The 57,197-nt window shown below is 72.7% G+C and carries 48 protein-coding genes (2 of these 48 cut by a window edge); 19 read left to right on the forward strand and 29 right to left on the reverse strand.

From position 1 onward, the window contains the following. On the forward strand, positions 1 to 1,432 hold the 3' portion of the coding sequence (locus tag ABZX61_RS36400) for an excinuclease ABC subunit UvrA (protein WP_355200686.1). 866 nt of this gene lie to the left of the window's left edge; the window shows 1,432 of its 2,298 coding nt (coding positions 867–2,298); its start codon lies off the left edge, out of view; the stop codon is at positions 1,430 to 1,432. Between the two features lie 34 nt (positions 1,433 to 1,466). Here the strand turns inward: ABZX61_RS36400 and ABZX61_RS36405 are convergent, their stop codons facing one another. Then, positions 1,467 to 2,336, reverse strand: a complete 870-nt coding sequence (locus ABZX61_RS36405; RefSeq protein WP_355200688.1) for a hypothetical protein — start codon at positions 2,334 to 2,336, stop codon at positions 1,467 to 1,469. 33 nt (positions 2,337 to 2,369) lie between these two features. Next, a complete protein-coding gene (locus tag ABZX61_RS36410; RefSeq protein ID WP_355200690.1) occupies positions 2,370 to 3,263 on the reverse strand; it encodes an LD-carboxypeptidase in 894 nt (297 codons plus the stop codon). Between the two features lie 58 nt (positions 3,264 to 3,321). On the opposite strand from ABZX61_RS36410, the gene ABZX61_RS36415 reads away from it, so the two are divergent. Continuing rightward, complete coding sequence (locus tag ABZX61_RS36415) at positions 3,322 to 4,206, forward strand: sulfotransferase (RefSeq protein ID WP_355200691.1); 885 nt, start codon at positions 3,322 to 3,324, stop codon at positions 4,204 to 4,206. Here the strand turns inward: ABZX61_RS36415 and ABZX61_RS36420 are convergent. The 4 genes from ABZX61_RS36420 to ABZX61_RS36435 form a co-directional block, all read right to left on the reverse strand. Beyond that, positions 4,178 to 6,064, reverse strand: a complete 1,887-nt coding sequence (locus ABZX61_RS36420) for an ABC transporter ATP-binding protein (protein WP_355200693.1) — start codon at positions 6,062 to 6,064, stop codon at positions 4,178 to 4,180. The genes ABZX61_RS36415 and ABZX61_RS36420 overlap by 29 nt on opposite strands. A gap of 287 nt (positions 6,065 to 6,351) precedes the next feature. After that, entirely contained in the window at positions 6,352 to 7,167 is an 816-nt protein-coding gene (locus ABZX61_RS36425) for an enoyl-CoA hydratase/isomerase family protein (protein WP_355200695.1), read from the reverse strand. A 151-nt stretch (positions 7,168 to 7,318) separates the two neighbouring features. Then, positions 7,319 to 7,534: a helix-turn-helix domain-containing protein gene (locus tag ABZX61_RS36430; protein ID WP_020547488.1), complete on the reverse strand. Its 216-nt coding sequence runs from the start codon at positions 7,532 to 7,534 to the stop codon at positions 7,319 to 7,321. A 113-nt stretch (positions 7,535 to 7,647) separates the two neighbouring features. Next, positions 7,648 to 9,246, reverse strand: a complete 1,599-nt coding sequence (locus tag ABZX61_RS36435; RefSeq protein WP_350735171.1) for an ABC-F family ATP-binding cassette domain-containing protein — start codon at positions 9,244 to 9,246, stop codon at positions 7,648 to 7,650. Between the two features lie 214 nt (positions 9,247 to 9,460). Here ABZX61_RS36435 and ABZX61_RS36440 point away from each other — a divergent pair, with 214 nt between their 5' ends. After that, complete coding sequence (locus ABZX61_RS36440) at positions 9,461 to 10,510, forward strand: glycerophosphodiester phosphodiesterase family protein (protein ID WP_355200697.1); 1,050 nt, start codon at positions 9,461 to 9,463, stop codon at positions 10,508 to 10,510. Positions 10,511 to 10,560: 50 nt separating this feature from the next. Here the strand turns inward: ABZX61_RS36440 and ABZX61_RS36445 are convergent, their stop codons facing one another. Together ABZX61_RS36445 and ABZX61_RS36450 are read right to left on the reverse strand one after the other, a co-directional pair. After that, a complete protein-coding gene (locus ABZX61_RS36445) occupies positions 10,561 to 11,670 on the reverse strand; it encodes a histidinol-phosphate transaminase (RefSeq protein ID WP_350735174.1) in 1,110 nt (369 codons plus the stop codon). Between the two features lie 142 nt (positions 11,671 to 11,812). Next, positions 11,813 to 12,901: a PP2C family protein-serine/threonine phosphatase gene (locus ABZX61_RS36450; protein WP_355200699.1), complete on the reverse strand. Its 1,089-nt coding sequence runs from the start codon at positions 12,899 to 12,901 to the stop codon at positions 11,813 to 11,815. Positions 12,902 to 13,215: 314 nt separating this feature from the next. Here ABZX61_RS36450 and ABZX61_RS36455 point away from each other — a divergent pair, with 314 nt between their 5' ends. The 6 genes from ABZX61_RS36455 (at position 13,216) to ABZX61_RS36480 (ending at position 22,430) form a co-directional block, all read left to right on the forward strand. Next, entirely contained in the window at positions 13,216 to 16,047 is a 2,832-nt protein-coding gene (locus ABZX61_RS36455) for a hypothetical protein (protein WP_355200701.1), read from the forward strand. After that, positions 16,047 to 17,522 carry a hypothetical protein gene (locus tag ABZX61_RS36460; protein WP_355200703.1) on the forward strand — a complete coding sequence of 492 codons (1,476 nt, stop codon included), beginning with the start codon at positions 16,047 to 16,049 and terminating at the stop codon, positions 17,520 to 17,522. Before ABZX61_RS36455 ends, ABZX61_RS36460 begins: the two co-directional genes overlap by 1 nt. Positions 17,523 to 17,654: 132 nt before the next feature. Then, positions 17,655 to 19,400, forward strand: coding sequence for an ABC transporter ATP-binding protein (locus ABZX61_RS36465; RefSeq protein ID WP_355200705.1), 1,746 nt, complete (start codon positions 17,655 to 17,657; stop codon positions 19,398 to 19,400). Next, positions 19,397 to 21,157 carry an ABC transporter ATP-binding protein gene (locus ABZX61_RS36470; RefSeq protein ID WP_355200707.1) on the forward strand — a complete coding sequence of 587 codons (1,761 nt, stop codon included), beginning with the start codon at positions 19,397 to 19,399 and terminating at the stop codon, positions 21,155 to 21,157. Before ABZX61_RS36465 ends, ABZX61_RS36470 begins: the two co-directional genes overlap by 4 nt. Positions 21,158 to 21,213: 56 nt before the next feature. Next, positions 21,214 to 22,050: an NAD-dependent protein deacetylase gene (locus ABZX61_RS36475; protein ID WP_355200708.1), complete on the forward strand. Its 837-nt coding sequence runs from the start codon at positions 21,214 to 21,216 to the stop codon at positions 22,048 to 22,050. Positions 22,051 to 22,055: 5 nt separating this feature from the next. After that, a complete protein-coding gene (locus tag ABZX61_RS36480; protein WP_350735188.1) occupies positions 22,056 to 22,430 on the forward strand; it encodes a YchJ family protein in 375 nt (124 codons plus the stop codon). Between the two features lie 4 nt (positions 22,431 to 22,434). Here ABZX61_RS36480 and ABZX61_RS36485 read toward each other — a convergent pair whose 3' ends face one another. From ABZX61_RS36485 to ABZX61_RS36495, 3 genes are all read right to left on the reverse strand, one after another. Further along, positions 22,435 to 23,268: an SAM-dependent methyltransferase gene (locus ABZX61_RS36485; RefSeq protein ID WP_355200710.1), complete on the reverse strand. Its 834-nt coding sequence runs from the start codon at positions 23,266 to 23,268 to the stop codon at positions 22,435 to 22,437. 152 nt (positions 23,269 to 23,420) lie between these two features. Continuing rightward, positions 23,421 to 24,518 carry an arabinogalactan endo-1,4-beta-galactosidase gene (locus tag ABZX61_RS36490; protein ID WP_355200712.1) on the reverse strand — a complete coding sequence of 366 codons (1,098 nt, stop codon included), beginning with the start codon at positions 24,516 to 24,518 and terminating at the stop codon, positions 23,421 to 23,423. A 10-nt stretch (positions 24,519 to 24,528) separates the two neighbouring features. Further along, positions 24,529 to 26,508: a beta-galactosidase gene (locus ABZX61_RS36495; RefSeq protein WP_355200714.1), complete on the reverse strand. Its 1,980-nt coding sequence runs from the start codon at positions 26,506 to 26,508 to the stop codon at positions 24,529 to 24,531. A gap of 180 nt (positions 26,509 to 26,688) precedes the next feature. Here ABZX61_RS36495 and ABZX61_RS36500 point away from each other — a divergent pair, with 180 nt between their 5' ends. From ABZX61_RS36500 to ABZX61_RS36515, 4 genes are read left to right on the forward strand one after another with little or no spacing between them, the layout of a single operon-like run. Next, entirely contained in the window at positions 26,689 to 28,005 is a 1,317-nt protein-coding gene (locus ABZX61_RS36500; RefSeq protein WP_350735195.1) for an extracellular solute-binding protein, read from the forward strand. Beyond that, positions 28,002 to 28,886: a sugar ABC transporter permease gene (locus ABZX61_RS36505; protein WP_350735197.1), complete on the forward strand. Its 885-nt coding sequence runs from the start codon at positions 28,002 to 28,004 to the stop codon at positions 28,884 to 28,886. The genes ABZX61_RS36500 and ABZX61_RS36505 overlap by 4 nt, the downstream gene beginning before the upstream one ends. Further along, positions 28,886 to 29,743 (forward strand): carbohydrate ABC transporter permease, encoded by an 858-nt coding sequence (locus ABZX61_RS36510; protein ID WP_355200717.1) that lies wholly within the window; start codon positions 28,886 to 28,888, stop codon positions 29,741 to 29,743. Before ABZX61_RS36505 ends, ABZX61_RS36510 begins: the two co-directional genes overlap by 1 nt. Next, positions 29,740 to 30,735 carry a LacI family DNA-binding transcriptional regulator gene (locus ABZX61_RS36515; RefSeq protein ID WP_350735203.1) on the forward strand — a complete coding sequence of 332 codons (996 nt, stop codon included), beginning with the start codon at positions 29,740 to 29,742 and terminating at the stop codon, positions 30,733 to 30,735. Before ABZX61_RS36510 ends, ABZX61_RS36515 begins: the two co-directional genes overlap by 4 nt. Positions 30,736 to 30,771: 36 nt before the next feature. Here ABZX61_RS36515 and ABZX61_RS36520 read toward each other — a convergent pair whose 3' ends face one another. Next, positions 30,772 to 32,178 (reverse strand): APC family permease, encoded by a 1,407-nt coding sequence (locus ABZX61_RS36520; RefSeq protein WP_355200719.1) that lies wholly within the window; start codon positions 32,176 to 32,178, stop codon positions 30,772 to 30,774. 62 nt (positions 32,179 to 32,240) lie between these two features. Between ABZX61_RS36520 and ABZX61_RS36525 the strand changes: the two genes are divergently transcribed. The 3 genes from ABZX61_RS36525 to ABZX61_RS36535 are packed head-to-tail and all read left to right on the forward strand — an operon-like array spanning position 32,241 to position 34,836. Next, positions 32,241 to 32,888: a nitroreductase family protein gene (locus ABZX61_RS36525; protein ID WP_355200720.1), complete on the forward strand. Its 648-nt coding sequence runs from the start codon at positions 32,241 to 32,243 to the stop codon at positions 32,886 to 32,888. Between the two features lie 36 nt (positions 32,889 to 32,924). Then, the gene (locus ABZX61_RS36530) at positions 32,925 to 33,950 is read left to right on the forward strand and encodes a hypothetical protein (RefSeq protein ID WP_355200722.1); all 1,026 of its coding nucleotides are present in this window, start codon (positions 32,925 to 32,927) and stop codon (positions 33,948 to 33,950) included. Between the two features lie 55 nt (positions 33,951 to 34,005). Continuing rightward, complete coding sequence (locus ABZX61_RS36535) at positions 34,006 to 34,836, forward strand: SAM-dependent methyltransferase (RefSeq protein WP_350735210.1); 831 nt, start codon at positions 34,006 to 34,008, stop codon at positions 34,834 to 34,836. On the opposite strand, the gene ABZX61_RS36540 is transcribed toward ABZX61_RS36535, so the two are convergent. The 17 genes from ABZX61_RS36540 to ABZX61_RS36620 form a co-directional block, all read right to left on the reverse strand. After that, a complete protein-coding gene (locus ABZX61_RS36540) occupies positions 34,837 to 36,222 on the reverse strand; it encodes a GH1 family beta-glucosidase (protein WP_355200724.1) in 1,386 nt (461 codons plus the stop codon). It lies immediately after the preceding gene. Positions 36,223 to 36,230: 8 nt separating this feature from the next. After that, positions 36,231 to 38,510, reverse strand: coding sequence for an alpha-xylosidase (gene yicI, locus ABZX61_RS36545; protein ID WP_355200726.1), 2,280 nt, complete (start codon positions 38,508 to 38,510; stop codon positions 36,231 to 36,233). Further along, complete coding sequence (locus ABZX61_RS36550; RefSeq protein ID WP_355200728.1) at positions 38,507 to 40,510, reverse strand: beta-galactosidase; 2,004 nt, start codon at positions 40,508 to 40,510, stop codon at positions 38,507 to 38,509. The genes yicI and ABZX61_RS36550 overlap by 4 nt, the downstream gene beginning before the upstream one ends. Then, positions 40,507 to 41,538, reverse strand: coding sequence for a LacI family DNA-binding transcriptional regulator (locus ABZX61_RS36555; protein WP_355200730.1), 1,032 nt, complete (start codon positions 41,536 to 41,538; stop codon positions 40,507 to 40,509). Before ABZX61_RS36555 ends, ABZX61_RS36550 begins: the two co-directional genes overlap by 4 nt. A gap of 164 nt (positions 41,539 to 41,702) precedes the next feature. After that, on the reverse strand, positions 41,703 to 42,704 hold the full coding sequence (locus tag ABZX61_RS36560) for a LacI family DNA-binding transcriptional regulator (RefSeq protein WP_355200732.1): 1,002 nt from the start codon (positions 42,702 to 42,704) through the stop codon (positions 41,703 to 41,705). Next, on the reverse strand, positions 42,701 to 43,807 hold the full coding sequence (locus ABZX61_RS36565; RefSeq protein ID WP_355200734.1) for a Gfo/Idh/MocA family oxidoreductase: 1,107 nt from the start codon (positions 43,805 to 43,807) through the stop codon (positions 42,701 to 42,703). The genes ABZX61_RS36560 and ABZX61_RS36565 overlap by 4 nt, the downstream gene beginning before the upstream one ends. A 43-nt stretch (positions 43,808 to 43,850) precedes the next feature. Further along, complete coding sequence (locus ABZX61_RS36570; RefSeq protein ID WP_355200736.1) at positions 43,851 to 44,699, reverse strand: amidohydrolase family protein; 849 nt, start codon at positions 44,697 to 44,699, stop codon at positions 43,851 to 43,853. A gap of 40 nt (positions 44,700 to 44,739) precedes the next feature. Next, positions 44,740 to 45,201 (reverse strand): VOC family protein, encoded by a 462-nt coding sequence (locus ABZX61_RS36575; protein ID WP_355200738.1) that lies wholly within the window; start codon positions 45,199 to 45,201, stop codon positions 44,740 to 44,742. Further along, positions 45,198 to 45,344: a hypothetical protein gene (locus ABZX61_RS36580; protein WP_355200740.1), complete on the reverse strand. Its 147-nt coding sequence runs from the start codon at positions 45,342 to 45,344 to the stop codon at positions 45,198 to 45,200. The genes ABZX61_RS36575 and ABZX61_RS36580 overlap by 4 nt, the downstream gene beginning before the upstream one ends. Positions 45,345 to 45,404: 60 nt before the next feature. Then, a complete protein-coding gene (locus ABZX61_RS36585; RefSeq protein WP_355200742.1) occupies positions 45,405 to 45,770 on the reverse strand; it encodes a hypothetical protein in 366 nt (121 codons plus the stop codon). 68 nt (positions 45,771 to 45,838) lie between these two features. Next, complete coding sequence (locus tag ABZX61_RS36590) at positions 45,839 to 45,976, reverse strand: hypothetical protein (RefSeq protein ID WP_355200743.1); 138 nt, start codon at positions 45,974 to 45,976, stop codon at positions 45,839 to 45,841. Next, complete coding sequence (locus ABZX61_RS36595; protein WP_355200745.1) at positions 45,973 to 46,956, reverse strand: transketolase C-terminal domain-containing protein; 984 nt, start codon at positions 46,954 to 46,956, stop codon at positions 45,973 to 45,975. Before ABZX61_RS36595 ends, ABZX61_RS36590 begins: the two co-directional genes overlap by 4 nt. Then, complete coding sequence (locus tag ABZX61_RS36600) at positions 46,949 to 47,896, reverse strand: thiamine pyrophosphate-dependent dehydrogenase E1 component subunit alpha (protein ID WP_355200747.1); 948 nt, start codon at positions 47,894 to 47,896, stop codon at positions 46,949 to 46,951. Before ABZX61_RS36600 ends, ABZX61_RS36595 begins: the two co-directional genes overlap by 8 nt. Further along, entirely contained in the window at positions 47,889 to 49,229 is a 1,341-nt protein-coding gene (locus tag ABZX61_RS36605) for an adenylosuccinate lyase family protein (protein ID WP_355200749.1), read from the reverse strand. The genes ABZX61_RS36600 and ABZX61_RS36605 overlap by 8 nt, the downstream gene beginning before the upstream one ends. A gap of 2 nt (positions 49,230 to 49,231) precedes the next feature. Next, the gene (locus ABZX61_RS36610) at positions 49,232 to 49,990 is read right to left on the reverse strand and encodes an SDR family NAD(P)-dependent oxidoreductase (protein ID WP_355200751.1); all 759 of its coding nucleotides are present in this window, start codon (positions 49,988 to 49,990) and stop codon (positions 49,232 to 49,234) included. Positions 49,991 to 50,077: 87 nt separating this feature from the next. Beyond that, a complete protein-coding gene (locus tag ABZX61_RS36615; protein WP_355200753.1) occupies positions 50,078 to 51,856 on the reverse strand; it encodes an aldehyde ferredoxin oxidoreductase C-terminal domain-containing protein in 1,779 nt (592 codons plus the stop codon). Between the two features lie 72 nt (positions 51,857 to 51,928). Then, positions 51,929 to 52,804: an IclR family transcriptional regulator gene (locus ABZX61_RS36620; protein WP_355200754.1), complete on the reverse strand. Its 876-nt coding sequence runs from the start codon at positions 52,802 to 52,804 to the stop codon at positions 51,929 to 51,931. 266 nt (positions 52,805 to 53,070) lie between these two features. Between ABZX61_RS36620 and ABZX61_RS36625 the strand changes: the two genes are divergently transcribed. The 3 genes from ABZX61_RS36625 to ABZX61_RS36635 all read left to right on the forward strand — a co-directional run. Next, complete coding sequence (locus ABZX61_RS36625; RefSeq protein ID WP_355200755.1) at positions 53,071 to 55,557, forward strand: glycoside hydrolase family 3 N-terminal domain-containing protein; 2,487 nt, start codon at positions 53,071 to 53,073, stop codon at positions 55,555 to 55,557. Then, positions 55,554 to 57,101 carry a carboxylesterase family protein gene (locus ABZX61_RS36630; RefSeq protein ID WP_355200757.1) on the forward strand — a complete coding sequence of 516 codons (1,548 nt, stop codon included), beginning with the start codon at positions 55,554 to 55,556 and terminating at the stop codon, positions 57,099 to 57,101. Before ABZX61_RS36625 ends, ABZX61_RS36630 begins: the two co-directional genes overlap by 4 nt. Before the next feature lie 66 nt (positions 57,102 to 57,167). Beyond that, on the forward strand, positions 57,168 to 57,197 hold the 5' end (the start) of the coding sequence (locus tag ABZX61_RS36635; RefSeq protein WP_355200759.1) for a glycosyltransferase family 2 protein. It continues 945 nt past the right edge of the window; 30 of the gene's 975 nt are visible here — the first part of the coding sequence; the start codon lies at positions 57,168 to 57,170; its stop codon lies beyond the right edge, outside the window.

Below are 57,197 nucleotides of genomic sequence, written 5' to 3' on the forward strand. Positions count from 1 at the left end.
GATCGCCGGCCGCAACATCGCCGAGTGCGCGGCCATGCAGATCAACGACCTGGCCGACTTCGTCCGCGGCATCGGCAACCCCGCCGTGGGCCCGGTGCTGGACGGGCTGCGCTCGACGCTCGAGTCCCTCGTCGAGATCGGCCTGGGCTACCTGAGCCTCGACCGCGAGTCGTCCACGCTGTCCGGCGGCGAGGCGCAGCGGGTCAAGATGGTGCGCCACCTCAACTCCAGCCTGACCGACGTCACGTACGTCTTCGACGAGCCCACGGCCGGGCTGCACCCGCACGACATCCAGCGCATGAACAACCTGCTGCTCCAGCTGCGCGACAAGGGCAACACGGTGCTCGTCGTCGAGCACAAGCCGGAGACGATCGCCATCGCCGACCACGTGGTGGACCTCGGCCCCGGCGCGGGCACGGCAGGCGGGAGCCTGTGCTATGACGGCGACCTCGACGGGCTGCGCGCCTCCGGCACGCTGACCGGCCGCTACCTCGACCACCGGGTGCGCCTGCGCGACGACGTCCGCAAGCCGGCCGGTCACCTGTCGATCACGGGCGCCACGCTGCACAACCTCAAGGACGTGAGCGTGGAGGTCCCGCTCGGCGTGCTGACCGTGGTCACCGGCGTGGCCGGGTCGGGCAAGAGCTCCCTCATCCACGGCTACATCGCCGGGCGCGAGGGCGTGGTGGTGGCCGACCAGTCGCCGATCCGCGGCTCGCGCCGGAGCAACCCGGCCACCTACACCGGTCTGCTCGACCCGATCCGCGCCGCGTTCGCCAAGGCCAACGGCGTCAAGCCCGGCCTGTTCAGCGCCAACTCCGAGGGCGCCTGCCCGGCCTGCAAGGGCATCGGCCTGATCTACACCGACCTGGCCATGATGGCCGGCGTGGCGTCGGTGTGCGAGGAGTGCGAGGGCCGGCGGTTCACGCCGGAGGTGCTGACGTACACGCTGCGCGGCAAGAACATCGGCGAGGTGCTCGACATGTCGGTGGCCGAGGCCCGCGACTTCCTGACCGAGCGGCAGGCCCGCACGATCCTCGACCGCCTGGTGGCCGTCGGGCTCGGCTACGTGGGCCTGGGCCAGCCGCTCACCACGCTGTCGGGCGGCGAGCGGCAGCGGCTCAAGCTGGCCATCAACATGGCCAAGAGCGGCACCACGTACGTGCTGGACGAGCCCACCACGGGCCTGCACCTGGCCGACGTGGACCAGCTCCTGGCCCTGCTCGACCGCCTGGTGGAGGACGGCAACACGGTCATCGTGATCGAGCACCACCAGGCCGTCATGGCGCACGCCGACTGGATCATCGACATCGGCCCGGGGGCCGGTCACGACGGCGGCCAGGTCGTCTTCTCCGGCACCCCCGGCGAGCTGGTCGCCGACGGCACCTCGCTCACCGCGATCCACCTGCGCGACTACGTGAGCAGGAGCTGACCGTTCCGCGCTCCTGGAGCCCGCCCCAGGCCCTTCAGACGGCCAGGCGGGCCAGGACGCGGGCGAACTCCGGCGGCGGCGCCACCACGAGCCTGGTCTGCCCGTCCTGGGCGACGATGTCGGCCCTGATGAGCGTCAGCCGCTCCTCGTGCCACCAGTAGACCTGCGAGCTCAGCCCGTCCGTACGCGCCGCGTGCACCCGCAGCCGCTCGATGGCGCGTACCACGCCGATCCCGTCCACCGGGTGCACGAGCAGCGTGTACGGATCGGGCAGCACCACGAGCACCCCGTCGGAGGGCACGGGGAGGTAGTCGCCCAGCCACCGCAGGTGCGTGGCGGCCGCCGGGGTCATGGCGGTCAGCCGCGTCACCGGCGTGCCGGACAGCAGGATCGTCTCCAGCTCCAGCCGCTCCTCGCGGCGGACGTTGGAGACGGCCAGGTCGATCGCCTTCGCGGCGGCCACGGGCCAGCACCCGGCCTGTTCGGGCCGCACCGGCCGGGAGCCCGCGAAGAGCAGCTCCACCAGGTCGGCGTTGAGGTGGCGGCCCACCACGCGGGTCAGGTCGGGCACCGCGTCCACGGCGTCCACGCGGGTGCGCAGCAGCGGGCGGGCCTGCTCCAGGTCGCACACGTCCAGCCGCTCGCCCGCGGTGGCCACGGCGTGCGCGAGGTGCTCGGAGACCAGCATGGGCCAGTCCTCCCTGGCCCGGCGGCCCGCCTCGCGGCGCAGCCCGGTGAGCCTGACGACCAGCTCCATGTCGCCTCTGAGCGTCACGGAGCCGCCGTCCTTGGCGAACTCGAAGGAGTATCCGAGGGATTCCGCGACGAGCGAGAGCAGCGAGTCCAGGTCGACATCCTCGACCGGCCGGCGCGAGGGCCGGCGGTCACGCTTGAACAAGCTCACGCGCCGTGTCCCTTTCTGTCGGATTCGTCCCTCCTACCTTGCCTGCCCCTCATCACTGACGATGCCCGCTAGCGAGCACGATTCGGTATCGATAACCCCAAGTCTCCCCAGCCACACGCTCATCTGGGGCGACCCGTGCCCCACCGGAAGCCCTGCCAGGACGGGCACTCCGAGCCTCCCGAGCCGGTCCTCGAGCACCGCGTACGGGTCACCGCAGTCGACCCACGAGCCGAGCGCGATCCCGCGCACCCCGTCGAACGCCCCCGCCTGCAGGAGCTGGGTGAGCATGCGGTCGATCCGGTACGGCTCCTCCCCGATGTCCTCCAGGAACGCGATCCTGCCCGCGAACGACGGCTGCCACCGGGTCCCGCACATCGAGGCCAGCAACGACAGGTTGCCCCCGGCCAGCACCCCCTCGGCCAGCCCCGGCACCAGCACCCGCTCGCCCCGGACGCTCTGGGGCGCCCCGAACAGCGCCGCCCGCAGGCTGTCCCACGTGCGCGGCTCGGGCCCCTCCTCGGAGGCCAGCACGTCGCAGGCCGCCATCGGCCCGTGCAGCGTGGGCACGCCCAGCTCGATGGCGAACGCGTTGTGCAGCGCCGTGATGTCGCTCGACCCCAGCAGGACCTTGGGGCCGGCGGCCCGCATGGCGTCCCAGTCGAGCAGGTCGAGGAGCCGGGCGGCGCCGTACCCGCCGCGGCAGCAGAACACCGCAGAGACGGCCGGGTCGCACCAGGCGGACTGCAGGTCGGCGGCCCGGGCGGCGTCGTCGCCCGCCAGGTAGTCGAGCGGCTGACGGTCGAGCGCGTGCGCGCCCACCACCACCTTCAGCCCGAGGCCCTCCAGTCGCTCCACGCCACGCCTCAGCAGCGCCGCGCTGGGCGGCCCCGACGGTGAGACGACGGCGACGGTGTCACCGGGTCGCATGGATCAACTCCTCCTTTGGCTCGTACACGTGGCAAACGGTGTCACACTTACCTCTCGTATGCGACTTCCGCCCCACATCCTCGTGGTCAACGGCATCAAGGTCCGCCGGCCGGTCTTCCTGATCGGAGCGCCGCATTCCGGTACGGACCTGCTGGCCCGCGCCCTGAAACGATCCCCCGGCTTCCATGTGACCATGGGCCGCGCGAGTGTGGCGCACGTGGTGTACGCCTTCGCCCGCAAGCCGTCCATCGGCCAGACCTCAGGCGCCGTGCGCGTCATGCGCGACGCGCTCGCCGAGTCGTGGCAGGTGCTGCCCCGGTCGTGCGGCCAGTGCGCCGTGTCGTGCCGCGAGGCGGGCGGCGTCACAGGGACCGGTCCCTGTGTCTCGGCCGGCGACATCACCAGGTTCGGCGACGGCAGCCCCGACCTGCTCTACAGCGCCGGCGTGCTGCTCCAGGCGTTCCCCGACGCGCGGTTCGTGCAGCTCATCCGCGACGGCAGGGACGTGGTGGCCGGCATGCTGGACGACCCCGCGTGCCTGGCCTGGTTCAAGCCGGCCATGCTGACGGAGCAGACCGAGTTCCCCAATCCGTTCCTGGGCGTCAACAAGGACGAGCACCTCGAGCGCTGGAAGGGCATGCCGGCGGCGGGCAAGAGCGCCCTGCGCTGGCGCAGCGCCGTGCGCATGAGCGCCGAGCTGCGCAGGACGCTGCCCGAGGAGCAGCTCCTGACGCTGCGCTACGAGGACCTGGTGCACAAGCCGGCGCCGTCGGTCGCCACGCTCGCGGAGTTCCTGGAGACGCGGGTGTCCAAGGTCGTCCTGTACGACACCGGCGTCCCCAGGGTCGGCGCCTGGCGCGCCAAGCTCCGGGGACCCGATCTGGAGCTGGTGGAGAAGGTGGCCAGGGAGGAGCTCAACCGCCTGGGCTACCTGAAGAGGTGAACTGGGTGCGGTAGAGCTCGGAGTAGAGCCCGCCGCGCTCCAGCAGCTCCTCGTGGCGGCCCCGCTCGGCGATGCGGCCCTCGTGGATCACCAGGATCTCGTCGGCCTCCCTGATCGTCGAGAGCCGGTGCGCGATCACCAGCGAGGTGCGGCCCTCCAGCGCGGTCTTCAACGCCACCTGCACGGCCGCCTCGGACTCCGAGTCGAGGTGGGCGGTGGCCTCGTCGAGCACGACCACGCGCGGCGCCTTGAGCAGCAGCCGGGCCAGCGCCAGGCGCTGCTTCTCGCCGCCCGACAGCCGGTAGCCGCGGTCGCCCACGACGGTGTCGAGCTGCTCGGGCAGGCCCTCCACGAGGTCGCCGATCTGCGCGGCCCTGAGAGCTTCCCAGATCTCCTCGTCGCTCGCCTCCGGCCTGGCATAGCGGAGGTTGGCCCCGATCGTGTCATGGAAGAGATGAGCGTCCTGCATGACCACTCCGACGGTGTCGCGCAGGGAGTCGAGGGTGGCTTCGCGCACGTCGAGCCCGTTGATGCGGACCGCGCCCTCGTTGACGTCGTACAGGCGGGACACCAGTGACGTGATGGTCGTCTTGCCCGCGCCCGAGTGGCCGACCAGGGCGACCAGCCGGCCCGGCGCGGCCGTGAACGAGATGCCCTTGAGCACGGGGTACGACGGGCCGCTGTCCTGCCTGGCGACCGACTCCAGCGAGGCCAGCGAGACCTCCTCGGCGGCCGGGTAGCGGAAGCGCACGTCGTCGAACTCGATCGTGACCGGCCCGCCGGGGATCGGCTCGGCGCCGGGCCGCTCGGCCACCATGGGCTTGAGGTCGAGGATCTCGAAGACGCGGTCGAAGCTCACGAGCGCGGTCATCACGTCGACGTGCACGTTCGACAGGGACGTGAGGGGGCCGTACAGGCGCATCAGCAGGGCGGTCAGGGCCACCAGCGTGCCCAGCTCGAAGACGCCGGACACGGACAGGACGCCGCCGATGCCGTACACCAGGGCGGTGGCCAGCGCGGCGACGAGCCCGAGCGCGACCCGGAAGACGGTGCCGTACATGCCGACCGTCACGCCCACGTCGCGCACCCGGGCCGCCCTGCGGCCGAACACCTCCGCGTCGTCCTCCGGGCGGCCGTAGAGCTTGGCCACCATGGCGCCCGCCACGTTGAACCGCTCGGTCGTCACAGAGCTCATCTCGGCGTCGAGCTGCATCTGCTCGCGCGTCAGCGCCGACATGCGCCGCCCGACGAACTTGGCGGGCACGATGAAGATCGGCAGCAGCACCAGCGCGACCAGCGTCACCTGCCACGACAGCGCCAGCATCGCGCCCAGCACCAGGACCAGGCTGACCACGTTGGAGACCACCGACGACAGGGTGCTCGTCAGCGCCCGCTGCGCGCCGATCACGTCGGTGTTGAGCCTGCTGACCAGCGCGCCGGTCTGGGCCCGCATGAAGAACGCCACCGGCATGCGCTGCACGTGGTCGAACACCTCGGTGCGCAGGTCGTAGATCAGCCCTTCGCCGATGCGCGCCGAGAACCACCGCTGCACCAGCGTCAGCCCGGCGTCCACCAGCGCCAGCGCGCCGATCGTCACCGCCAGCCCGACCACGACGCCCGGCCGCCTGGCCAGGATGCCGTCGTCGATGATCGCCTTCATCAGCAGCGGGTTGGCGATCACGATGACCGCGCCCGCCACGACGAGCAGCAGGAACGCGACAATGTGCGTCCTGTACGGCTTGGCGTAGCGCGCGATGCGCCGCACGGTGCCGGGCCGCAGCCGCTGCTTGGTCACCGAGCCGTCGCGCCGCAGGGACGCCATAACGTTGGGGCCGAAACCCCCTCCCATCATCGCCATCCGGGGGATCCCTCCTTCTCCACGGGAGAGAGCACCGCCGGCGCGCCCGGCGATTCCCCCGTCCGCTCAGCGCGAAACCCACCGGCGCCGCCGCCCCTCCCAACCTACCGCCCACCCGCGTGACCAGGGCGCTCGCCGTCGTCGCCATGTCCGTCCTTCGGGGAGCATGAGGACGCGAGGCGGTCCTGGGTTCGCCTCGGACGCCCGGATGGGGCAGCGGTGGCGGGCGGCCGTCCGGGGAAAGCCCGCGAGGGCCCCCCGCCTCCGAGGGGCGGCCGTCCGATGGGTCAGGCGAAGAGGGCCTTGATGCGGGCCGCCTGTTCGATCCGCTCGGCCGCACGCTGCTCCTCCAGGGAGCGGCCCTGCGCCCCCTGGAGGAGTCGCTTCGTCGCGATCGCCGCGTCCCGGTTGACGGCCAGCAGCTCCGCGACCTTGTCTCGTACGGCTTGATCCAGGTCGCCCCGAGCGACCACTTTCTCCGCGAGGCCGATGCGCATGGCCTCGTCCGCGTGCACGGTCCTGGCGGTCAGGCAGATGTCGATCGCCTTGGCCAGGCCCACCAGCTCGACCAGGGGCTTGGTCCCCGTCAGGTCGGGCACCAGGCCCAGTGCGGGCTCTTTCATGCAGAAGGAAACATCATCGGCCACGATCCGCAGGTCACAGGAGAGCGCGAGTTGGAACCCCGCACCGATCGCGTACCCCTGCACTGCGGCGATGGAAACGATCTCCGGGCGGCGCAGCCACAGGAACCCCGCCTGTGCCTGGCTGATGCGCTGCTCGAAGGTTGCGTCGTCGCTCTTGGCCGCCGAGCTGAACGAGCCCTGTCCGGGCACCCCCTCAGGTGTGAACATCCGCAGGTCGATCCCTGCCGAGAAGGACGGTCCCTCACCTTTCACGACGACTACGCGCACCTGCTCGGGCAGGCTCTCGCCGATCCGAGCCAGCGCCGACCATGTCGCGAACGTCTGCGCGTTCCGCTTTTCCGGCCGGTCCAGCGTGATCGTCGCTATCTCACCGTCCACCTCGAGACGAACTCCGTGCTCCGCCGTGACGGAGACCTCGTCCGCATTCCCCCCGCGCTGTCGCGCCTGTGCTGCCGCCATCGCCCGCTCCCTCCAGTCCTGGTCGCGCAAGGAGTGCGCGCCCAGTGTGCTGACCGTCGCGCCCGAGCCTACAGAACATGGTTCTGGCCCGGGCGCGACGGTATGGCTGACTAGGGACGGGCGGCTGCGGTCGCACGTTCCGAGGCGGCCGTCAGCGCTTGGACTTGCCTCGGGTCGCCCCGCCGCGCCCGCGCAGAGTCACGCCGGACTCGCTCAGGATGCGGTGGATGAACCCGTAAGACCGACCGGTCGAAGCGGCCAGGGCGCGAATGCTCTCGCCCGCGGCGTAGCGCTTCTTGAGATCGCCGGCCAGTTTTTCCCGGTCGGCCCCGGTGACCCGGGTGCCCTTCTTCAGTGTCTCGGCCACGAGTACCTCCTGTAGTGCCGGACTTCCGCAGCGTTACTCCGCCATGATCAGTCATTTCAGCGGGATCGGCTACCTACTCCACGGGAAAAGATCCGTACCCACTCAAATTAAGATCAGGCAAGTGCCACAAGATCGGAAAATTCGTCGCTCCATGCGTCTTCAGTTCCGTCCGGTAGCAAGATCACCCTATCCGGTGACAGGGCGTCAACGGCACCCTCGTCATGTGTGACTAGGACGATTGCTCCTGAATAGGACCTCAGAGCATTGAGAACCTGCTCGCGGCTGACCGGGTCGAGGTTGTTCGTGGGCTCGTCGAGAAGGAGGACATTGGCGCTCGACAGCACGAGGATCGCCAGCGCCAGCCGGGTCTTCTCGCCGCCGGACAGCACCCCGGCGGGCTTGTCGACGTCGTCGCCCGTGAAGAGGAACGAGCCGAGCACCTTGCGCAGCTCGGTGTCGGTGAACTGGCCCCCGGCCGACTGCATGTTCTCCAGCAGGGTGCGGCCGGCGTCGAGGGTCTCGTGCTCCTGGGCGTAGTAGCCGACCTTGAGGCCGTGGCCGGGCCGGATCTCGCCCGTGTCGGGAGTCTCGATGTTGCCGAGAATCCGCAGCAGCGTGGTCTTTCCGGCGCCGTTCAGGCCGAGGATGACGACCCTGTGACCTCGGTCGATGGCCACGCTGACGTCGGTGAAGACCTCCAGCGAGCCGTACGACTTGGACAGCCCCTCGGCCGTGAGCGGGGTGCGCCCGCACGGCTGCGGCTCGGGGAAGCGCAACCGCGCCACTTTGTCGCTTTGGCGCTCTTCCTCGGTGCCTGACAGCAACCGGTGCGCACGCCGCATCATGTCCTGCGCGGCCTTGGCCTTGGTGGCCTTGGCGCGCATCTTGTCGGCCTGCGCGAGCAGCGCACCTGCCTGTTTCTCGGCGTTGGCGCGCTCGCGCTTCCTGCGCTTCTCGTCGGTCTCGCGCTGGGCGAGGTAGGCCTTCCAGCCGACGTTGTAGTGATCGATCACCGAGCGGTTGGCGTCCAGGTGCAGGACCTTGTTGACCGTCGCTTCAAGAAGACCGACGTCGTGGCTGATGATCACCAAGCCGCCTTGATGCGAACGCAAAAAATCACGAAGCCACCCGATTGAGTCGGCATCTAGGTGGTTTGTCGGCTCGTCGAGAAGGAGAGTTTCCGCCCCGCTGAAAAGAATTCGCGCCAATTCCACGCGCCTGCGCTGACCGCCGGAAAGCGTTTGCAACGGCTGTGACAGCACGCGATCGGGCAGCCCGAGGCTGGAGGCGATGGACGCGGCCTCCGACTCGGCCGCGTATCCGCCCAGCACGTGCATCTGGTCCTCGAGCCTGCCGTACTTCCTGACGGCCTTCTCGCGGGTGCGGTCGTCGGCGGAGGACATGCCGAGCTCGGCCTCGCGCAGCTTGCGCATGACCTCGTCGAGACCGCGCGCCGACAGGATGCGGTCGCGGGCGAGCACCTCCAGGTCGCCGGTGCGCGGGTCCTGGGGGAGGTAGCCGACGCTGCCGCTGGTGGTGACGGCGCCGCTGGCGGGCAGGCCCTCGCCCGCCAGCACCTTGGTGAGGGTCGTCTTGCCCGCGCCGTTGCGCCCGACGAGCCCGATCTTGTCGCCCGGGTTGACCCGGAACGACGCTTTTTCGATAAGCAGCCGCGCGCCCGCGCGCAGCTCTATGTCACTGGCGATGATCATGTTGGCGGAACACTCCCGAGCTAGGAAACGGAGGATTGAGGCGTGCGACGCCAGATCAATCGGGAGTATGCATACGGATCAGTGTAGGCTGTTCGGACCCACGCGTCGGCAGCTCGGCTCCCCGCCGTGGGCAGGGCGCCTGATCGCGAAGGCTTCGTCCCGCGCTCATCTCGCGTACGCCCGGCCGTCCCCGTCATGCCAGATCTTGTCGCGTGTGAACAAGAAGAGATGGCTCGCGGTCCTTGCGGCGGCAGCGGTGACCCTGACGGCCACGCCCGAGGCGGCGCTCGCCGACGGGCGGCGCGCGTTCGACCTCCAGGCGCACCGGGGCGGGCTCGGGCTCGTGGTGGAGAGCACCCTGCCCGGGTTCGCGAACGCGCTGGAGCTCGGCGTCGGCACGCTGGAGCTCGACGTGCAGATCACCGAGGACGGCCAGGCCGTCGTCACGCATGACAGGCGGATCAGCAACAGGAAGTGCCGCGACACGGCGCCCGCCGTGCCCGGGGACCCCGAGTTCCCGTACGTCGGCAAGTACATCAACACGCTCACCCTCCAGCAGGTCAGGACCATGGACTGCGGGTCGCTGACGCTGGCGGAGTTCCCGGGGCAGCGGGCGGTGCCCGGGGCGCCGATGACGATGCTGCGCGAGGTGTTCGACCTCGTACGCCGGTACCGGGCGTGGGGCGTGAAGCTCAACGTCGAGACCAAGGTGGAGGCCGGGGCGCCGAGCGAGACGGCGCCCAGGGAGCAGTTCGTCCAGGTGACGCTGGACGAGATCCGGCGCGCCGGGATGCTGCGGCAGGTCACGATCCAGAGCTTCGACTGGGGCGCCCTGATGCGGATGCGGGAGCTGGAGCCGCGGCTGCCGCTCGTCGCGCTCACCAACCGCGACTTCCTGCAGACCGGACAGCCGGGCGCCTCGCCCTGGCTGGGCGGCATCGACATCGACGACTTCGGCGGCGACCCGCTCAAGGCGGTCAAGTCGTTCGGGGCGGACGCGTTCTCGCCGGTGCACGGGTTCCCGCAGAACGGCAAGGTGACCGACCCCGGCTACCAGGCGTACGTCACCAAGGACATGGTCGACCAGGCGCACGCCCTCGGCCTCAAGGTGATCCCGTGGACGATCGACGACGGGCCGACGCTGAACAAGCTCATCGACGACGGCGTGGACGGCATCATCACCGACTACCCCGACCGGCTGCGGCAGATCATGGCCGAGCGCGGGTTCAAGCTGCCCAAGCGCTACCGGCTCCACCGGCGGTAGCGGGGCCCGCCCGGGCCCCGGCGGAGCGCTGCCGGGGCCCGGGTGGAATCTCAGGCCGACAGCGGGTTGACGTGCCGGTGGTGGACCCCGATGACGGGGATCTCGTGCAGGCTGCCGGAGTACAGGAACTGCGTCATGCCGATGAGCAGCCGCCGCACGTCGTCCTGCGGCCGCACGACCAGGCGGATGAACTGGCTGGTCGTGCCCAGCTTGTTGCCGCACTCGCGCACGTACACGCCGTGCTCGGAGAGCAGGTGGTCGCGCAGTCCCACACCGTCGTAGCCGGGCGGCAGCTTGATCAGCAGGAAGTTGCCCTGCGACGCGAACACCGACAGCCCCGGCATGGTGCTGAGCTGCTGGAACATGGCCCGCCTGTCCGCGCCCACCAGCCTGAGGCTGTTGTGGTACTCGCCCATGAACTGCCGCATCATGAACACGATGACCTCGGCGAACGAGTTGAGGTTCCACTTGGGCAGCGCGTCGCGCACCCGCCCGGCCAGCGCCGGGTTGGCGACCATGTAGCCGAACCGGATGCCGTGCAGGCCGAAGTTCTTGCCCAGGCTGCGCAGCACGATCACGTTCGGCCGGACCGCCGCCTCCGCCGCCAGCCCCGCGTCCGGCTCGCAGTCCACGAAGTCGCCGAACGACTCGTCCACGATCACCAGGTCGAGGTCGATGAGCTCGTCCAGCAGCTGCAGGACCTCGTGCTTGGGCAGGTAGCCGCCGTCGGGGTTGTTCGGGTTGCAGATCACCGCGACCCGGGAGCCGCGCATGCGGATGAACGAGACGTAGTCCTGCACGTCGAGGGTGAAGTTGCGGCTCTCCAGCAGCGGGTACATGTCCACCCGCTTGCCCGTCTCCAGCGGCTGGTCGGTCCAGCGCCCGAAGGTCGGGATGGGCACCGCGAGGCTCTCGCGCACCAGCAGGTGATCGATCCAGGTGATCAACTCGGTCGACCCGTTGCCCATGGCGACCGTCTTCGGGTGGAGGCCGAGCGTGGCGCAGAGCTCCGCGGTGATCGTGCCCGCGTCGCTCGGATAGAACTTGAGAATCGTCTCCAGGTTTCTCCCGAGATGCTCGAAGATCTCCGGGGTCGGGAAATATGGGTTGCACGGGATGCAGAAGTCAACCGGCGCGCGCTCTCCTGACGAGGCACGCATCAACGAAAAATACGACGGGCTGTGAGCCTGTGCCCGCAAGAGGCTGAGCTCCACGACACCTCCATGGACATGTCCGATGTGTGTAGGTACGCGTGGGTGGAGCGACCGGTTCATGACGGTGCGCGAGCCGGCTCCCGGCAGGTCAGGACTCGGACCGGCGTAGCGTGAGGATCGCGATGTCGTCGCGCGGCGCGGTCCTGGTGAACGCGCGGAGGTCCTCGCCGAGCGCCTGGGCGAGCCGGTCGGGAGGGTCGGGGGCCCAGCCCTCCAGGCGCTCCTCCAGCGGATAGAAGGCGCCGCGGGGGTCGCGGGCCTCGGTGACGCCGTCGGTGCACAGCACCAGCGCCGCGCCGGGCGGGAACGCGAACCGCGCGCCGCCGCGCGGCCCGGGAGCGAGCGTGCCCACGCCGAGCGGCACGGACGGCTCCCCGAGGTTGACCTGCCGGGCGTCGCCGCGGTGGATCATGTACGGGGCGATGTGCCCGCAGTTGACCGCCTCGACGTCCAGCCGGCGGCTGATGTCCAGCACCAGGGCGGTGACCAGGCGCTCGGGCTCCCCGGTGGTGGCGGCGAAGGTGTTCTGTCTGGCCACGGCGTTCTCCATCGCCTCGACGACCCCGGCCAGCGTCTCCTCCCGGTAGGCCGCCTCCCTGAACGAGCCCAGCACGGCCAGCGCGGTCCCGATGGCGGGCAGGCCCTTGCCCTGCACGTCGGCGATGAGCACCCGGGTGCCGTGGTGGGAGACGGCGACCTCGTACATGTCGCCGCCCACCAGCGTGTCCTCCTCCACCGGCTGGTAGAGGCCGTCGATGACGACGTCGGCGGTGCGCAGCGGAAGCGGGCGCACGATCAGCTGCTGGAGGGCGGCCGCCGCCGAGCGCAGCCGGTGCACCTCCTCCTCGCGCCGCACCCGGTAGGCGCAGCCGAAGACGCTCAGCGCGCCGAACACGGCCGTGAACCCCGCGGCCAGCAGGTTGTCGTCCAGCTCGCCGCCCAGGTATGTGGTGACCCCCGCCGCCGCCAGGACCACCCACAGCGACGCGACGATCGTCTGCCGCACGGTGCCCAGCCCGGCCACGATCGCCGGGAGGAAGATCAGCAGTGGGAACAGCCGCACAGCCGTGCCCGAGAGGATGTCGAGCGCGGCCACCACGGCGGTGATGACGACGAGCCCGGCGACGAACGCCGGTGTCGAGAGATTCGGCCCTTCGCGTCGCCCGCCATCCGTCACGAGTCCTTCATCCCCCGTCATGGAACGGCGTAACGGCGGTTTTCTCGAACGTACGGAAGAAAACCGTGAAATGAGCGGCCGAATTCGGGCCGTCGCACCCGGATCTGGCCTCTGTGCAGGGCGGATAAGGGGATGAAAGCCAGAAGTAAACGACTCTGCATCTTATGGCGGGATTTGCAGGTGTCGGTGGTCGGGGTGTCATGACTTGCTCATTGATTTCTCATCGACGGTCTCATTGACAAGCAAAGATGATCTTGTAAGCATTTTGAGTTAAGACGTGCCGGGTGTAATTCCGCGCGAGAAGGGGTGGCCGTGTGAGCGAGCAGGACTGGACTTTGCTGCCGGCCGTGACCGTCCGGAGCGCGGGCTTCGCCTGGGAGCTCGTCCGATCCCTGGCCTACCCGCGGGCCGCGGCGGCGGCCGCCGCGGTCGTCCGGCTGGAGCGGCGGGCGCTCGACCTGCTCGCCGAGGCCCCGGCCCACCGAGCCCCGGCCGAGAACCCTGGCGAGGCCCCGGCCCGCCGCGCCTCGGCCGAGGACCCCCGCCCGGCCCGCAGCGCCGTAGGCGGGGACGCCCGTTCCGCACGCGGGACGGGCAGCGGGCGGCTGCCGCGTGGTCTGCGCAGCCGCCTGCGTGACCTGCGCCCGCTCCCGGGCGACACGCCCGCGCCCGCCGGCTGGCTCGCCGCCTGGAACGAGGTGACCGGGTCGCTGGAGGACGCCCGGCTCGCCCTGGCGGGCACGACGGCCGCCGACGCGGCGCTCGCCCGCGCGGCCGTGGCCGGGATCGCGGCCGACGAGCGCTTCCTCGACGCCCTCGTGCGTTCGGCGCCCGGCCTCTACCGCGACCTGCGGCGCGGCGTCGCCAAGGGCGGCCGGCTGCGGCGCCTGGTCGGCTCGGTCCTGCAGGGGCTCTGCGCCACGTGCTGCTTCGGGCCGCTCGGCCACGGCCGCGTCGAGCCCGCGGCGGCCGGCGGCCACACCTGGTCGGGCCACCGGGAGCGGCCGCGGCGGGTCGCGTACCCGGCCGACTGGGTGGGCGAGTCGCTCCAGCAGCGCGTCCTGGCCGACCCCGCGCTCGTGGCGGGGCTGGTGCCGCGCCGCCGGACCTGGACGGGCGCCGTGCCGGCCGCCGTGCCCGACGCGGCGCCGTTCGTCGCGCTGTGCGACGGGAGCCGGACGCTGGCCGAGATCGCCGCCGAGTCGGGGACGGAGCTGGAGCAGGCCGCGGCGGCCCTGGCGGTGGCGGTGCGCCGCGGGCTGCTCACCCACGACCTCTGCCCGCCGGCCACGGTCGCCGACCCGCTGTCCTGGCTACGCGAACGCCTCCCCGCCGAAACCCCCCGCCCGGACGCCCCCCGCCCGGACGCCCACCGTCGGGACGTCCCGCGCTCGGATGTCCCGCGCTCGGACACCCACCGCTCGGATGTCCCGCGCTCGGAGGCTCCCCGCTCGGACGCTCCCCGTCCGGATGTCCCGCGCTCGGACGCCCATCGTCCAGACGCTCCCCGCTCGGAGGCTCCCCGCTCGGAGGCTCCCCGTCCGGAGGCCCACCGTTCGGAGGCCCACCGTTCGGGTGGTGACCTGTCGGTGGGGCGGTGCGTGCGGGAGATCACCGAGCTGCTCGCCCAGTATCCCGCCGCCTCTCCCGACGTGAAGCTGGCCCTGCAGCGGCGGGTCGAGACGCTGGCCGGCAGCGGGCGCGCGCACGACGACCGGCCCGGCGACCGGCCCCGGGACGACCGCGTGGTCGTGCACGAGGCCGCGGCCGGCACGCTCCGGGTGACCGTCGGCGAAGGGCTGGCGGCCGACCTGGAAGGCCGCGTGCCCCAGGTGCTCGACCTGCTCGCCGCCGACGCCGAGCTGACCAGGCAGCGCACCAACCGGCTGCTCGCCGGCCGGCTCGGCGCGGGCACGTTCGGGCTGGCCGAGGTGCTGGGGGCGACCGGCGACCTGGAGATCCGCCACGGCGACCGCCTCGCCGAGCGGATCGCCGCGATCGTGCGCGCCGCCCCGGCCGGCGCCGCCACCGTCGACCTCGCGGGCCTGCTGGACGACCCCGAGCCGCCGGCCGCGCCCGTGCTCTGCTCGGCCGACGTCATGGTGGCCGCGCCGTCGCTGGAGGCGTACGAGCCGGGGCTGACCCCGCTGATCCTCGGCGACCTCCACGATGTCGCGCTGCTGACGCCGTGGGCCCTGCAGTTCCACCCCGACGGCGCCGCGCTCGTCGCCGAGCGGGACGCGGCGATCGTGCGGGCGCTCGGCGGCCACACCGCGCTCAACGTCATCTCGCGCCGCGCCACCGGCCGGCCGCCGCTGGAGTTCCCCGGGCCGGTGCTGGAGCTGGGCGGCGTGACGGCCGACGGCGGGCGGCGCCGGATCGGGCTCGACGAGCTGTACGTGCACAGCGACGGGCACCGGGCCGTCCTGCGGGCCAAGGGGGTGGACGGGCCGCTGCTGCTGCACAACGGCGAGCACGACGACACGGCGCTGCACACGGCGCTCGCCCTGCCCAGGGTGCGCCGGCCGGACCTGCGGCACCTCTCCCGGGTGCCCCGGCTGACCTGGGACAACGTGGTCATCTCGCGGCGCGCGTGGCGGGTGGGGCGGGCGTCGTTCGAGGCGCTCGGGCAGGCGGTCGGGGATCGCGAGCTGCTGGTCGCGATGGCGCGGCTGCGGGAGACGCACGACCTGCCCCTGACGTTCTTCGCCGCGTCCCCCCGCGAACGCCGGCCGATCCACGTGGACACCCGCTCGCCCGCGCTCGTCGAGGGGCTGGGCCGGCTGGCGGCCACGGCCGAGCGGCTCACGCTGACGGAGACCCTGCCGGGGCCGGAGGAGTGCTGGCTGCGCGACGGCGGGCTCCGGTTCGCCGCCGAGCTCCGCTGCGTCTACCTGCGCCCGGCCGGCGGCGGCCCGGCGTCCCGGCCGAAGCCGGAGACGGCTGACACGTGCTCCCCGGCGTCACGGCCGAAGCCGGAGGTGACCGACACCTGCTCCCCGGCTCCGGCGACGCGTTCGCGGGCGGTCGCCCGCTATCCGGGACCGGCGGACGTGCGCGCGGACTCGTGCTCGCGGGCGGCCGACCCGGTGGCCCCGGGCGCGCGGGCGGCGCACCCGTACCCATGGCAGGGGGAGTGTCGCTGATGGAGCTGCTCATCGTCCCGCCGCTCACCGACTTCACCACCGAGGTCGTGCCGCCCCCCGGAGCCGAGGTGCTCGACCTCAATGAACACGTCGTGGAACGCCTCGCCGACCCGTCCCGGCTGCGGGCCGCCGCCGAACGGCTCGACGGCGGGCCGCTCGCGGCGCTGCTCGAGCGGGCGGCGGCGGCCGTCCTGGAACGGCAGGCGTTCGACGACGCCCGCCTCAGAGCGGTGGGCACCGCGCTGCGGCTGGCGGCCGACCCCGCGGTCCGGCTCAGCATCGACGACCTGGAGCTGGCCGAGGGCAGCATGCAGAGCAGCAGGGACGTGCTCGGCGCGGCCGGGCGGTGCGAGGTGTTCCGGCCCGAGGTCGAGCTGGCCGCGGAGGTCGCCGGCGGGCGGCGGGCGCACGTCGTGCTGGACGGCGCCCGGCAGCTTCCCGCGGCGTTCGCGCTGGTGGGAGCGCTGGGAGCGGGGTGGGTGACGCTGTGCGGGCGGCTCGTGGCCGAGCACGGCACGGCGCTGCGGCGCGTGCCGGAGCTGGCCGGGGTCGAGTTCTCGGCGTGGTCGCCCGAACGGGTGATCCGCCCCTTGTGGCGCGCAGGCAAAGGGAAGGACACTGACGCCGGGCCCGTCGAGGGGGCACGGTCGCGGGACGCCTCGGACACCCGGCCGGGGAAGCAGGTGCGCTGGGTGACCGGGGCGTGCCGTCCGCCCGCGGGCGGGCCGTGGGCCGGATGGCTCGACGCGGAGCGGGTGGCCGCCTTCCCCGGGGACGTCCTGGCCCGCTGCCGCGGCCTGACGATCGCCGTGACGCGGATCGACTTCCTGGCCGCCGTGACCGGCCTGAACGGGTGGACCGTCAACCTGCGGCGGCTGCTGGCCGCGATCCCGCCGGGCGTGGCTGTGGCGTGCGAGCTGGTGCTGGGCGCGCCCGGCGTGGCCGCGGGCGCCGCGGGGGAGTCCGTCGAGCTGCTGGCGGCGGGCGCCGGCGGGGTCCGGCTGGCCGGGCTGCGGCCGTTCCGGATGGCGATCCGCTCGGAGTGGGCCGGGCAGAGCGTGCGCTTCCCGCCGAGGGCCGGGGACGACCTGGTCAGGTGGGTGGAGTTCGACGCGCCCGACACGATGCGGGCCTACGAGGTCACCCGCATGATCAAGGAGTGGCTGGAGCGGCTTCCCGGGCTGCCGCCCGGGCGCCTGGCCGCCTGTTCCGTGGCCGGCGCGGAGCCCGTTCCCGGGTGGGACCCGTGCGTGCAGGTGGTGGCCGGCGGCGCCGGGCCCGACGGGTGCGGGCCCGGGACGTTCGCGGTGAGCCTGCGGTCGGGGCGGTCGTTCCGGCTCAACCCGTACCAGGTCGTGCCCGTCTCCCGGCTGGCCGCCGACGACCCGCACGCCCTCGACTGCCTCCCGGGCCCCGCCCGCGCGCGGCTGACCGACGGGCTGGCGCGGGCCGGGGTGCTGAGGGGGAGCGGGTAAACCGGTTGCCCCGGCCCGCGCGAAGCTGCTGTACTCCCGGGAGCGAGCCCATCGGATCAAGGAGGTCGGCGATGAGGACAACGTTCATGTCCCGCCAGAGCAATGAGACCTCCTATCCAAAGGGCATGACGTTTGTCATCGAGACCATTCGACCAACGGATTCCACCGCATAGCACCTCTGTCCTGCGCCTGCTGCGCCCGGGACCCCGCCGGAGCGCCGCGCTCGTCGCGGCCATAGCAGCCGCCACCGCGCTCCCACTGGCGGCTCCGCAGATCACCCGCCGCTTCGTGGACGACGCGATCGGCGGCGCGAGCATCAGACAGCTGACCCTGATCGCCGTCGGCTACCTGGCGCTGGCCGTCGCCGGCCAGGCCGCCCGGCTCGTCACCGCGTGGCTGGCCGGCCGTCTGGCCTGGGACGGCACCAACCGCCTGCGCGAGCGCCTCGCCCGGCACGCGCTCGGCCTGGACCTGGGCTTCCACGGCCGGCACACGCCCGGCGAGATGATCGAACGCGTGGACGGCGACGTCGTGGCCGTGGCCGACTTCGTCGTCGCGTTCCTCATGGACGTCGTGGCCAGCGTGCTGCTCCTGGCCGGGGTGGTCGTCATCGTGTTCGGCGTCGACTGGCGCATCGGCTGCGCGCTGCTGGTCTACTGCCTGCTCATCGGGTGGGGGATGGCCCGCGCCCAGCGGCTGGCCGTCCCGGCGGCCGCCCGGTCACGCGCGGCGAGCGCGCGGCTGTTCGGCATGCTGGAGGAGCGGCTGGCCGGAGCCGAGGACCTGCGGGCCAACGGCGCCGGCGAGCACACCGTACGCCGCTTCCACCAGGTCAGCGCCGCCCTCTACCGCGCCGAGGTCAGGGACGCGCGCATCGGGACCACGCTGCTGGCGGGCACGTCGGTGGCGTTCGCCGCGGGCACCGCGATCATGCTCGGGCTCGCCGCCTGGGCGCTGCGGTCGGGGACGCTGACGGTCGGCACCGCCGTGCTGATCTTCCAGTACACGCTGATGGTACGGACGCCGTTCGAGCGGCTCATCGACCAGATCAGGCAGTACCAGGCGGCGCTGGCCGGCCTGGCCCGCATCGCGGACCTGCTGGCCGAGCGGCGCACGCTGCCCGAGGGCACCCGGCCCCTGCCCGCGACCGGCCCGCTCGGTCTGCGCCTGGACGGGGTCGGCTTCGCCTACCCCGGCGACGACGAGCAGGTGCTGTCGGGCGTCACCCTGACGCTGGCCCCCGGCGAGACGCTCGGCCTGGTGGGGCGCACCGGCAGCGGCAAGACCACGCTCGCCCGCCTGGCGCTGCGCCTGTACGACCCGACCGAGGGCGCCGTACGGGTCGGCGGGCTGGACCTGCGCGAGGCCGACCAGGCGTCCCTGCGAACGCGGATCGGTGTGGTCACGCAGGACGTGCAGCTCTTCGCGGCGAGCCTGCGCGACAACCTGACGCTCTTCCGGCCGTCCCCCGGGGACGCGCGGCTGCGGGAGGTCCTCCACGGCGTCGGGCTGGGCGACTGGCTGGCCGGACTGCCCGGCGGGCTCGACACCGAGCTGCGCGAGGTATCGGCGGGGGAGGCGCAGCTCATCGCGTTCGCCCGCGCGTTCCTCGCCGACCCCGGGCTCGTCGTGCTCGACGAGGCGTCCAGCAGGCTCGACCCTGCCACCGAACGCCGCATCGAGCGGAGCATCGACCGCCTGCTCGACGGCCGGACCGGTGTGATCATCGCGCACCGCCTGTCCTCGCTGTCGCGCGTGGACAAGATCGCCGTGCTCGACCACGGCAAGATCGTCGAGTACGGCCGCCGCGCCGACCTCGCCGCCGACCCCGGCAGCAGGTTCGGGCGCCTGCTCGACCTGGCGGGGGTGAGCCGGTGAAGCCGGTCATGCTGGTGGCCACCAGGCTGGCCACGTTCGACTTCCGCCGATACCTCGTCGGCGCGCTGCTCTGGCTGCCCGTCCACGTGATCCCGCTGGCGAGCGGGCTCGTCCTGCAGCGGGTCTTCGACGGGCTCGGCGGCGACCTGGGCTGGGTGCTGTGGTTGTGCGCGGCGTTCGTGGGCGTGGAGGTCGCCCGGGGTCTGATGATCGTCATCGCGTGGACGTACGGGGTCTACTGGTGGGCCGCGGCGGCCACCCTGCTGCGCGCCAACACCCTGCGCTCCATCCTGACCGCCCGCGGCCCCGCCTCGGCGCGGCTGCCGCACTCGCCCGGCGAGTCCGTCGCCCGCCTGCGGGACGATGTGGCCGACGCGGTCGACTTCACCGACGAGAGCGTCAGCCTGGCCGGGACGACGCTCTTCGCCGTCGCCGCGCTGGGGATCATGGCCTCCGTCGATCCGGTCATCACGGTGGCGCTGGTGCTGCCGATGGTCGCGATCGGCGTGCTGAGCAGGCTCATGCGGCAGACCATCGGGCGGCTGCACCAGCGGGCCAGGACGCTCGGGGCGGCCGTCACGGCGTACGTGGGCGAGATCTTCGGCGGCGTGCTCGCGATCAAGACCGCGGGAGCCGAGGAGGCGGCGCTGGAGCGGCTGCGCGAGCACAACCGGCGGCGGCGCGCGGCCGCCGTCAAGGACCGCCTGGCCACCGATCTGCTGGACGCCACGACCGGCGCGACCGTCGAGCTCAGCATCGGGCTCGTCCTGCTCCTGGCCGCCCCCGCGATGCGCGGCGGCGAGTTCACGGTGGGCGACCTCGCGCTGTTCACCAGCTACATCGGCTGGCTCACGGCTCTGCCCCGGTCGATCGGTACCGTCCTCTACCGCCTGCCGCAGGCCGCGGTCGCCACCGACCGGCTCACCCGGCTGATGGCGCCGCACGAGAGCGCCGGCGACCTGTCGCGCGGCGCCGACGTCTGGCTGCGCCGCGACCCGCCGGCCGTCGCGGCCGTGCCTCCGCACCCGGGCCCGCTCCGGGTGCTGGAGGTTCGCGGGCTGAGCGCGGGCGGGGTGCGGGGGATCGACCTGCGCGTCGAGCGCGGCTCGTTCACGGTCGTGACGGGCGCGGTCGGCTCGGGCAAGACCACCCTGGTACGCGCCCTGCTCGGCCTCCTGCCGCTGGACGAGGGCACGATCTCGTGGAACGGCGTGCCCGTCGGCGACCCGGGCACGTTCCTCGTCCCCGACCGGGCGGCGTACGCGAGCCAGGTGCCGAGGCTGTTCTCCGAGACCCTGCGCGAGAACCTGCTCCTCGGCCGGCCCGCGACCGACGCCGAGATCGGGCGGGCGCTGGAGCTGGCCGCGTTCGAGCCGGACCTGGCCGCGATGCCCGACGGGCTCGACACGGTGGTGGGGCCGCGCGGGGTGCGGCTGTCCGGCGGGCAGGTGCAGCGGGCCACCGCGGCCCGTGCCCTCGTCCGCGACCCGGACCTGCTGGTCGTGGACGACCTGTCGTCCGCGCTCGACGTCGAGACCGAGCGGCTCCTGTGGGAGCGGATCGCCGGCCACGGCACCCTGCTGGTCGTCTCCCACCGGCAGGCCGCGCTCGAACGCGCCGACCAGATCGTGGTGCTCGACCGCGGCCGGGTCGCGGGGCGCGGGCGGCTCGGCGAGCTGCTGGAGAGCTGCCCGGAGATGCGGCGGCTGTGGAGCGCCGAGCGGATCGCCGAGGCCGAGGAACGCACGGGGGACTGAGCGTGACCCGCCCGTCCCCAGAGCCGGGGGACGGGCGGGCGCGGAGATCGGGCACCATGGAGGGTGTGACAGTGACACGACTGGCCGAGCTGGTCGCGGGCGGAGGCGTGGCGGTGCTCAGCGGAGCGGGCCTGTCGACCGAGTCCGGCATCCCCGACTACCGGGGGCCGACCGGCCGGGCCCGGCGCGCGGAGCCGATGACGTACCAGCGCTTCGTCGGCAGCGCGCAGGCGCGGCAGCGATACTGGGCGCGCAGCCACGTCGGCTGGCGGGAGATCGGCCAGGCCCGGCCCAACGCCGGCCATCAGGCGGTGGCCGAGCTGGAGCGGCGCGGGCTGCTCGCCGGCATCGTCACCCAGAACGTCGACGGCCTGCACCAGGCCGCCGGGGCGCGGCGCGTGATCGAGCTGCACGGCGGGCTCGACCGGGTGGTGTGCCTGTCGTGCCGCGAGCGCACGCCCCGCGGCGAGCTGGAGCGGCGGCTGCGGGCCGCCAACCCCGCCTGGGAGGCCGCCGCCGCCCGGATCAACCCCGACGGCGACGCCGTGCTCACCGACACGCAGGTCACCGGGTTCCAGGTGGTCGACTGCGTGGCGTGCGGCGGGGTGCTCAAGCCCGACGTGGTGTTCTTCGGCGAGAACGTTCCCCGGCCCCGCGTGGACGAGTGCTTCGCCCTGGTGGCGGGCGCGAGCCTGCTGCTGGTGCTGGGGTCGTCGCTGACGGTCAGGTCGGGGCTGCGGTTCGTCACCAAGGCCGCCTCGCTCGGCATCCCCATCGCCATCGTCAACCAGGGGGAGACCGGCGGTGACGCCGACGCCTCGCTCACCCTGGACGCCCCGCTCGGCCCCACGCTGACCGAGCTCACGACCCGGCTGCCGGTCCCGGCACAATAGGGGTCATGCCTCGTACATGCCCGTGCGGCCTGCCCGCCTCCTACCAGGACTGCTGCGGCAGGCTCCACCGGGGCGAGGCGGCGGCCGCCACCGCCGAGCAGCTCATGCGGTCCAGATACAGCGCGTTCGGCGTGGGGGACGCCGCCTACCTGCTGCGCACCTGGCATCCGTCCGCCCGCCCGGCCCGGCTCGACCTGGACAGGAAGACGCGCTGGGTGCGGCTGGAGGTGCTGGAGACGACCGGCGGCAGCGTCGTCCATACCGAGGGTACGGTGCGCTTCCGCGCCCACTACGTCGAACGCGGCAACCCGGGGGAGATGGAGGAGAACAGCAGGTTCGTCCGTTTCGAGGGCCGCTGGGTGTACGCGGGCGCGCTGTAATCCCTCATCGGGGCTTGCGCGCGACGGCGCCGGCCAGCGTGTGACGGGACAGGCCGGGCCAGGCGAGGTCGCCGGAGGCCGGCCGCCATTCCGGCAGCGGCACGAGCCCGGGCTCCAGCAGCTCCAGGCCGTCGAAGCAGGCGAGGATCTCCTCGCGGGTGCGCCACCGGCCGGTGCCCAGGGTCTCGTTGAACAGTTTCTCGGCGCCGTACGCCTGAGTGGACGCCTCGGGGTGCTCCGTGCCCGGGTCGTAGAAGTGGGAGACGGCCAGGTGGCTGCCGGCCGGAAGGCGGGCCATCAGGCGGGCGGCGATCCCGGCCGGGTCCTCGTGGTCGGCCAGGTGATGCAGGATGCCGAACATCAGCAGCCCCACCGGCTCGCCGAAGTCGATGAGGCGCCTGGTCTCCGGGTCGTCGAGGACCGCGTCCGGGTCCCTGACATCGGCCTCGACGACCGTGGTGTCGTCGTTCACGGCCAGCAGCGCGCGGCCGTGAACGAGCACGATCGGGTCGTGGTCGACGTAGACGACCCGGCTGCCGGGGGCGGCCGACTGGGCGATCTGGTGGACGTTGTCCCGCGTGGGCAGCCCGGAGCCGAGGTCCAGGAACTGACGCAGCCCGGCCTGTGCCGCCAGGAACCTGACCACCCGCCCGAGGAACTCCCGGTTCGCCCGCGCCGCCTCCGGCGCGTCCGGGACGATCTCCAGCGCCCGCAGCGCCATCTCGCGGTCGGCCTCGTAGTTGTCCTTGCCGCCGAGCATGAAGTCGTAGACACGGGAGACGTTGGGCCTGGAGGTGTCGATTCCGCGCGGCGCGCGCTCCGGCCGGCGGTCGACCATGGGGCTCCTTCGGGTACGCACCGTGGTGCGGAGGTGGCGTAAAGCGATCATAGTGTCGCGGTAAGCCAGATTTCCGCAATTTAGGTAAATGCCGGTCAGGATTCCGTGTCAGGCCCGGCTCGGCAGCTCCGGGGACGGGTGCGTGCGGGAAGTCAGGCGTGGCCGAGGACGCGCATGGCGGGCAGGGCGCGGTCGGCGTAGTCGAACAGGGCCTGGTTCTCCCAGCCGTTGCCCGACGACGGGTCCGCCGGGTCCCAGCCGTTGCCCTTGACGCCGGTCCAGGTCGCCTCCCAGGTGAACAGGCCGAGGCCCAGCCCGTCCGGGACCTGCCGGACGATGTCGGCGACCTTGGCCAGCATCGCGGCCTGGCCCTGCGGGGTCGCCGGGTAGCCGGGGTACGGCTCCGAGGAGACGATGATGTTCGGCCAGCCGTCGTCGTCCTCCGTCGTGAACGGGTACGCCGTCTCCACCACGACCACCGGCCGCCCGTAACGGGTGGCCACGTCGTTGATGTTGGCCTGGAACGTCTCCAGGGTCCCGTGCCAGTACGGGTAGTACGACAGCCCGATCACGTCGTACCGGATGCCGTGGGCGGCGGCGTTGTCGAACCACCACCGGTACAGCCCGTTGTCGCCTCCGTTCGCCAGGTGCAGCACGACCTTGGTCGCGCGCGAGACCCGCTTGACCGCGTCGTACCCGGCGTTCAGCAGGCGGGCGGTGCTCGGCCAGTCGGCGTTGGAGCCGTCCGGCCAGAGCAGGCCGCCGTTGATCTCGTTGCCCACCTGCACCATGTCCGCCGTGGTGCCCTGGCGGCGCAGGGCGGCGAGCACGTCGTACGTGTGGTCGTACACGGCCTGCGCGAGCTGGTCGAGCGTGAGCGACTCCCAGGCGGCGGGCTTGAACTGCTTGCCCGGGTCCGCCCAGGTGTCGGAGTAGTGGAAGTCCACCAGGAGCTTCATGCCCTGCGCCTTGGCCCGCTTGGCGACCGGGAGGATCCGCGCCTTGGTGTTGTAGCCGTCGGCCGGGTTCACCCAGACCTTGAGCCGGATGTAGTTGAGCCCGGCGTCCGACAGGATGCGCAGCGCGTCGCCCTCGCGGCCGCGGGCGTCGCGGTAGAGGCCGCCGTACGCCTCCGACTTGGCGAGGCTGGAGACGTCCGCGCCCCTGATCCGCAGCACCCCCGCCTGGGCCGGGTGCGCGACGGTCAGGGACGCGAGCACTAACAGGAGCGTGGTCAGGATGCGTTTCATCGAGGTCTCCCTAGGGGGTGGTGGCGATGACCGTGACCGCGCCGGGCGCGACGGTGACCGATCCTTCGTGCCGTACGCCGTCGAACACGCTGGTCCCGGACACCCCCTCGACCGTCACGGGCTCGTCGCCGTGGTTGATCAGGAAGACGTGGTCGCCCCGGCGGACGAGTTCGAGGGTGTCGGGGAGGCCGCGCGGCCGGGACACGTCCGCGTGGTCGAGCACCTGGCCGAGGAGCTCGCGCAAGCCGGTGACGGGTGCGGTGGCGAGGTACCAGGCGGAGCCGGCGCCCAGGTCGTGGCGGGTGACGGCGGGGTGTCCCGCGTCGGGTCCGGTGGCGAAGTCGCGTACGGCGACCGCGCCCGCCGGGTGGATCCGCTCGGACCAGATCCGGGCCGTGCCGCCGCCCGCCAGCGTCACCGTCTCGTGCTCGCGCAGCGGGTGGAACTCCTCGATCGACAGGCCCAGGAGCTCGCGCAGCGCGCCGGGGTGGGCACCCGGGTGGATGGTGTCGTGCTCGTCGACGATGCCGGAGAAGTAGGAGACGAGCAGGTTGCCGCCCGCCTCCACGTACCGGTGGAGGTTCTTGGCGGACGCCTCGGTCAGCAGGTACGAGCTCGGCGCCACCACCACCCGATATCCCGAAATATCGGCGGAGGGGTGGACGAAGTCCACCGTGACGTGCTCCCGCCACAGCGCCTCGTAGAAGGCGTCCATCCGCTCCCTGAACGTCAGGTCCACCGACGGCCGCCAGTCCAGCTCCAGCGCCCAGTACGACTCCCAGTCCCAGACGACCGCCACCTCGGCCGGCACCCGGCTGCCCCGCAGCTCGGCCAGCCCGCGCAGGTCGGCGCCCAGCCGGACCACCTCGCGCCACTGCTCGGAGCCGGTCCCCGCGTGCGGCACCATCCCCGAGTGGAACTTCTCGGCCCCGAACCTCGAGGCCCTGAACTGGAAGAACAGCACGCTGTCCGAGCCGCGGGCCACGTGCGCCAGGCTGTTGCGGCGCATCTCGCCGGGGCGCTTGGCGATGTTGCGCGGCTGCCAGTTGACCGCCCCCGCCGAGTGCTCCATGAGCATCCACGGCGCGCCGCCCGCCACCGAGCGGGCCAGGTCGGCGGACATGGCCAGGTCGATGTGGTTGTCCGGCCGCTCGGCCCGCAGGTAGTGGTCGTTGGCGACCACGTCCAGCTCGCGGGCCCACTGCCACAGGTCGGTGGACTTGCAGTTCACGGTGCCGGCGAAGTTCGTGGTCACGGGGATGCCGGGGGTGAGCTCGTGCAGGATGTCGCGCTGGAGCGTGTAGTGCTCGCGGTGCTGGCCGTCGCTGAAGCGGGCGTAGTCGAGGCGCTGGGCCGGGTTGACCACCGTGTGGTTGAACCGGGGGGCGTCGATCTCCGCCCAGTCGGTGTACGTCTGGCCCCAGAACGTGGCGCCCCAGGCCTCGTTCAATGCGGAAACATCCCGGTAGGTGGCTTTCAGCCAGCCGTGCCAGGCCGCCACGCTGTGCTCGCAGTAGCACTCGCCGAGCGGCGCCCCGTACTCGTTGTGCACGTGCCACATGACCACGGCCGGGTGCCCGCGGTAGTGCTCGGCCAGCGCGCGCACCAGCCGCGCGGTCGCCTCGCGGAAGGCCGGGGCGCTGGAGCAGGCGCTCTGCCTGCCGCCGAACCCGATCCGCGTCCCCTCCCTGGTCACCGGCAGCACGTCTGGATATTTCCGGATGAACCAGGCGGGCGGGGCGGCGGTCGGCGTGGCCAGGTCGACGGCGACCCCCGCCTCGTGCAGCCGGTCGACGATCTCGTCCAGCCAGCCGAACTCGTAGCGCCCCTCCGCGGGCTCCATCAGCGCCCACGAGAACAGGCCCAGGCTGACCAGGTTGACCCCGGCCTCGCGCATCAGGGCCACGTCCTCCTCCAGGATCTCGCGTGGCCACTGCTCCGGGTTGTAGTCGCCGCCAAAGGCGATGCCGGCAGGACGCTCCGGATACATCCATCCCCCTAGAGAAGCTCTTCTGTGAACGTGCACAGTAGCGCCCACCCGGTCTCCCCGGGAACAGCCGCCCTGACTTATCCCGATAATGGCTGATTAACGAGAGCATAACGACCCCTTGACTCGCGTTTCGCGCCTGTTTCACTCTGTGCACGTTCACAGAACTTTCTGGAGGTACGCATGCGCGCCAACCGCCTCGGAGCCGCCCTGGCCGTCGTGCTCACGGCTGCTCTCGCGAGCTGCGGGTCCAGCGAACCCGCCCGAAGCACCGAGGCGGCGCAGAGCCCCACGGCCGCCGCCAAGGGACCGGTCAAGCTGACGTACTGGACCTGGGCCCCCAACATGGACAAGATCGCCGCCGTCTGGAACCAGTCGCACCCGGACATCCAGGTCACGGTCAGCAAGCAGGCGGGCGGTGACGACGCGGCCGCCAAGTTCCTCACCGCGGCCAAGGCCGGCAACCCGCCGGACCTGGTGCAGGCCGAGTACCAGCACCTTCCCTCGTTCGTCGCCGCCGACGCGGTGGCCGACATCAAGGCCGAGACGGCCTCGATCAAGGGCGAGTTCGCCGAGGGCCTGTGGGGCCTGGTCACGCTCGGCACGGAGGGCGTGTACGGGATCCCGCAGGACAGCGGCCCGATGATGCTCTTCTACCGCAAGGACCTGTTCGACAAGTACGGCATAGCGGTCCCCAAGACCTGGCAGGAGTACGCCGACGCCGCGCGCACCGTGCACAGGAAGGACCCGAAGGTGTACCTGGGCACGTTCTCCAGCAAGGATCCGGGAGCGTTCACGGGCCTGGCCCAGCAGGCCGGGGCCCAGTGGTGGTCGATCAGCGGCGAGTCCTGGAAGGTCGGCATCGCCGACGAGCCCACCAAGAAGGTCGCCGACTACTGGGGCGGCCTGGTCAAGGAGGGCGTCATCGACGACATGCCGTTCTTCACCCCCGAGTGGAACAAGGCGCTCAACGACGGCAAGCTGCTCACCTGGCCGTCGGCGGTCTGGGCCCCTGGCGTGCTGGCGAGCAACGCGCCCAAGGCCAAGGGCAAGTGGGCCGCCGCGCCGCTGCCGCAGTGGAACGCGGGCGAGAGCTTCAGCGGCTTCTGGGGCGGCTCGTCCACGGCCGTGTCCGCCAAGACGCCGAACAGGGACGCCGCCGCCCAGTTCGCCACCTGGATGAACACCGACCCCGCCGCCCTGGACCTGCTGGTCAAGGAGGCCGCCATCTACCCGGCCGCCACCAAGGCCCAGTCGTCGCTCGGCCAGGCGCCCGACTACTTCTCCAACCAGCCCGACTTCTGGCAGCAGGCCGCCGCCGTCTCCGCCGTCGCCCGCGGCTTCACCTTCGGCCCGAACGTCGGCGTGACGTACAACGCCTTCAAGGACAACTTCGACAAGGCCGTGCAGAACAAGTCATCGTTCTCCGACGCGGTCCAGGGCATGCAGGACGCGACCGTCGCCGACATGCGCAAGTCCGGATTCCAGATCGCCTCATGAAGAAGTCCGGGAGGGGGGCGTGGCCGTACCTGTTCCTGACCCCCGCGATCGTGCTGTTCACGCTCTTCCTCGCGGTCCCCATCGGGTACACCGTCTGGCTGGCGACGCGCCGTACCAAGGTGTCCGGGCTCGGGCTGGGCAGGGGCGCGCGGAAGGAGATCTTCGTCGGCTTCGACAACTTCTCCGCCGCCCTGTCCGACCCCGAGCTGTGGCACGGCTGGCTGCGCGTGCTCGGCTACGGCGCGCTGGTGCTGGTCGTGATGCTGGGGCTGGCCCTGCTGTTCGCGCTGCTGCTGGACTCGGCGCGGGTGCGGCTGGCCCGGTTCTCGCGGATCGCGATCTTCCTGCCGTACGCGGTGCCGGGCGTGGCCGCCACGCTGCTGTGGGGTTTCCTCTACCTGCCCTCGCTCAGCCCCATCAGGGATGTCCTGGACATCGACTTCCTCGGCGCGAGCACCGTCACGTTCTCCATGGCGAACGTGGCGGTGTGGGGCGGGACCGGCTTCAACATGCTCGTGCTCTACACCACGCTCCGGGCGATCCCGCGCGACCTGTACGAGGCCGCGCGGCTGGACGGCGCGTCCGAGCTCCAGATCGCCCTGCGGGTGAAGATCCCGATCCTCACCCCGGCGATCATCCTGACCACGGTCTTCTCGATCATCGCGACCATCCAGGTGTTCACCGAGCCCACCGCGCTGCGGCCGCTGACCAACACGATCAGCTCCACGTGGAGCCCGCTCATGAAGGTCTACCGCGACGCCTTCGTCACCGGCGACCTGTACTCGGCAGCCGCCACCTCGATCGTCATCGCGGCGATCTCGCTCGTCATGTCGTTCGGGTTCCTGCGCGTGGTCCGCAACCGCGCCTTCGGGGAGGGCTGATGGCCACGACACACCGCGCGACGGTCGCGCGCACGCCGTGGGGGGTGGCCCCGACCGGGCTGCTCCTGCTCGGCGCGGTCTACTGCCTGTTCCCGGTGCTCTGGGTGCTGATCGCGGCGACCAAGTCGCCGGGCGAGCTGTTCACCACCTCGACGCTGGCCTTCGGCACCGGGTTCGCCGACAACGTGACCGAGCTGTTCGCCTACCGGGACGGGGTGTTCTGGCTGTGGGCGGCCAACACGCTGCTGTACGCGGGCGGCGGCGCGCTGCTGTCGACCGCGGTCTCGGCGATCTCGGGGTACGCGCTGGCGAAGTTCCGCTTCCCCGGCCGCGACCTCATCTTCAACCTGCTCATCGGCGGCATCCTCGTGCCGGCCGTGGTGCTGGCGATCCCGCAGTACCTGCTGTTCTCCAAGGTCGGGCTGGCCGACACCTACTGGGCTGTCCTGCTGCCGCAGATTCTGCACCCGTACAGCATCTATCTGGCCCGCATCTACGCCACGGCGGCCATCCCCGACTCGCTGCTGGAGGCGGGGCGGATCGACGGGGCCACCGAGTGGCGGCTGATGTACCGGGTGGCCCTGCCGCTGATGGTGCCGGGTATGGTGACGATCTTCCTGTTCCAGTTCGTGGCCATCTGGAACAACTTCCTGCTGCCGTTCATCATGCTCGGCGACGACGGCAAGTTCCCGCTCACGGTGGGCCTGTTCACGCTGCTGGAGTCGGGGGCGAACCAGCCCTCGCTCTACAACCTGATCCTCACCGGGGCCTTCCTGTCGCTCATCCCCTTGATCGCGCTCTTCCTCACGATGCAGCGATACTGGAAGACCGACCTGTCCTCCGGAGCCGTGAAATGAAGCGCCCTACGATCCATGACGTCGCCGCCGCCGCGGGAGTGTCCCGCGGCACGGTGTCCCGGCTGCTCAACGGCGACAAGTACGTCAGCCCGGCGGCACGCGTGGCCATCGAGCGGGCCATCTCGGAGACCGGCTACGTGGTCAACCGGGCCGCCCGCAGCCTCGTCACCCAGCGCACCGGATCGATCGTGATGGTGCTGTCGGAGCCGCACGAGAAGCTGTTCGAGGACCCCAACTACAGCACGACCATCCGGGTCGCCATCAGGATGCTGGCCGAGCGGGACCTGTCGCTGGTGATGATGCTGGCCGGCGACGAGGGCGACCGCGAGCGGGTGGTCCGCTACGTCCGGGGCGGCCACGCCGACGGGGTGCTGCTGATGTCGACGCACGCCGGCGACCCGTTCATCGACGCGCTGCGTTCGGGTCCGCCCGCGGTCTCCTGCGGCGCCGTCATCGGCAGCGAGGGCGTCATCCCGTACGCCGCCGCCGACGAGCGCCTGGGCGGCCGCCAGATGACCGAATACTTCGTGAACCAGGGCCGCAGGCGCATCGCCATGATCACCGGCCCGATGGACACCCCCGGCGGCATCCAGCGCCTGGAGGGCTTCGCCGACGTGCTGGGCCGCAAGGCGACGAAGAAGCTGATCGCGCACGGGGACTGGACGCAGGCCAGCGGCGAGCGCGCGATGACCGAGCTGCTGGCCCGCACGCCGGACATCGACGCCGTCTTCGTGGCCTCCGACCTGATGGCCGCCGGCGCCCTGGCCGCCCTGCGGGCGGCGGGCCGCCGGGTGCCGGACGACGTGGCGGTGGGCGGCTTCGACGACTCGTCGGTGGCCCTCTCGACGCACCCGCCGCTGACCACGATCCGCCAGCCGCTGGCGGAGGTGGCGCAGGAGACCGTACGCCTGCTGCTCGCGCTCATCGACGGCGCCGAGCACGTGGATCCGGTGGTACTGCCCACGGAGCTGGTGATCCGCGAGTCGGCCTGATCCGGTGAGCCGCCGGGCGCGTGCCGGACGGCCCGGTCAGCCGGCGTTCGCGTTCTCCTTCCTGCGGGCGTACCAGGTGAGCACCCAGAGCACCAGGCCGAGCGCGAGCAGCACGCCCGCGATCTCGTACTGGCCGGAGGGACGTCCGGAGGACCACGGCAGGACCAGGTACACGCACGTGATCGCGCCCACCACGGGCAGGACGCGCCCCGCGCTGAAGTGCTCGGTCGCGGCCCGTTCTCTGCGCAGGACGAGAACGGACACGTTGACCAGCGCGAAGACCGCCAGCAGGAGCAGTGAGGTCGTCCCGCCCAGCAACGACACGACCGGGCTGTCGGGACTCAGCGAGACGAACGTGATCAGCCCGAGGGCGATCACGGTGGTGAACACGATCGCCGCCTGCGGTGTGCGCCGCCCCGGGTGCACCTTGGCCAGGAAGGGCGGCAGCACGCCCTGCTTGCCCATGCCGTAAAGCAGCCGGCTGGCCATCAGCATGTTGATCAACGCGGAGTTCGCCACGGCGAACATCGAGATGAACGGCAGCAGATCGGAGATCGGGAAGCCGGGGGCCGCGGTCTGCACCACCGTCGCGAGCGGGGTCTCGCTCTCGGAGAGTTGTCCGACGGGGACCACGGCGACGGCGCAGATGGACACGAGCACGTAGATCAACCCGGTGATCCCGAGCCCGGTGAACATCATGCGAGGGAAGATCCGGGCCGGATTCTTGGTCTCCTCCGCCATGTTGACCGAGTCCTCGAAGCCGACCATGGCGAAGAAGGCCAGCGACGTGGCCGTGCTGACCGCCAGGAACACGCTCTTGTCGGAGGCGGTCTCGAAGGTGACGACGCGGGAGAAGTCGGCGTTCCCGCCGAGGATGAAGTACAGGCTGACCAGGATGACGATCAGCAGACCCGAGAGCTCGACCGCGGTGAGCAGTACGTTGATCTTGACGCTCTCGGCGACGCCGCGGAGGTTGACGGCCAGGACCAGGAGCATGAACGCCAGCGCGATCAGCAGGATGACGCCGTCGCCGACGTCCAGGCCGAAGCCGGTGGCGAGGTTGGCGGCGAAGGCCCGGGACGCCGCCGAGGCAGAGGTGATGCCGGAGCACATCACCGCGAAGCACACCAGGAAGGTCAGGAGGTGCTTGCCGAAGGCCCTGTGCACGTACAGAGCGGCTCCCGCGGCCTGCGGGTATTTCGTCACCAGCTCCAGGTACGAGCACGCGGTGATCAACGCGACGGCGAAGGCGATGGCGAACGGCAGCCAGGCGGCGCCACCCACCTCGCCGGCGATCTCGCCGGTCAGCGCGTAGATCCCGGTGCCGAGAATGTCGCCGACGATGAACAGCAGCAACAGGCCCGGGCCCATCACCTGCTTCAGACTCGGCTCGTCGGCGCCGCTGGTCTCCTCGGCTGGACTGGGGGGTCTGGTTTGGGACATGCGTTAGTCCTTCTCGCTGGGAGCCGCGGGGAAACCGTGATCGCGGGGGGCATGATGGCCGTATGACGATCGAACTGAGCCCGGACGAGCTGCTCACCACCACGCGCAGCGTGCGCAAGCGTCTCGACCTCACCCGCCCCGTCCCCCTGGAGCTCGTGCGCGAGTGCCTCGAGGTCGCGCTCCAGGCGCCCAGCGGCGGCAACCGGCAGGGGTGGCACTGGATGGTCGTGACCGATCCCGAGCTGCGCAAGGCGATCGGCGGCTACTACGAGCGCTCGCACCAGGCGTACTTCGAGTCCGGCTCCTCCGCGCGGGCGCTGTTCCAGGACGACCCGGTCCGGGCGGCGCAGCAGCGGCGGGTGGGCGACAGCTCGCTGTACCTGGCCGAGCACATGGGGGACGTGCCCGTGCTGGTGATCGGGTGCATCACGGTGTCGGGCGACGGGCTGCCCCAGGGGAACCAGGCCGGGCTGTGGGGGTCGGTGCTGCCCGCCGCGTGGAGCTACATGCTGGCCGCCCGCGCCCGCGGGCTGGGCACGGCGTGGACGACGCTGCACCTGGCGTACGAGAGCGAGATCGCCGAGCTGCTCGGCATCCCCGGCGACGTCCGCCAGGGCGTGCTCATCCCGACCGCCTACTTCCTCGGCGAGATGTTCGCCCCGGCGAAGCGGCAGCCGCTCGACGAAGTGCTTCACGTCGATCGCTGGTAGGCGCACAGTAGGAGGATCCGGGAGAAGGAGGCACTCGTGATCCTGCCGACGTCGCTGGTCGGGAGCTACCCGCAGCCGGAGTGGCTGATCGACCGGGCCAGGCTCGCCGGGCGGTTCCCGCCGCGGGTACGGGCCAGGGAGCTGTGGCGGATCCCGCCCGAGCACCTGGCCCAGGCCCAGGACGACGCCACCGAGCTGGCGATCAGGGCCCAGGAACGCGCCGGGCTCGACATCCTCACCGACGGCGAGATGCGCCGCGAGAGCTACTCCAACCACTTCGCCACCGCCCTGGAGGGCGTCGACCTCGACAACCCGGGCACGGCGCTCGACCGCAGCGGCCACCCGAACCCGGTCCCGCGCATCGTCGGCCCGATCCGCCGCCCGGCCCCCGTCCAGGTGGGCGACCTGCGGTTCCTGCGCGCGCGCACCGATCGCCCGGTCAAGATGACGGTGCCGGGGCCGTTCACCATGAGCCAGCAGGCGCAGAACGACCACTACCCGGACGCCGAGGCCGCCGCGATGGACTACGCGGTGGCGGTCAACGCCGAGATCCGCGACCTGTTCGCCGCCGGGGCCGACATCGTGCAGATCGACGAGCCGTACATGCAGGCCAGGCCCGAGGCCGCGCGCGCCTACGGGCTGGCCGCGCTCAACGCCGCGCTCGACGGCGTCACCGGCACGACGGCGGTGCACATCTGCTTCGGGTACGCCGCCATCATCCACGAGCGGCCGGAGGCGTACTCGTTCCTGCCCGAGCTGGCCGGATGCCCGGTGCGGCAGGTGTCGATCGAGACCGCGCAGTCGGGGCTGGACCTCGGCGTGCTGTCCGACCTCAAGGACAAGACGGTCATCCTCGGGGTGATCGACCTGTCCACGCCGGAGGTCGAGCCGGTCGAGGTGGTGGCCGGGCGGGTGCGCAGGGCGTTCGGCCACGTGCCGCCCGATCGGATCGTCATCGCGACCGACTGCGGGATGAAATATCTGCCGCGCGAGTCGGCCGAGGGCAAGATGCGGGCGATGGCCGAAGCCGCCCGCCTGTTGCGTCACGAAATATCGGCATAAATCGGGGGTTGCCAATTAGGATCATGGCTCCACCCATCCGACCAAGGAGCCGACAGTGCCCGAGAGCGAGCAGGAGCGCGCGCCTCGCGGGATCGACACCGGCAAGCCCAGTGTCTCCCGCGTCTATGACTACATGCTCGGCGGCAAGGACAATTACGAGATCGACCGCCAGGTGGCGGCGGCCGCTCTCAAGGTCGCGCCCGACGCGCCCGAGGCGGCCATGGCCAACCGGGAGTTCCTGCGGCGCACGGTCCACTTCCTGGCGGCCGAGGCGGGCATCCGCCAGTTCCTGGACATCGGCTCCGGCCTGCCGACGCAGGGCAACGTCCACGAGATCGCCCAGGCGGTGGCGCCGCAGTCACGGGTGGTCTACGTGGACCACGACCCGATCGTGCTCGTCCACGGCCGCGCCCTGCTCGCCGTGGACGCCAGCACCACGATCGTCGAGGCCGACGCCCGCGAGCCGGGGAAGATCCTCGACGACCCGAAGACGCGCTCGCTGATCGACTTCAGCGAGCCGGTCGGGCTGCTGATGTTCGGGATCCTGCACCACCTTGGCGACGACGAGGACCCGGCCGGCGTCGCGGCCGCGCTCATCGGGCCGCTCGCCCCGGGCAGCCACGTGGTGATCTCGCACTTCCACAACCCGGGCGAGGAACACCCCGAGGTGTCGAAGCAGGCGTACGAGGCGGAGCGGATCTTCAACGACCACCTCGGCACCGGCCGGTGGCGCACCCGCGAGGAGATCCTCGCCTACTTCGACGGTCTCGAACTGCTGGAGCCCGGCCTGGTGCCGCTGCCCGAGTGGCGCCCGGGCCCCGACGACCGCGCCACGCCGGGCATCACGTACCACACCTTCGTCGGAGGCGTCGCCCGCAAACCCTAGCTAGGCGGGCAGCTTGCCGGTGGCGACCACGTCGCGGTACCAGTGGGCGCTGTCCTTCCAGGTGCGCTCGAGCGTGTCCGGGTCCACCCGCACGATGCCGAACCGCTTGGCGTACCCGTGCGCCCACTCGAAGTTGTCCATCAGCGACCACACGAAGTATCCACGTACGTCGGCCCCCGCCGAGATCGCCTCGGCCACGGCGGACAGGTGACGGTGCAGGTAGTCGACGCGCCGCTCGTCCCGGATCCGCCCGTCGGGGTCGACGACGTCGGCGAAGGCTGCGCCGTTCTCGGTGATCATCGTGGGCATGGACGGGTAGTCGCGGTGCAGCCGCAGCAGCAGCTCGGTCAGGCCGGTCTCGTCGATGTTCCAGCCCATCTCGGTGTACGGGCCAGGCTGGGGGACGAACTCGACGTCGTCGCAGGCGATCCACGGCGACGCGGCCCCGTCCTGGTGCCCGTCGGCGGTCGCCCGCTCGGAGGATCCGTCCCACTGGCGGACCAGCGTCGGGTTGTAGTAGTTGACCCCGAGCACGTCCAGCGGCTGACATGCGGTGGCCTCGTCGCCGTCGCGCACGAACGACCAGTCGGTCACGGCGGCGGTGTCGGCGATGAGGTCGCGCGGGTAGGCGCCCTCCAGCATGGGGCCGAGGAAGGCCCGGTTGGCCAGCGCGTCCGCGCGGCGTACGGCGTCGGCGTCCTGGTCGGACACGCCGCGCACGTGGTGCAGGTTGAGCGTGACCGACATCTGGGCGGCCGGGTCGACGACCGCGCGCAGCGCCTGGACGGCCAGGCCGTGGCCGAGGTTGAGGTGGTGGACGGCGGCCAGGGCCGCGGCGGGCTCGGTCCTGGCGGGGGCGTGCACGCCGGAGGCGTAGCCGAGGTAGGCCGAGCACCACGGCTCGTTCAGGGTGATCCAGGTGCGGACGCGGTCGCCGAGCGTGCGGCCCATGAGGTCGGCGTACTCGGCGAAGCGGTGGGCGGTGTCGCGGTTCGGCCAGCCGCCCGCGTCCTCCAGCTCCTGCGGCAGGTCCCAGTGGTAGAGGGTGGCGACGGGGGCGATGCCGCGGGCGAGCAGCCCGTCCACCAGCCGCGAGTAGAAGTCCAGGCCCGGCTGGTTGGCCCGGCCGCCCGGCTGCACGCGCGGCCAGGAGATCGAGAACCGGTACGCGCCCACGCCCAGGCCGGTGAGGATGTCCAGATCCTCCTCCAGCCGGTGGTAGTGGTCGCAGGCCACGTCACCGGTGTCGCCGCCCGTCACCAGTCCCGGGGTGTGGGAGAAGGTGTCCCAGATCGACGGGCCGCGGCCGTCCTCGTTCCAGGCGCCCTCGACCTGGTAGGCGGCGGTGGCGGTGCCCCACAGGAAGTTCTCGGGGAAGGTGGTCATGCTGCTCCTCACAGGGTGATCTCGATCGCGTCGGTGCCGGGCTCCGCGGTGACCCGCGGGCCGTCCGAAGTCTGGGGTCCGCCGTGGAGCCGCAGGCTCCAGCGGGCGGGCGCGCCCGCCACGCGCCGGGCTCTGACGCGGTCGCCCGTGCGGGAGACCTCGAACACGGCGCCGGCGCCGCCGTCGGGGGAGGGCACGGTGACGGTGCGGCGGGCGCCGTCGGCCGGCCGGTAGACGTTCAGGGTGACGCCGTCGGCGTAGTCGTAGTCGGGCCGGTCCTCGCGGGCGCCGGTCGCCAGCACCGCGCCGGGCCGCACGAGCAGCGGCAGGCTGTCGAACCCGTGCCGTTCGGTACGCCACCCTGGGCCGCTGACGGTCTCGCGGTCCAGCAGCCGGGTCCAGGTTCCCTCCGGGACGTAGTACGAAATGTCGCCATCGGCGGACAAGACGGGCGCCACCAGCAGGTCGGGCCCGAGCATGTACTGGGCGTCCAGATGCTCGCAGCCCCGGTCCCCGGGGAACTCCAGCTGCATGGCCCGCATCATCGGCAGCCCCTCGGCCGCGGCCTCGACGGCGACGCCGTACAGGTAGGGCATCAGCCGCGCCTTCAGCCGCGTGAACGAGCGCAGCACGTCGACCGACTCCTCGTCGAACAGCCACGGCACCCGGTACGAGCTGCTGCCGTGCAGCCGGCTGTGCGACGACAGCAGCCCGAACGCCACCCACCGCTTGAACACGGCAGGATCGGGCCGCCCCTCGAACCCGCCGATGTCGTGGCTCCAGAACCCGAACCCGGCCAGCCCCAGCGACAGCCCGCCGCGCAGCGACTCGACCATCGCCTCGAACGTCGACTCGCAGTCGCCGCCCCAGTGCACCGGCAGCCGCTGCCCGCCCACCGTGGCCGACCGGGCGAACTGCACGGGCGCGCCCCGCTCGGCCAGCACCCGGTGCACGGTCTCGTTGTAGAGCAGCGTGTAGTAGTTGTGCATGCGCTCGGGGTCGGCGCCGTCGGTGTAGGCGACGTCGGTCGGGATGCGCTCGCCGAAGTCGGTCTTGAACGCGTCCACCCCCATGTCGAGCAGCCCGCGCAGCTTGCCCGCGTACCACTCCCGGGCGGCCGGGGAGGTGAAGTCCACCAGCGCCCGGCCCGCCTGCCAGTGGTCATCCTGCCAGACGGTCCCGTCCGGCCGGCGCAGCAGGTGACCGGCGGCGGCCCCCTCGTCGAACAGCGCCGACGCCTGCCCGATGTACGGGTTGATCCACAGGCAGACCCGCAGCCCCCGCTCCTTGAGCCGCCGGATCATGCCCTCGGGGTCGGGGAACACCTCCGGGTCCCACTCGAAGTCGCACCACCGGTAGCGCCGCATCCAGAAGCAGTCGAAGTGGAACACGCTCAGCGGCAGGTCCCGCGCGGCCATCCCGTCCACGAACGAGGCCACCGTCGCCTCGTCGTAGTCGGTGGTGAACGACGTGGACAGCCACGGCCCGAACGACCAGGCGGGCGGCAGCGCCGGGCGGCCGGTCAGCGCCGTGTAGCGGCGCAGGATGTCCTTGGGCGTGGGCCCGTGAATGACGAGGTACTCCAGGTCGTGGCCCTCGGCGCTGAACTGGACCCGCGACACCGACTCCGAGCCCACCTCGAACGACACCCGGCCGGGATGGTTGACGAACACGCCGTAGCCGCGGTTGGTGAGGTAGAAGGGGATGTTCTTGTAGGCCAGGTCGCTGCTGGTGCCGCCGTCCTCGTTCCAGATGTCGACGGACTGCCCGTTGCGCACCAGGGGGCCGAAGCGCTCGCCCAGCCCGTACACGAGCTCCCCGGCGCCGAGGCCGAGCTGCTCGACCATGAAGTGCCGGTCGCCGGGGTCGCGCATGACGCCCAGGCTTCTGCCGGAGCTGCGGGTCAGCTCGCGCCCGCCGGCGCTGAAGGTCATCTCCCACGGGGCGTCCCTGCGCACCCGTACGGTGAGCGCGCCGCTGGTCAGGCTCGCCTGCTCGGCGTCCACGGCGAGGTTGACGTCCGGGGCGTCGTCGCGCACCTCGAAGACCGGGGAGCCGGGGACGGATCCGGCGAAGTGCACCGTACGGACGCGGATCACGTCCGGCATCGGGGACGACAGGTCTACTCGCAGCACCGGCCCGTCGATCGTGTATCCCCGGTGCGTGATGGGCCTGGCCGGGGCCAGGATCCGCAGCGTGCGGGCGTCGGCGGTCACGTCGTGCGCCGCCGTGGCGTAGTCGGCCCGCACCCCGGGACGCAGCCGCCAGTAGCCGTCCTTGAACTTCATTCGACTCCTTGAACGAGGGCCGCGACGGCCTGGGGAGCCAGCATGATCTGGCCGTCCACGGCCGATCCGGTCAGCAGGTCGGTGGCCGGGTGGGGGAGCGGCACGCGTGCCGTCTCCGAGCCGTGGTTGAGCAGGAACAGCACGTCGCCGCGGCGCACCGCCTCGACCATGGGCGGCAGGACCGGCAGGACTCCCCGCACGCCCGCGTCGGCCAGCGCCCGCGCGGCCAGCTCGCCGAGCGCGTCCGGCTCGGGCATCGTCGCCACGTACCAGGCGACCCCCTGCCCGGTCCGGTGCCGCAACAGCGCAGGCCCGCCCCCGTCGAACCCCTCGGTGAACTCGGCCACCGTCTCTGCCCCCTCCGCGGCGACCAGCTCGGTCCAGGCGTGCGCCGTGAACTCCGCCCCGGTGGCCCACCGGCACCGCACGGGCCCGTCCACGGGCCGCCACTCCTCGCCGGACGCGCCGAGCACCTCGCGCAGCGGCGCGGGGAACCGTCCGGTACGCACGTGTGCCCGCTCGTCCACGATCCCCGAGAACGGGCCCACGACCAGGACCCCGCCGCCGCGCACGTAGGCGGTCACGGCCGCGGCGTCCTCGTCGCGGAGCAGGAACAGGTTCGGAATCACGACGAGGGCGTAGCCGCGCAGGTCGGCCGACGGGGGCACCAGGTCCACGGTCACGCCGCGCTCCCAGAACGGCAGGTAGTAGCCGAAGAGCTGGTCGGTGGCGGTGAGGCGGTCGCTCGGCCGGCCGCGCTCCTCCAGCGCCCACCAGCTCGCCCAGTCGAACACCATCGCCACCCGCGCGGGCACCGGCTGCCCCGCCACGGACGCCAGCTCGCGCAACTCCCGGCCGTGCGCGCGGACCTCGGCGTGCAGGCGGGTGTCCGGTCCCGCGTGCGGGAGCATCGCGGAGTGGAAGCGCTCGGCGCCGAACCGGGAGGCCCGCCACTGGAAGTAGCACAGCCCGTCCGCGCCGCGGGCGAGCGCCTGCAGCGACTCCAGCCTGAGCCGGCCGGGTGGTTTGGGCGGGTTGTGCGGGCGCCAGTTGACCGCGCCGGCGGCCTGCTCCATCAGCAGCCATGGCCTGCCCTTGGCCAGGCCGCGCATGAGGTCGTGGGTGAGGGCCGTGCGGGCGGGTGCGAGCGGGTCTGAGGGGTCGGGGTAGTGGTCGTTGGAGACGATGTCCTCCTCCTCCGCCCACGACCAGTAGTCGACCGGCTTGAACAGGCCCATGAAGTTGGTGGTGACCGGGATGCCGGGGGTTCTGGCGCGCAGGAGGTCGCGTTCGGCGCGGAAGTGGGCGAGCAGCGCGTCGGAGCCGAAACGCCAGAAGTCGAGCTGCTGGGAGGGGTTGATGATGTAGGGGGCGCGGCGCGGGGTGAGGATCTCGGCCCAGTCGCTGTAGCGCTGGCTCCAGAACGTGGTGCCCCACGCCTCGTTGAGCGCGTCCAGGTCGCCGTAGCGCTCCCGCAGCCAGGCGCGGAACGCCTCGGCGGAGTCGTCGCAGTGGCAGACCTGGCCGTACTCGTTGCCCACGTGCCACAGCGCCAGGGCCGGGTGGCCCGCGTACCGGTCGGCCAGGTCGCTCACGATCGCCAGCGCCCGCTCCCGGTAGACGGGGGACGACGGGCAGAACTGGTTGCGCGAGCCGTACCAGAGGCGGTGCCCGGCCTCGTCGACCGGCAGGGTCTGCGGCCACCGGTGCCCCAGCCACGGGGGAGGCGAGGCGGTGGGGGTGGCCAGATCCACCGCGATCCCGGCCTCGCCCATGAGGTCGAGCACCCGGTCCAGCCAGGCGAAGTCCCGCTTGCCCGGCTCCGGCTCGATGCGCGCCCAGCTGAAGACGCCGACCGTGACGAGATTGACCCCGGCGGCCCGCATCAGCTCGGCGTCCTCGGCCCACACGTGCTCGGGCCACTGCTCGGGGTTGTAGTCGCCGCCGAACAGCAGGCCGCGCCCGGCGGTGAGCGTGTGCGTGCCCAGTCGTCCCGTCACGATCCGGTCCTTTCGCCTTCGCGGGGTGGTGCGGAGCTGTCGCCGACGACGAGGCGGCAGGGCAGCAGCCGCTGCGCGGGCGGCCCGTCGCCCTCCAGCCGGTCGATGAGCATGCGGGCGCCGAGGCCGCCCAGCTCGGCGCTCGGCGGCTCCAGCGTGGTGAGCCTGGGGTGGAACATCTCGGCGACCCGCGCCGACGACAGCACCAGCAACAGCGTCAGGTCCTCGGGGATCCGCCAGCCGCGCGCCGCCACGGCCGCGATCACCCCGACCGCCGCGTGGTCGTCCATCACCGCCAGCGCCGTCGTGTCGGGATGCGCGGCGACCAGCCGCTCGAACGCCTGCCCGCCCTCGTCGGCCGAGCCGGGCCGGAAGCCGTCGACGTAGCCGATCCCGGCCGCGCGGGCGGCCTCGGCGAACTCCGCCCCGGCCCGGATCGCGGGCCCGTACCGCGCCGCGTGCCGGTCGGCCGAGAGGTTGAAGAAGGCCAGCTTGCGGTGCCCGAGCCCGGCCACGTGCGCCACGGCGGCCGCGGCTGTGGCCGCGAAGTCGATGTCGGCGTAGTCGATCGGGCCCGGGTCGCGGGTCCGCCCGATCATGCTGAACGGCACGCCCGCCTCCAGGAGGAACTCCGTGCGCTCGTCGTCCAGCCCGACCTCCATCAGCAGCACGCCGTCCACCAGCCCCAGCCCCGTGATGTGGCGCAGCTCCTCGACCGGCTCGGCGTGCTCGGGGGAGAGCAGCAGGTGGTAGCCCAGTTCGCGGGCCGCCTCCGCGGCGCCGGTGGCGAACTGCATCTCGGTCAGCCCGAAACCGCTGCGCGGGGTGGGGTACAGCAGGGCCAGGATGCGGGTGCGCTTGCTCTGCAGACCGCGGGCCAGCAGGCTCGGGCGGTATCCCAGCTCGGCCGCCGCCTGCTCGATCCGCCGCCGGGTGTCCGCCGCCACGGGGCGGGTGCCGTTGAGCGCGGCGGACACGGTGCTCACCGCGACCCGCGCCCGCTCCGCCACGTCACGTATCGAAGACATGCCACTGCCGATCCGCTGGGGTCGAAACGTTTCGCACAACGTAGGACGCGGTTTGCGGGGCTGTCAATGGGGTGGAATCGGTCGTCCCAAATTACGGGCCCGCGCGCAGGGCGTCGCCCGCCTCCCGGCCGGGCCCGTAGCGGATCTTCGTGACGCCTGACGGCTCAGGGCGGGGGAGCCGTGGACCGGCGCTGGATCAGCTCGATCGGCCCGGCCAGCACCTCCGCCACCGTGTCGTCCGGCTTCAGGCCGGCCAGCAGGGTCACGCCGCGGCGGCCCAGCTCGCCCAGCGGCATGCGCACCGTCGTGAGCGCGGGATTGAGGTAGCTGGCCAGCTCCAGATCGTGCACGGCGACGATCGAGACGTCCCGCGGGATCTCCAGCCCGGCCGCGCGCACGCCTTCCATCGCCCCGATGGCCGAGGCCACGTTGGCGACGAACACCGCCGTCGGCCGCTCGGGGGCGGCCAGCAGCCGGGCCATCGCCGCCGCCCCGCCCGCCGGCGTGTAGTCGGCCGCCACGATCGGCCCTTCCGGCAGCCCCGCCTCGCGCATCGCCGCCGAGTAGCCCGCCGACCTGCGCGTGGCCGTGTCGGCGCGCGCCGGGCCCGCCAGGTGGGCGATGCGTCGGTGGCCCAGGCGTACGAGGTGCTCCACCGCCAGCGCGGCGGCCCGCGCGTCGTCGAGGATGACGTAGCGCTTGACGCTCCTGCTGCGGTTGTTGAGCATCAGCCACGGGATGGCGGACCGGTCGAGCTGCGCGATGAGCCCCGACTCGTCGCCGGTCCCGGCCAGCAGCAGGCCGTCGATGCGGCCCTGCCCGATCCGGTCCATGTAGTCGCCCAGCGCCGCGCCCGACGCGCTGCCGGTGACCAGCACGTAGCCCTGCGAGGCCGCCTCCGCCTCCGCGCCCTTGATGATCTCCGCGTAGACCGGGTTGGCGAAGTCGGGGATGAACAGCCCGAACATGTGCGCCCGTGACGTGCGCAGGCTCCGCGCGGCGACGTTGGGCCGGTAGCCGAGCTCCTCGATCGCCGCCAGCACCCGCTCGCGCGTCTCCGGCCGGATGTTGAGCGTGGGGTCCTTGTTGACGACGCGGGAGACGACCGCCCGGTCGACCTTGGCGACGGCGGCGACGTCGGCCAGCGTGACCCGGGAACGCTTCATGACGACGATCCTCCCCTGTCCGCCGGGCGGCAGCGCACGCTCTCGCCGGTGTCCATCGAGCGGTAGAGCGCGTCGATCAGGCGCAGCGTGCCGAGGTTGTCGGCGCCGGAGGTCTCCGGCTCGCCGCCCTCCGCGACGGCCCGCAGCAGCGAGCCCATCGGCCCGGCCACCGCGTCCGGCAGCCACCGCCCGGTCACCGGGTACGGCAGCCAGCCGTCCGTCGGCAGTGCCCGGCTGTGCACGGCCAGGGTGTCGGGGCGGCCGTGCGGGTAGTCGTACAGCAGGCCGAGCGTGCCCTTGATCGCGCCTTGCGTGCCGTCGAGGCGGAAGGACGCCTCCTGGTCGCCGGCGCGGTTCTCGTGCGTGACGTGCACCAGCGCCCGCAGGTCGCCCGGGTACACCAGCGTGCTCATCGTGCGCGTCTCGCCCTTGGCGAGCTGGCCCGGCGTGCGGCTGCCGGTGCAGAAGACCAGCTCGGGGTCGCCCAGGATGGAGCGGATCGCGTCCAGGTAGTGGATGGAGTGGTAGACGATCTCCAGCCGGTCGGTGGTGACCAGCCAGTCCCAGGCGCTCCAGTCGGTGAGGATGTTCACGGTGAACGTCATCGCCGTCGGCTCGCCGATCCAGCCCGCGCGCACCATGGCCCGGGCGGCGGCGATGCCCTCGTCGAAGCGGAGCTGCTGGTTGACCGCGACCTTCAGGCCGCTGGCCGCCGCCAGATCGACGATGCCCCGGCCGGTCGCCACGTCGGGCGCGAACGGCTTCTGGCACATCAGGTGCTTGCCCGCCGCCAGCGCCGCCCGCGCGATGCCGGGCTGCGCGCCGGGCGCGACGGCGATGTCCACCACGGCCACGCGCTCGTCGGCCAGCAGCTCCTCCAGCGAGCCGTACGTCCTGGGCACCCCGTGCCGCCGGGCCACCTCGGCGGCGCGATCGGCGTCGAGGTCGTACAGGCCGGTCACCTCCAGCCCGGCCCGCCGGTAGGCGGGCAGGTGGGCCACGTCCACGATGGCCCCGGCGCCGACGACGGCGACGGGCAGGCGGTGCGCGGCCGGGATGGACAGGTCGGCCGCGGCGGAGATGGGCGCGAACACGTCGATCACGCGGCGGCCTCCCGGGCGAGCAGGCCGGGGATGTGGCGGCGGGTCATGGCGCCTCCTGGAGGCCGTAGAAGCGGGTGGCGGTGTCGCCGAGTACGGCCGCGCGGACGGCGGGCGGGAGCCCCGACAGCAGGACGTTCGTCTCCCGCCACACCTTCGCGTAGTCGCCGGCGAGCAGCGCCACCGGCCAGTCGCTGCCGAACATCAGCCGCTCGGGGCCGAACGCCTCCAGCGCGTGCTCCACGTAGGGCCGCAGGTCCCCGGCCGTCCACGTGGCGGTGTCGGCCGCCGTGTTCAGGCCGGACACCTTGGCGTACACGCCCGGGCACTCGGCCGCGCGGGCGAGCAGGGACGCCCACGGCTCCCAGCCCTTCTCCTCGATCGGCGGCTTGGCCAGGTGGTCGATCACCATCCGCAGCCCGGGCACCCGCTCGGCCAGCACCGGCACGTGCTCCAGGTGCCGCGGCAGCACCGCCACCACGTCGAACGGCAGCCCGGCCGCGGCCAGCAGCCCGAGCCCCTCGATCACCGGGTCCTGGAGCACCCAGTCGGGGTCGGGTTCGTCGTGGATGAGATGCCGCACCCCCGCGAACCTGGGATGCCGCCGGTACCGCTCCAGCGCTTCGGCCGCCTCGCCGGGCCGGTGCAGCGGCACCCAGCCCACCACCGCGCCGATGAAGTCGTGCGCGTCGGCCTGCGCGAGCATGGCGTCGGTGTCGGCGTAGGAGTCCATCGACTGCACCAGCACCGTGCGGCCGACCCCGGCCGCCGCGAGCTGGGGGATGAGCTCCGCCGGCTCGAACGTGCGGTGGATCGGCCCGTGCTCGGGCGTCAGCCACGGGTACGAGCCCGTCTCCAGGTTCCAGAAGTGCTGGTGGGCGTCGACGACGGTCATCCAGCCTCCTCACGTGATCAATCGTTTGAGCGTGCACATATTAGGGGTTATCCGGCGGTTGTACGAGCTCCAAGGTGATGTCGTCGGGGTCGAGGAAGTAGCAGGCGTAGCCGCCCCGGTTGACCCCCGCGGTGATCGCCTCGGGCGGGTTGACGAAGCGCACCCCGGCCGCCGCCAGCCGGGCGTGCTCGGCCGGGGCGTCCTCGACGGTGAGCGCCAGGTGCGCGGCGCCCGGCAGGTGGCGGGCCGGGTCGCGCGGGGCGCCCCTCGGCCGTACGTACTCGACCAGCTCCAGGTCGTGCGTGGAGACGCCGCGGGGCTGGCCGGGCACGGCGAGCTGGGCCACGCGCAGCACGGCGTCGGGGTAGCCGACGAGCCGGCGGGTGTAGTCGTTGTCCTGCTCCTGCCGGTGCACCAGCGCGAACCCGAGCAGGTCGCGGTAGAACTCCACGGACCTGTCGAGGTCGGAGACCGTGAAGGAGAAGTGCCAGACGCCTCTCATCGCAGCGCCTCCTGTCTGAGGGTCGGTCGCGGTTTCGGCTCGCGCACGCGGCGCACCTGTCTCTGCCTGCCCGCCACGGTGTAGCTGGCGGCGGCCACCACCACGACCGTTCCCACGATGACGCCCTGGTAGTTGGCGCCCAAGGTTGACCACGTTGAAGCCGTTGTCCAGGGTGAACAGGATCAGCGCCCCCACCACGGACTTCAGCACGCTGCCCAGGCCGCCGAACAGCGAGGTGCCACCGAGGATGGCCGCCGCGATCCCGTCGGGTTGATGGCCGGCAGCTTGGCGGCGAACAGCACGCCGACGAAGCCGGAGCCGAGCGCGATCGCCGTCGTGGCGGGCAGGCCGAGCGGGGCGACCAGGCTGAGCACGGTCGCGGCCGAGAACGCGGCCACCGAGGCGACCGACAGGTCGAAGTTCCCGCTGATCAGGACCACCGTGGTGAAGACGGCGAGGATCGCGATGAGGGAGGACTGGTCGAGGACGTTGACGGCGTTCGTCGGCGACAGGTAGGACGGGCGGCCCAGCTGGGCGGTCAGCAGCGTCAGGACGGCGACGATCAGCACGAGCGCGTAGCCGACGCCCGCGTTGCCCGGCCTGAGGGCCCGCCGCCCACCGGGAGCGCCCGGAGGTCTCAGGCGGCATCGTGGGCGCCTCCCTCGCCGAATTCGCCGCCGAATTCGCCGCCGAATTCGCCACTGAATCCGCCACTGAATCCGCCGCTGAATCCGTTCGCCAGCATCAGCAACTCCTCCTCGGAGGTCTGCTTCATGGTGCTCCTGCTTCGGTCAAACGTTTGACTTCCTGAATGATCCGCGTGGCGTCGGGGACCAGGGACTGCGCGAGGACCGGCGCCGCGGGCATCCGCACGTCGGGCGCGCCGATCCGGATGGGCGGCGCGGCCAGCGCCACCCCGGCGCCCGCGACCCGGGCGACGACCTCGGCGCCGAAGCCGCCGGTGACGTTCGCCTCGTGGACGACGGCCAGCCTGCGGGTGCGGCGCGCGCTCTCGATCACGGCCCCGGTGTCGAACGGGTTGAGCCACGGCGTCTCCAGCACCTCGGCCTCGACCCCCTCGCCGGCCAGGGCCTCGGCCGCCGCCAGCACCCGGTGCGTCATCGCGCCCCAGGTGACGACCGTGACGTCGGAGCCCGCGCGGCGGGTGCGCGCCCCGCCCGTCGGCTGGACCGGGCCGTCCGTCCTGACCGGCTCCTTCGGGCCGAAGTACAGCGTGCGGTTCTCGACCACCAGCACCGGGTCGTCGCCGTGCACGGCCGTCACCAGCAGGTCGTAGGCGTCCTGCGGCGTGCTCGGCATGCACACCCGCAGCCCCGGCACGTGCAGGAAGAGCGCCTCCAGGCATTGCGAGTGCTGCGCGCAAGCGCCCGGCGCGTTGCCCTGCTGGGTGCGGATGGTCAGCGGGGCCCGCAGCCGCCCGCCCGACACGTAGCGGACGTTGGCCGCCTGGTTGACGATCTGGTCCAGCGCCACGAGGGAGAAGTCGGCCCACATGATCTCGACGATCGGGCGGCGGCCGAACATCGCGGCGCCCACCGCGCTGCCGAGGATCGCCGACTCGCTGATCGGGGTGTCGAACACGCGGTCCCCGTACTGCTTGCGCAGGCCCCTGGTCACGCCGAACACGCCGCCGGGCACGCCGACGTCCTCGCCGTACACCAGCGTCTCCGGCAGCTCCTCCATGAGGCGGTGCAGGGCCGCGTTCACGGCCTCGCCGTAGGACAGGTCAGGCATACAGGTGCTCCCTTGCGGTGGCGGGGTCGGCGAGGGGCGCGGCCAGCGCGCGCTCGGCAGCGGAGGCCATCTCGGCCCGCGCCCCGCGCTCCACGGCGTCCAGGTCGGCGGCCGGCACCCCGTCGGCGAGCAGGCCCTCGCGCAGCCGGGCGATCGGCTCGCGCCTGCCGATCCGCTCCAGCTCGCCGGGCTGCCGGTAGGTCTCCGCGTCGCCGATGTAGTGGCCGACCAGGCGCTCGGTCATGCACTCCAGCAGCGTCGGCCCGCCGCCCTCGCGGGCCACCTCCAGCGCGTCGCGCACGTGGAAGCGCACGGCCTCCACGTCGTTGCCGTCGACGCGGTGGCCCGGCATCCCGTACGCGGCGGCGCGGTCGGCCAGGCGCGGGTTGTGCACCATGTCGGCGATCGGGGTCAGCTCGGAGTAGCGGTTGTTCTCGCAGACGAACACCACGGGCAGGGAGAACGCGGCGGCGAAGTTCATCGCCTCGTGTACCGCGCCCTGGTTCATCGCGCCGTCGCCGAAGACGCTCACGGCCACCCGGTTCGAGCCGTCGTGCCGGCCGGCCAGCGCCGCCCCGCACGCGATCGGCGCGCCCGCGCCCACGATCGAGTTCTCGCCGTGGAAGCCGTACTCGGCCGCGGTGAAGTACGCCGAGCCGCCCCGGCCGCCGTTCACGCCCGTCGCCCGGCCCGCCAGCTCGGCGAACAGCGCCTGCGCGGGCACGCCCCTGGCCAGCGCCCAGCCGTGCCCGCGGTAGGTCGCGAACAGCGCGTCGTGCGGCTCCAGCACGTCGCACGCGCCCACCGGGACGGCTTCCTGCCCGATGCACAGGTGCACCGAGCCGACGATCGGCCCTTCCGCTCGCAGGTCGCGCACCTTCTCCTCGAACGCGCGGATCCGCCACATGGCCAGCAAATCCGCGAGCCTGCGTTCACTCATCACATCTCCAGGCTTCGAGCGCCGCGGCGCAGATCGCCTCGGCGTCGCCGATGTAGGACTCGGGCGGGATGGGCAGCGCGCCCAGGCTCGCCAGATCGTCCGGTCCCGCCACGTCGCGCAGCGCGTCGGCCAGCGCCCGCCCGCGCTCGCGGGCCTCGTGCGCCGCCTTGTAGACCAGGTCGTGCGCCCGTTCCCGGCCCAGCGCCGGGGCCAGCCGCATCATGTACGCCTCCGCCATGATCAGCCCGCCCTCGGCGCCCAGGTTGGCCCGCATGGCCTCCGGGTAGACCCGCAGCCCGGCGGCGACCTCGGCGGCCGTGGCCAGCGCGCCCGCGGCCAGCTCGGCCAGGAGCGGCACCACGTACCACTCGACCTGCCACTCGCCGGCGGCCCGCTCGTGGCCGGCCTCCATCGCGCGGAACAGGCCCGAGCTGAGCGCGCCCGCCGTGCCGGACATGCCGATGACGGCCTCGCAGCCGATCGGGTTGGCCTTCTGCGGCATCGTGGACGACGCGCCGCGGTGGTGTCCGCCCGCCTCGCGCACCTCGCCGACCTCGGTCCTGGACAGGTCCACGACCTCGCGGGCGAAGCGGGCCGCCGTGGCCGCCAGGCTCGCGCAGGTCACGCCGAACTCGGCGACGCCGTCCCTGGCCACGTGCCAGGGCACCTCGGTGGTGCCGAGGCCGAGCACCCCGGCCATGCGCTCGCGCACCTGGCTGGAGCGCTCGCCCATCGCGGCGGACGTGCCGCCCGCGCCGAACAGCGACACGACCCGCACCCGCCGCGCCGCCTCGCCCACCCGGTCGCGCTGGCGCGTCACCTCCGCGAGCAGCACCGCCATCTTCGCCCCGAACGTCGTGGGCACCGCCTGCTGGGCGTGCGTGCGGGCGGCGACGACGGTGCCGGCGTGCTCGGCCACCAGCCGGGCCAGCGCGCCGCCGAACGAGCCGAGCAGCGCCCGCAGGTGGTCGAGGGCCTCGCCCATCTGCAGGGCCAGGCCGGTGTCCATGATGTCCTGCGTGGTCGCGCCGTAGTGGACGCGGCCGTTGGGCCCCTCGGGGAGCGCGGCGGAGATCATCCGTACGAGGGGCAGGATCGGGTAGCCCACGTTGACCGCCTCCGACCAGAGGCGCCGGACGTCGATGTTGGCCGGCACGCAGGCCGCCTCGATGGCCCGCGCGTCGGCCTCGGAGATCACACCCTCCTCGGCCTGGGCGCGGGCCAGCGCGGCCTCCGTGCGCAGCCAGGCGAGCACGGTCCGCTCGGCGGAGAAGATCTCGGTCATCGCGCCGTCGCCGAACAGCTCGGGCAGCAGCTTGAACGTCTGGCGCACGGTCAGTTCATCTCCAGTCCGCCGTCGACGTTGAGAGCCTGGCCCGTCACGAACGACGCCAGGTCGCTGGCCAGGAAGAGCACCGCGGAGGCGACCTCCTCGGGACGTCCGGGGCGGCGCAGCGGGGAGCGCTCGCTGACCTCCTTCAGGTAGCCGGCGCCCGCGTCGGGGCCGAACCGCCGGTCGCGGTCGGCGATGATCTCGTCCCACATGGGGGTGAGGAAGACGCCGGGGCACACGGCGTTCACCCGCACGGGGGCCAGCGCCTCGGCCGCCGACTTCGTCAGGGAGAGCAGGGCCGTCTTGGTGGCGGAGTAGTGGGCGGCGTTGGGGCGGCCCGAGCGGGCGGCCACCGAGGCCAGCGTCACGATCGAGCCGCCGCCCCGCTCGGCCATCCCGCGCCCGACGGCCTGGGTGAGCCAGAACGTGGCGTTGAGGTTGACGTCCACGATCCGCAGCCACTCGCCGGGCTCGATGTCGAGCAGCGGGGTGGTGCGCATGATCCCGGCGCAGTTCACCAGCACGTCGATCCGGTCGCTGGCGCCCGCCAGCGCCGCCGCCTGCGCCGGGTCGGTGAGGTCGGCCGGCCGGGCCTCGGCGCCCAGCTCGGCCGCCGCCTCCCTCAGCCGCGGGCCCTCCAGGTCGGAGAGCACGACGTCCGCTCCGGCGTCGGCCAGCGCGCGGGCGCACGCGAACCCGAGCCCTCCCGCGCCGCCCGTGACGAGCGCCGTCCGCCCGTCCAGGTCGATCGTGACAGCCATCCCCGATGGTCTCCCGTCTCTCGTTCAAACGATTGACCAGACCATAACGCGAACCGCGCAAACCGGACAAGAGCGTTTTTCGGGAGATCAGCGCCAGCCGAGCTCCTCGTAGAAGGCGGCCCGGGCGAGCTCGAACGAGGCGCGGTCCAGCACCGCGCCCTCGTGGGGCCCCGCGGCGACGGGCTCCTCGTGCATCCGGGCCGGCAGCTCGTCGGGACCGCCGCCCTCGCGGATCGCGTAGGCGCGCATCGCGTCGAGCCGCGCCTGACCGGCCGCCAGCAGGTCGTCCAGGGTGAACTCCCGCCCGAGGACGGCGGTGACCAGGGCGCTCAGGTGGTCGAGGGTCAGCGGGCGGGTGGGGGAGGAGGCGAAGACGCACAGGTTGAGCGCGTCGAGCCCGCTCCACAGCCGCAGCAGCCGGGCGGTGCGCCGGCCCCGCTCGGCGTCGAGCCCGGCGACCGGCGCGGGCTCCGCCCCGATCCGCCGGGCCTCGCCGAAGCTGTAGGCCAGCCCGGCCACTGGGTCGAAGTCGAGGTCGTGCTCCAGCGCGTCGTAGCGCGGCCCGCCGGGGGCGATCGCGTACCCGAGGCCGATGCCCGGCTGGACGCGGGGGTCGAAGCAGGGCAGCTCGGCGCCCTTGACGGTCATGGCGTACGGGGCCGCGGCCGGCCCGAGCTTCGCGGCCGCCCGCGCCGCACCCTCGGCCAGCAGGTCGCCCATCTCGCCCGTACGCCCCGCCACGTCGTCGATCAGCCCGGGCAACGCCTCGGGGTCGCCGAACGCGGGCCCGCCGGGGAGCAGCCCGCGCTCGGCGCACTCCATGGCGAACGCGAGCGTGCCGCCGAGGGAGACCGGGTCCAGCCCGAGGTCGTTGCAGCGGGCGTTGGCGGCCAGCACGGTGTCGAGGTCGTCGATCCCGAGGTTCCAGCCGAGCGACAGGAACGCCTCCTGCCCCAGCCCGCCGGTCCGCCGCTCGGCGAGCCCCGGTGGCGCGTACACCTTGAGGCAGTCGTTGGGGCAGCCGGGGCAGGCCCCGGTGGTCGCCACCGCGCGCCCGTCGTAGTCGGCCGCGGACGGGACCCGCAGCCCGTGCGCGCCGGTCACCGAGAAGTTACGCACCGCGGCGTACCCGGGGGCGGGCGGATCGCCCACCCATCCGGCGAAGCCGGGCATCCCTGCCTGGATCGCCGCCAGCGGGTTCGTGGCCAGCGAGTCGCGGTAGTAGGCGGCCAGCCCGGCGATCGCCCCGGGGTCGGCGACCTCCGCCGCGCTCTCCGTCGGGCTCTCGCCGACGCACACGACGGCCTTGAGGTTCTTGGCCCCGAAGACCGCGCCGAGCCCGTAGCGCCCGGCGGCGTAGGCGTAGTCGGTCACCACGCTCGCGTACCGCACGAGGTTCTCCCCGGCCGGCCCGATCGCGGCCACGTGCGCGCCCTGGCCGTGCCGCGCCCGCAGCGCGTCCGTCGTCGCGGCCGTGCCCAGCCCGCGCAGCTCCGAGGCGTCGTGCAGGGACACCCGTCCGTCCTGGACGAGCAGGTAGGACGGCCGCGCGGCCCGCCCCGTGACGGCCAGCGCCTTGGCGCCCGCCCCGCGCAGGCCCGCCGCGAACGGCCCGAGCGCGTGGGACTCCCCGGCCACCCCCGTCAGCGGCGACTTCGCCAGGAACACCGCCTTGGCCAGCCCCGGCGCCGCCGTCCCGCCCAGCACCCCGGCCGCCACGTACAGCAGCGCCCGCGGATCGTACGGATCGAGCCCGGCGGGCGTGCGCCCGGCCATCAGCCGCAGCCCGAGCACGGACCCGCCGATCTCGCCCGGGTACTGCTCCTTCTCCACGTTCCCGCTGGTCAGATCCACAATGAACGGCACGGTCAAGCCTCCAGAGCGAAAGAGGAAAGCGAGCCGCACCACATCACACAACACCCGCGAAAGGCAACCCCGTCAGGGCCGCCCCGGGTGCGACTGCAGCCAGCGCGACAGCCCGCGGGCGGCGCCGACGACGGCCGGCACGAGCGTGCCCGGCTGCTGCTCGCCCACCCGCACCACGACCGACAGCGCGGCGATCACCTCGTCCGCCGCGTCCCGCACCGGGGCCGCCACCGACACCGCGTCCAGCGTGACCTGCCGGTCGCTGATGACGTACCCGTGTCGCCGCACCTCGGCCAGCACCCCCCGCAGCCGGCCGGGCTTCGCGATGGTCCGGTCGGTGAAGGCCGCCAGCGGCCCGGCGAGGTACGCCTCCTGCGTCGCGGGCGGCGTGTGGGCCAGCAGCGCCAGCCCGACTCCGGTGGCGTGCGCCGGGAAGCGCCCGCCCACCCGGCTGCGCACGCCGACCGCGTCCCGGCCGGAGATCCGCTCCAGGTAGAGCACATCGGGCGCGTCCAGGACGGCGAGCTGGGCGTGCTGGTGGGTGACCTCGTACAGGTCCTCCAGGAACGGCATGGCGGCCTCGCGCAGGCCCAGCCCGCGCGGGGCCAGCGCGCCCACCTCCCACAGGTGCAGCCCGATCTGGTAGCGGCCGTCGCGGTCGCGTTCCAGCGCGCCCCACGACATCAGCTCGCTGACCAGCCGGTGCGCCGTCGTCAACGGCATCGAGGCGCGGCGGCTGATGTCGGACAGGCTCAGCCTGGGGCACTCGCCGGAGAACGCGCTGAGCACGCTGAGGACCCGGCTCGTCACGGTCCGGCCGGCGGGCCGCCGCGCGCTTCCGGAAGCCGTCCGGCCCGCCGGCTGCTTGGCCGGCTGTTGGACACTGCCGGGCGCGTGCACGCCGCGGCGCATCGTGGCCGCGGCCGGGCCGTCGTCGGTTGTGGTCATGGTCGCCGCCTCCCGGTTCGGACCTGTCACCCCGCGATGTTCCGGTTTTTATGTTGTTTGCGGCAACGTAAACCCGTGCTGCCTGCGGGTCCAGCCCTCGAAGCCCCAGAGTTTGTTGCGATGGGTAACAATCCAGAAACACACCGAACGACGTTCTGAAAAGTCTTCCGTTCAACGGAGAACGCGGTTACGCAACCTCTCCGCGGCTCATATGTTGCGGGCGCGACCCCCAGCCGGTCGGCCCGTTCCTCGAAGGAGCTGTTCACATGGCTGAAGCGCTCAACCCGTCGCTGACCCGCCGTGACGCGGCCCGGCTGCTCGGCGCGGCCGCCGCCGTCGCCGCGGTCCCCTCACGGTGGACCGCCCGCCGCACGGATGTCGACGCGCTCCTGCGGCAGCTGACGCTGGAGGAGAAGGTCTCGCTGCTGCACGGCGGCACCGACCCCGCCTCCAAGGGCCAGGCCGGGTACGTGCCCGGCGTGCCCCGCCTCGGCATCCCCGAGATCCGCCTGGCCGACGGGCCTGCCGGGGTGCGCGTCACGGCGAACGCCACCGCCCTGCCCGCGCCGGTGGCGCTCGCCTCGACGTTCGCGCCCGACCTCGCCCGGCGGTTCGGCGCGGTCATCGGCAGGGAGGGCCGCGCGCTGGGCATGGACGTCCTGCTGTCGCCGATGACCAACATCGTCCGGGTGCCGCAGGCCGGCCGGAACTTCGAGACGCTCGGGGAGGACCCGCTGCTGGCCGCCGCGCTCGTCGCCGGCGAGATCCGCGGCATCCAGGGCGAGGGCCTCATCGCCACGGTCAAGCACTACGCGGCCAACAACTTCGAGAACGCCCGCCAGACGATCGACGTCAAGGTGGACGAGCGGACCCTGCGCGAGATCTACCTGCCGGCCTTCGAGGCCGCCGTGCAGGCGGGCGTGGGCGCCGTCATGGCCGCCTACAACCACGTCAACGGCGTGTACGCCGCCGAGCACCCGCACCTGCTGAACGGGATCCTGCGCGACGAATGGCACTTCGGCGGCTGGGTGATGTCCGACTGGTTCGCCACGCACAGCGGCGCGCCCGCGCTCACCGCCGGGATGGACATGGAGATGCCCTTCGGCGTCAACTACGGGGGCCTGGCCGCCGCCGTCGCCTCCGGGCAGCTGGCCGAGTCGGTGGTGGACACCGCGGTGCGCCGCGTCCTCGTCCAGCTCGACCGGTTCGGCCTGCTCGGCGGCGGCCGGCCGCGGCCCTCCCCGGACCCGGCGGGCGGCGCCCGCACCGCGAAGGAGATCGCGCTGGCCGGCGCCGTGCTGCTGCGCAACGAACGGGACCTGCTGCCGCTGGGCCGCGCCGACCTGGCCGACCTGGTCGTCATCGGCCCCACCGCGGCCAGCCCCCTGGTGGGCGGCGGAGGAAGCGCCAGGGTGATCCCCGCGAACGCCGAGAGCCCGCTGACCGCCCTGCGCCGCCAGGCCGGTCCGGGCAGCCGCATCCGCTGGGCCACGGGCGTGGACCTGGAAGGGGTCCCGGTGCCCGCCTCCGCGCTGGTGCTCCAGCGCGCCCAGCAGGGCGGCACCCCGCAGGCCGCCGCCCAGGTCGACCACACCGGCGCGGACGCTCTGCCCGCCGGCTCGTCGTGGACGTGGACGGGCACGCTCACCGCGCCCGCGACCGGCGACTACGACCTGCGCATCCAGGGCGCGGGCGGAGTGCCGTCGTTCAACGGCTCGATCTCGCTGACCCTCGACGGTGTCAGGATCGGCTCGGTCGGCGCCCTCATCGGCGGCAACAGCAGCCTCATCGCGACCTCCGGCGGCCTGACGAACGCCGGCGCGACCGTCCGCCTCGAAGCCGGGGTGGCCAAGCCCGTCACCGTCGCGGCCACTGGCATCGCCGGCACGCCGCTGCAGGTCAGGCTGGCCTGGGTCACCCCGCAGCGCCGCCAGGAGGCGCTGCGCGAGGCCGCCGCGCTGGCCAAGGGGGCGCGGGCGGCGCTCGTGTTCGCCTTCAACGAGGGCACCGAGGGCGCCGACCGCGCCGCCCTCGCCCTCCCGAGCGGCCAGGACCCGGTCATCGGGGCCGTCGCCGCCGCCAACGCCCGCACCGCGGTCGTGCTCAACACCGGCGACCCGGTGCTCATGCCGTGGGTGCGGAGTGTGTGCTCGATCCTGCAGATGTGGTACCCGGGCCAGGAGGGCGCCGACGCCACCGCCACGCTCCTGCTCGGCGGGGCCTGCCCGGGCGGCAAGCTGCCGGTGACGTTCCCCGTGCGGGCCGAGGACGTGCCGACCGCGCAGCCCGAGCGCTACCCGGGCATGAGCGGGGTCGCGGACTACAGCGAGGGCGTGCTCGTCGGCTACCGGCACTACGACGCGCACGGCATCGAGCCGCTGTTCCCCTTCGGGCACGGCCTGTCCTACACCCGCTTCCAGTACGACGGCCTGTCGGTGCGGGCCGCGGGCGGCGGGCTCAGCGTGTCCTTCACGGTCGCCAACACCGGCCGGCGCGCCGGGGTGGAGGTGCCACAGGTGTATCTCGGCTCGCCGCCCGGCCCGCCGGTCCCGATGCCGCCCCGCGCGCTCGCCGGGTTCGCCCGGGTGCCGCTGTCGCCCGGCGAGCGGCGCCGCGTCACCGTGACGGTGCCGCTGCGCGCACTGCAGTACTGGTCGGACGGCCGATGGACCCTCGCGAGGGGCCGCCGTACCGTCCACGTCGGGTCCTCCTCCAGGGACCTGCGTCTACGTCAGGAGGTCACAGTCCGTTGAGACGATTACTGATCGCGCTCGCCGCGGCGGCCCTGGCCGCCGCCGTCCCCGTGCCCGCCGCCGCGTCCGGCGGCGACCGGCCGACGGCGCGTACCGACACCGGCTTCGTACGCGGGGCCCGCGCGGACGGCGTCGACCGCTTCCTCGCCCTCCCGTACGCCGCCCCGCCCACCGGCGACCTGCGCTGGCGGGCACCCCGGCCGGCGCCCGCCTGGCAGGGCGTGCGCGACGCGTCCCAGTGGGGCAACCGCTGCCCCGCCGCCGCCAGCACCAACGGCCCCCGCTCCGAGACCGAGGACTGCCTCTACCTCAACGTGTTCCGCCCCGCCGGCACGAAGGCCGGGCAGCGGCTGCCCGTGCTGTTCTGGATCCACGGCGGCGGCCTGCAGAACGGCTCGGCCAACCAGCACGACGGCACCCTGATCGCCCAGCTCGAGAACGTCGTCGTGGTGAGCGTCAACTACCGGCTCGGCGTGTTCGGCTACCTGGCCCACCCGCTGCTGGCAGCGGAAGCGGGCACGTCCGGCAACTACGGCCTGGCCGACCAGCAGGCCGCGCTGCGCTGGGTGCACCGCAACATCGCCGCGTTCGGCGGCGACCCCCGCCAGGTCACCATCGACGGCGAGTCGGCCGGCGGCTTCTCCGTCTGCGCCAACCTCGCCTCGCCCGCCTCGGCCGGGCTGTTCGCCCGCGCGATCATCCAGAGCGGGTCCTGCACCAGCCGCCCGTACGCGGACGGCGAGCAGGCCGGCGCCTCCATCGCCACCGCGCTCGGCTGCTCCGACCTGGCCTGCCTGCGCGGGCTGAGCGCGGCCAAGCTGGTCGACGGGCCGCAGTTCGCCTCGTTCCTGTACGGCACGCCGGCCCTGCCGGAGAACCCCGACACCGCCGTGCGGGCGGGCCGCTTCCAGCGGGTCCCCCTGATCGTCGGCGCCAACCGCGACGAGGGCCGCACGTTCCTGCAGGGCGCCCGCGGCTGGACCAAGGAGCAGTACGAGGGCTGGGTCCGCGGCCTCTTCCCCGACCGCGCCGACGCCGTCCTGGCCAGGTATCCGTGGCCGGCGCAGTCCGACCAGTTCACCTCGGCGTACCTGGCGGCGGCCGTCTTCACCGACTCCGGCTTCCTGGCCGGCCTCGGCGGCTGCCCGACGCTGCGCTTCATCGAGGCCCTGTCCACCCACACCCGCGTGTACGGCTACCGCTTCGACCACCGCACCGGCCCCGGCCTGAGCCCCGAGCCCGCCGGCTACGAGTGGGGCGCGGGGCACGCCGCCGAGCTGGCCTACCTGTGGCCGAGCTTCGACAACGGCACCCCGATCGCGCCGACGTTCGACGCCTCGGAGCGGCGGCTGGCCCGCGACATGGTGCACTACTGGGGGTCGTTCACGATCGGCGGGCAGCCGCGGGCCGCGTACTCGGCGCGCTGGCCGGCCTTCAACGGGACCTCCCTCGTCATGTCCCTGAGGGCGGGCGGGAAGTCCACGCCGGTCCCGCTGGCCACGATGCTCGCCGAGCACAACTGCGACCTGTGGGAGGCCGGCTGAGATGATGCGCCGCGGGGGCCGGCCGCGAGATCATGGAGGTTCAAGGACTCGCGAAGGGCGGCCCCCGTGACGAGAGTTTCCCTGATCGTGCCGTGC

Source organism: Nonomuraea sp. NPDC003709 (assembly GCF_040610775.1).
Lineage (GTDB): Bacteria > Actinomycetota > Actinomycetes > Streptosporangiales > Streptosporangiaceae > Nonomuraea > Nonomuraea angiospora_A.

Bases quoted from the DNA above. Each gene is read 5' to 3' on its own strand.
- ABZX61_RS36425 (WP_355200695.1), bottom strand. From the start codon at position 7,167: ATGGCGGCAGCACAGGCGCGACAGCGCGGGGGGAATGCGGACGAGGTC.
- ABZX61_RS36595 (WP_355200745.1), bottom strand. From the start codon at position 46,956: ATGCCTGACCTGTCCTACGGCGAGGCCGTGAACGCGGCCCTGCACCGC.
- ABZX61_RS36525 (WP_355200720.1), top strand. From the start codon at position 32,241: ATGACGATCGAACTGAGCCCGGACGAGCTGCTCACCACCACGCGCAGC.
- ABZX61_RS36460 (WP_355200703.1), top strand. From the start codon at position 16,047: ATGGAGCTGCTCATCGTCCCGCCGCTCACCGACTTCACCACCGAGGTC.
- ABZX61_RS36540 (WP_355200724.1), bottom strand. From the start codon at position 36,222: ATGACCACCTTCCCCGAGAACTTCCTGTGGGGCACCGCCACCGCCGCC.
- ABZX61_RS36625 (WP_355200755.1), top strand. From the start codon at position 53,071: ATGGCTGAAGCGCTCAACCCGTCGCTGACCCGCCGTGACGCGGCCCGG.
- ABZX61_RS36505 (WP_350735197.1), top strand. From the start codon at position 28,002: ATGAAGAAGTCCGGGAGGGGGGCGTGGCCGTACCTGTTCCTGACCCCC.
- yicI (WP_355200726.1), bottom strand. From the start codon at position 38,510: ATGAAGTTCAAGGACGGCTACTGGCGGCTGCGTCCCGGGGTGCGGGCC.
- ABZX61_RS36475 (WP_355200708.1), top strand. From the start codon at position 21,214: ATGGAGGGTGTGACAGTGACACGACTGGCCGAGCTGGTCGCGGGCGGA.
- ABZX61_RS36575 (WP_355200738.1), bottom strand. From the start codon at position 45,201: ATGAGAGGCGTCTGGCACTTCTCCTTCACGGTCTCCGACCTCGACAGG.
- ABZX61_RS36490 (WP_355200712.1), bottom strand. From the start codon at position 24,518: ATGAAACGCATCCTGACCACGCTCCTGTTAGTGCTCGCGTCCCTGACC.
- ABZX61_RS36620 (WP_355200754.1), bottom strand. From the start codon at position 52,804: ATGACCACAACCGACGACGGCCCGGCCGCGGCCACGATGCGCCGCGGC.
- ABZX61_RS36500 (WP_350735195.1), top strand. From the start codon at position 26,689: ATGCGCGCCAACCGCCTCGGAGCCGCCCTGGCCGTCGTGCTCACGGCT.
- ABZX61_RS36610 (WP_355200751.1), bottom strand. From the start codon at position 49,990: ATGGCTGTCACGATCGACCTGGACGGGCGGACGGCGCTCGTCACGGGC.
- ABZX61_RS36485 (WP_355200710.1), bottom strand. From the start codon at position 23,268: ATGGTCGACCGCCGGCCGGAGCGCGCGCCGCGCGGAATCGACACCTCC.
- ABZX61_RS36420 (WP_355200693.1), bottom strand. From the start codon at position 6,064: ATGGCGATGATGGGAGGGGGTTTCGGCCCCAACGTTATGGCGTCCCTG.
- ABZX61_RS36410 (WP_355200690.1), bottom strand. From the start codon at position 3,263: ATGCGACCCGGTGACACCGTCGCCGTCGTCTCACCGTCGGGGCCGCCC.
- ABZX61_RS36520 (WP_355200719.1), bottom strand. From the start codon at position 32,178: ATGTCCCAAACCAGACCCCCCAGTCCAGCCGAGGAGACCAGCGGCGCC.
- ABZX61_RS36600 (WP_355200747.1), bottom strand. From the start codon at position 47,896: ATGAGTGAACGCAGGCTCGCGGATTTGCTGGCCATGTGGCGGATCCGC.
- ABZX61_RS36445 (WP_350735174.1), bottom strand. From the start codon at position 11,670: ATGCGTGCCTCGTCAGGAGAGCGCGCGCCGGTTGACTTCTGCATCCCG.
- ABZX61_RS36560 (WP_355200732.1), bottom strand. From the start codon at position 42,704: ATGAAGCGTTCCCGGGTCACGCTGGCCGACGTCGCCGCCGTCGCCAAG.
- ABZX61_RS36515 (WP_350735203.1), top strand. From the start codon at position 29,740: ATGAAGCGCCCTACGATCCATGACGTCGCCGCCGCCGCGGGAGTGTCC.
- ABZX61_RS36415 (WP_355200691.1), top strand. From the start codon at position 3,322: ATGCGACTTCCGCCCCACATCCTCGTGGTCAACGGCATCAAGGTCCGC.
- ABZX61_RS36435 (WP_350735171.1), bottom strand. From the start codon at position 9,246: ATGATCATCGCCAGTGACATAGAGCTGCGCGCGGGCGCGCGGCTGCTT.
- ABZX61_RS36570 (WP_355200736.1), bottom strand. From the start codon at position 44,699: ATGACCGTCGTCGACGCCCACCAGCACTTCTGGAACCTGGAGACGGGC.
- ABZX61_RS36480 (WP_350735188.1), top strand. From the start codon at position 22,056: ATGCCTCGTACATGCCCGTGCGGCCTGCCCGCCTCCTACCAGGACTGC.
- ABZX61_RS36510 (WP_355200717.1), top strand. From the start codon at position 28,886: ATGGCCACGACACACCGCGCGACGGTCGCGCGCACGCCGTGGGGGGTG.
- ABZX61_RS36590 (WP_355200743.1), bottom strand. From the start codon at position 45,976: ATGAAGCAGACCTCCGAGGAGGAGTTGCTGATGCTGGCGAACGGATTC.
- ABZX61_RS36495 (WP_355200714.1), bottom strand. From the start codon at position 26,508: ATGTATCCGGAGCGTCCTGCCGGCATCGCCTTTGGCGGCGACTACAAC.
- ABZX61_RS36555 (WP_355200730.1), bottom strand. From the start codon at position 41,538: ATGTCTTCGATACGTGACGTGGCGGAGCGGGCGCGGGTCGCGGTGAGC.